We start from the raw sequence: 54,482 nt of genomic DNA on the forward strand, positions 1-54,482 counted from the left end.
TCCGAACGGTCTCCCCGCCGTCGTGGTCGACCGTCGCGCCGACGACCCGCCCGTTCTCGGTGTGGAGGTCCGTCACGGGTGCGTCGGGGAGGACCCGCGCGCCGTGGCGACGGGCGCTCTCGGCCGTGGCCGCGACGAGCCGCGAGGGGTAGACCACGGCGTCGGGCACCTCGATCACCCGCTCGACGTCGTCGGCGAGCGCCGGCACCGCCTCGCGCGCCGCCGCACCCGACATCGGCTCGGCGGGGATGTCCTGCGCCCGGCAGCCCGCGAGCTTCGCCTCGAAGTAGTCGGGGTCGTCGTCGTCGAGCGCGACGAAGTAGCCACCCGAGTCCCGGACGCACGCGCCCGCGATCCGCTTCACGACCCGGCTCTCCGCGATGCACTCGCGTGCGCCCTCGGCGTCGGACTCGGCGTAGCGCGCGCCACTGTGGAGCACGCCGTGCGAGCGCCCCGTCGTTCCCGACCCCAGTCCGCCACGTTCACAGAGCGTGACGTCGACGTCCCGCATCGCGAGGTCGCGCGCGACGCCGACCCCGGTCGCACCGCCACCGACGACGAGGACGTCGGTCTCACAGTTCATACCGGATCGTGGCGCTACGCAGTCATGACGCTGTTGACCGCCGACCCCGGTGGCGGTTCGCTGGCCGGTCGAGCCGGCGGGTCGGTCGCGCGGGTAACGAAAGGCAGTTCATCCGCGGGGACTCGATAGCGGGTATGCGCCTCGCCGTGCCCAACAAGGGCCGCCTCCACGATCCGACGGTCGGGCTCCTCGAACGCGCGGGCCTCCACCTCGAGAACGGCACCGAGCGCCAGCTCTACGCCTCGACGGTCGACCCCGAGGTCACGGTGCTGTTCGTCCGGGCGGCCGACGTCCCCGAGTACGTCGCCGACGGCGCGGCCGACGCCGGTGTCACGGGGCTCGACCAGGTCCGCGAGGCCGGCGTCGACCTCGACGAACGCCTCGACCTCGGGTTCGGGAACTGCCGACTGGTGCTCGCCGCCCCCGAGAACGGCTCGATCACGTCGGTCGAGGACCTCGCGGGCGGGACCGTCGCGACCGAGTTCCCACACATCGCCCGGGAGTACTTCGCCGAGCAGGGGATCGACCCCGAGGTCGTCGAGGTCTCGGGCGCGACCGAGCTCACCCCCCACGTCGAGATGGCCGACGCGATCATCGACATCACCTCGACGGGGACGACCCTCCGGGTCAACGGGCTCGCGGTCGTCGACGAGGTCCTCCAGAGCTCCGCCCGGCTGTTCGTCCACCCCGATATGACCGAGGACCCGAAGCTCGCCGAGATCGAGACCGCGCTCTCCTCGGTGCGCTCGGCCGAGGGCAAACGCTACCTGATGATGAACGCCCCCGAGGACGAACTCGACGCGATCCGGGACGTGATTCCGGGGCTCGGCGGGCCGACGGTGATGAACATCGCGGGCGGCGACCAGGTCGCGGTCCACGCCGTGGTCGACGAACGCGACGTCTTCGAGGTGATAACCGACGTGAAGGAGCGCGGCGCGAGCGACATTCTGGTGACCGAGATCGAACGCCTCGTCGACTGAGCTATCCGGGTGCGGTGCCCACGAGCCGGAAGGCGCTGAGCACCACGAACAAAACGAGAACGCTCACCACGAGGTGGATGACCGTCACGAGGCTCGCGGTCCGCAAGCGGAGGCGGTAGACGTACCGGATCAACACGAAATCCAGCGCGAGCGCGACGACGAACGCGAGGACGCCGTACTGCTGGAGGAGCACCGAGACGGCGGCGGGGCCCGGGCCGACGAGGAGCGCTCGCCGGGCCGGCACGTCGCCGAGGACGTTCCGGGCGGCGATGTGCGCGGTGAGCGAGTAGACCGCCGCCGCGAGCACGAACGTCCCGAGGTAGGCGAGCAGGCCGCCGGTGGTCGGGGCGGTCTGCACGAGGCCGTTCTCGATCATCGCCTGCATCGTCCTCTCGGGTTCGTCACGGGATTTCCTCGTGGTTCATAGCTCGGTCACGTCCTGAAGTGGGAAGGGCCGAAACGTCAGCCGTCGAGGAGCCCGAGGTCGTCGAGCCGGTCGGTGATCTTGTCGACGGCGTGTTCGGCGTCGGCGGGCTCCTTGCCGCCGGTGATGACGAGCTTGCCCGAGCCGAACAGCAGCGCGACGACCTCGGGGTCGTCGAGCCGGTAGACCAGCCCCGGGAACTGTTCGGGCTCGTACTCGATGTTCTCGAGCCCCAGCCCGATGGCGATCGCGTTGAGGTTTAGGGTCTTCTGGAGGTCGGCGCTCGTGACGATGTTCTGGACGACGATCTCGGGTTCGTCCTCAACCTTGATCTCGAGGTCCCGGAGCTTGTCGAAGACGATCTCGAGGCTCTCGTGGACGTCGGCGGTGCTCTTCGCGCCGGTACAGACGATCTTCCCCGACCGGAAGATCAGGGCCGCGGACTTCGGGTTCTGGGTTCGGTAGACCAGCCCCGGGAACTGCTCGGGGTCGTAGTCCGCACCTTCGAGGTCCATCGCTACGCTCTGGAGGTCGAGTTCCTGCCCGATACCCGTCGACGCCACGACGTTCTCGATGTTGATGGTTTCCTTTGGGTCCTGAGCGGACATGAGTCGTCTTAAAAATCGTATTTAAGACTTATAAAAGTTGGTGGTGTTGATCGATGCCGATCGATCATGGACGTCTCGGCGTCCGGACCGATATCGTCATAGGACGGCCCGCCCGGAGTGAGGCCGTGTACGTCGTCGAGTTCGCCGGCGAGGACGACGTCTTCGCCGCCCGCGAGGCCGCGACCGCGATGGCGGGGGTCGAGGTCGTCGCCTCCGGGCTCGGGGTCGCCGAAGCGGTCGACGGTCGAGCGGTGCGGAGCCTCGCGTACACCCACCGGGTAAGTCGTGTCGTCGGTCGGTCCGCGGCGACCGTCGAGGCCGCCGTCGCGTCCCTCGCGGCCGCCCCGCTCGACCTCGATGGAACCGTCGCGGTCCGAGCGCGTGACGTCCGCTCCACGGCGACCGTCGACACCCGGAACGCCGAACGGGAGCTCGGCGGGGTGCTGACGGAAGCAGGACTCCCGGTCGACCTCGACGACCCCGACTACGAGCTTCGGGCGCTGTTCTCGGACGAACGCTGTGTCCTCGGCTGGCTCGACGTCGAGACCGACCGCGGGTTCGGCGCGCGCGCCCCGACGAAGAAGCCCTTCTTCCAGCCGGGGTCGATGAGTCCACTGCTCGCGCGGGCGCTCGTCAACATCGCCGGCGCGGAGCCCGACTCGTTCGTGGTGGACCCGATGTGCGGTACCGGCGGGGTGCTGGTCGAGGCCGGACTGGTCGGAGCCGACGTGCTGGGGCTCGACGCCCAGACGAAGATGGCCCGCGGGGCGCGCGAGAACCTCGTACACTACCTCGAAAACGGGTGGGCCACCGCGCGCGGCGACGCGACCCACCTTCCCCTCGAGGACGGTGCGGCCGACGCGGTGGTGTTCGACGCGCCCTACGGTCGCCAGTCGAAGATCAGTGGCGACCTCGAGGCGGTGGTGACCGGCGCGCTCGCCGAAGCCCGGCGGGTCGCGCCGCGGGCGGTACTCGTCAGCGACCGACCGTGGACCGACGCGGCGTGCGAGGTGGGCTGGAGCGTCGAGGACGTCTTCGAGCGGCGGGTACACGCCTCGCTCACCCGCTACATCGCGGTGTTGGGGTGATCAGTTCCGGCGGACGCCGGCGCGCTGGCCCTTCTCGATCGAGGCACCGACCGAGTTCCCCCACTCGACCCACGAGCCGTAGTAGTTCCTGACGTCGGCGTAGCCGAGGAGCTCCGAGAGCACGAACCACGTCAGCGCCGATCGTTCGCCGATCCGACAGTAGGTGATCACCTCGGTCTCGGGGTCGAGGCCGGCCTCGCGGTAGATCGCCGCGAGTTCCTCGCGGGGTTTGAAGCGGCCCTCGTCGTCGACCACCTGGCTCCAGGGCACGTTCACCGCGCCGGGGATGTGGCCGCCGCGCTGGACGCCCTCGTTCCAGCCCGGCGGCGCGAGGATCTCGCCACGGTACTCCTCGGGCGTGCGGACGTCCACGAGCGGCACACCACGGCGCATGGCGTCCTCGACGTCTGGCCGGTCGGCGCGCACGGTTCCGTCGAGCGAGTCGACCGCGTACGACCGCGACGTGAACCGGGGGGTCTCGGTCGTGGTCGGTCGGTCGTGGGCGGTCCAGACGTCCCGGCCGCCGTCGAGGAGTCTGACGTCGTCGTGGCCGTAGTAGGTCAGCAGCCAGTAGGCGTAGGCCGCGAACCAGTTCATCATGTCGCCGTAGACGACGACCGTGGAGTCGGCCGTGATGCCGACGTCGCCGAGCAGCCGCTCGAAGGCCGTCCTCGTCGGCACGTCGAACGTCGTGGCGTCCTGGAGGTCGCGCTTCCAGTCGAGTTTGGTCGCGCCCGGCACGTGGCCCGCGTCGTAGTTCTCCGGTTCGATGTCGACTTCGAGCAGCCGGAGCGACGGGTCGTCGCGCCCGAACGCGTCGAGACGCTCGGCGACCCACTCGGCGGACACCAGCGCGCCGGTCGTCGAATCACTCATCCAGTGTCCTCCCTTTCGCCGCGAGCGGTATTAACCCCAGGGCGAACCGCGGGCGAGCGACGGGGAGGGTCACCGGAGCCACCGGTCCCCGCCCTCGCCGACGAACCGCCGCGCGAGCGTGGCCTCAGCCTGGCGGAGCCGATAGGAGAGCGTCGAGCGCGGGATGGAGAGGTCGTCGGCGATCGCGTCGAGCGTCGTCTCGCGGGGCGTCTCGTAGTAGCCGCCCGCGACGGCGGCTTCGAGCGCGGTCCGCTGTTCGTCGGGCATCGAGAGCGTGGCGAACGCGTCCCGCCGCCAGCCGTCGGCGTCCCGGAGGTGGCCCATCCGAAAGGTGAGCCCGTCCCGGAGCCGCGCGCCGATCTCGTCGTAGAGCACCCCGACGTTGGCGTCCGACCGCATCAGCACCCGCCAGTGGTGGCGCGAGCCCTCCCGACGGGTCTCGAAGACCAGCCCCGGGGGAAGGTGTTTGCCCGCGAGGGTGTGGATCGACTCACACCGCGTGATGTCTTCGAGGTAGGTGTAGAGCACGAGTTCGCCCTCGTCACGTTCGAGCACGTCGTGGTAGCGCGCGGCCTCGCAGTCGTGGTCGGTGATCGACTCGCCGCACCTCGTCCCATCGAACCGGACGGCCTCGATCGCTTCGAGCGCGGGTTCGGGCCCCGAGATCCGTTCGATCCGCCAGAACCGGTCGCCGGTCACGAACCCGTCGAGCGAGTGGGCGAGAACCGAGGGATGCTCGATACAGACGTCCATGATGGGGTCGGTCCCCGCGTCGTACTCGATGGCGAACGTGAACTCCCGCATCGGTGAGACGAGTTGGCGCACGACGAAAAGCGTGCGGGTCAGAACAGCGCGGTCACGACGACCAGCGCGGTCGTGCTCACCACGAGGAGACCGAGGAAGACGACGAGGACGGGTTCGTAGCCGGTCGAGCGGAGGTCGTCGACGTCGATCGTGAGGCCGAGCCCCGCGAAGGCGAACAGGAAGAGCCAGTCCGAGGCGTGCGAGAGCGAATCTAGTGCTTGTGTCCCGAGCACGCCCACGTTGGCGAGCACCATCACGCCGAGGAAACCGAGGACGAACTTCGGAAACGTCCGCCAGAGGTGGCCGAGCCCGACACCGTCGGCGGTGCGACCCGACCGCCGAGCGTAGTAGACCGCGTAGGCCACCGCGGCCAGCCCGATCAGCGCGTTCCGGGCGAGTTTGACCAGGAGTGCCCACTGACCCGCCGCGGACGAGAACGCGAAGCCGGCGGCGGTCACCGGTCCGGTGCTGAACATCGTGAGCCCCGCCCAGACCCCGAAGACGGCGTCCGAGAGCCCCAGCAGGTGGCCGACCACGGGGTAGACGAGGAGGGTGACGGCGTCGAACAGCAGGACCGTGGCGGCGGCGTAGGCGATCCGGGTCTCGTCGGCGTGGATCGATTCGGCGATCGCCACCACCGCCGAGACCCCGCAGATCCCGGAGCCAGCGGCGAGCAGCGACCCGGTCTCCTCGTCGATCGCGAACAGCCCGCGCGCGAGCAGTTCGACCACCACGACCGTCGCGAGGACCGTCCCCACGACGAGGGCGAGGATCGTTGGTCCGGCGGCGACCACCCGGTCGAGCGCGACGCTCGCGCCCATCACCACGATCCCGGTTTCGAGCCAGAGGGTGTGGGTGCCGACGCCCGGCTCGGCCCGGTCGGGGATCCCGTAGGTGTTGGCGACCACGACGCCGAGAACGATCGCCACGATCAGGTGGTTGGCTTCGGGGACGACTCGCGACACGCCGCGCGCGAGGAGCCCGATCGCCGCGAGCGCCGCGATCCCGGGTAGGAATCGCCTCACCACGGTATCCGGATCCCGGTCAGGACGACCGCGACGAGGACGGTTCCGAGGAGCACCGCTCGCCACCCACCGTCGAGGTCGCTCCACCACCGCGCCACGCTCGCGACCGCTCGGGACCCATCGTTCATCCGACCGTGAGTCGGCGGGGGACGGGCATACGGGTTCGGTTGTCGCACGCCAAGATTGGCGCACGACAACTACGTCGGCAGGTCGTGCTATCGACCGAGCTCGGCGAGGAGGTGCGAGAGGTGGAGGCGGTCGTTGGTGCCCTCCGCCAGGTCCATGTCGACCTCGCCGGCGAGCCGGTGGAGTTCGGGGGTTGACGGTCCGACCGACCGCGAGCGCGCCACCCGGAGGACGTCTTCGAGGACTTCGCCGCCGTCCAGTCCGTCGTCGACGAGGAGGTCGTCGAGCGTGCCTCTCGCGTCCGTGAACTCGCCCGCCACGGCCGCCGTCACCATCCCCTCGATCCGGTCGTCGTTGCCGACCGACCCGAGCGCGTCGTAGGCGGTCTCCATCGTGACCGCGCCCGCGTCCTCGGCGGCCGTCTGGGCACCCAGGATCGCGTTTCTGAGGTCGCCGTCGGCGTAGCCCGCGACGTATTCGAGGCCGTCGTGGTCGTACTCGACACCCTCCGCCTCGACGATCGATTCGAGCACCGCCACGGTCTCGTCGGTGGTCGGCGCGCGCACCGGGATCGAGAAACACCGCGAGGAGATGGGGGGGATGAGCTTCGAGGGCTGGCGCGTCGTGATCACGAACTGCGTGGTCTTGTAGTTGCGTTCCATCACCCGGCGGAGCGCCTGCTGGAAGTCCTCGCGAATGGCCTCGGCGTTGTCGAGGAGGATGGTCTTGTAGGTGCCGTCGACGGGCGCGTAGCTCGCCGATTCGGTGAGGACGTGTTTGATCAGATCCGCTTTCGAGGAGTTCCGGCGGCGCTTCGGGGTGATGAACGACGAGAAGCGCGGGTCCTCGCTCACCTCCTTCTTGGTTCGGCCGAAGAAGTCGGCGACGTTGAGCTCCACGAGGTCGTCGGCGTGCGTGTGGGTCTCGTCGGCGAGCGCGCGGACCGCGGCGGTCTTGCCCGCGCCCGGCGGGCCGTGCAGCACGAGGTTCAGCGGCTCCTCGACCGCGCGCGAAAGCGAGTTTCGCACATCCGCCTGCGGGAGGTCGGCGAGCGCCGGCGCGTGGTCGTCGGTCCAGAGCGGCCCGTCCATTACCGACCCTCGGCGCGCCACGGAAAAGAATCGGTCGGTCGGTGGCGACCACCAACTACAATCCTCCGCCCTGCGAGGTTCGAATCGTGTCCCCCGAGCACGCCCCGCCACCACGACCGCCATCCTGTCCGACGCGACCATGATGACACCGCCACTCCACGGAGCCTACGTTCGACCGGACCGGACCGCGGTCCTCGACGCGATGGACGAGTGGATGGGTGCACGCCACTCGGTCCACGTCGTCTTCGTGCCGTGGGACCCCGATGGACTCGACCACGTCTTCGACCAGCTGCTTCCCGAGATATGGGCGACGGATCGCGTCCCGCTGCTCACCTGGGAGCCCTACACCCCGACCCCGGACGCGACCCCACCGGACATCGCAGCGCGGATCGCCGAGGGGGCGTACGACGACTACCTCGACGCGTGGGCGGAGCGGCTTCGCGGGTGGCTCGCGGGGCCCGACGGGGAGCTCGGGACCGCCGACGACCGCCGGTGCTTCCTCCGGCTCGGGCACGAGATGAACGGCGACTGGTATCCCTGGGCTCCCGCGGGTGGGGATTCGACCCCGGAGGAGTACGTCGCGATGTGGCGACACGTCCACGACCGGATGGACGACCTCCCGCCCGAGCGCCTCCAGTGGGTCTGGTGTGTCAACCACGTCGACGTCGGCCCCCACACGGCCGAGGCGTGCTATCCGGGCGACGAGTTTGTCGACTGGGCCGGCGTCGACGGCTTCAACTGGGGGGCGAGTCAGGAGTGGTCGTCGTGGACCTCCCCGTCGACGGTCTTCGACGAGATGCTCGACCGGCTCGACGCGCTCACGGAGAACCCGGTCTGCGTGCCGGAGGTCGCGAGCTCGTCGGTGACGGCCGCGGGCCACGACCCATCGGAGAAGGCGGCGTGGATACGCGAGGCGTTCGACTACCTCGACGACCGTGTGGCGCTCCACTGCTGGTTCAACGAGGACAAGGAGACCGACTGGGGGGCGTTCGACGGGGTGCGCGGGACGGACTCACCCGACGGGACGGTTCCACACTGGCGATACGCCGCCTACCGCGACGCGCTGACGGACATCGAGGGTCGGGCCGCGGCCGACGAAACCGGGTTCATCAGTGACACGGCGTTTCGCGGCGAGTGACGAGGCGAAAGGGTGCGACGAGTCGGCGGTTCAGAAGTCCCCGGCGAACTCGTCGTCGGTCAGCAGCGGCGGGTAGTTCGGCAGCGCGCCGAGGTAGTCCGAACCCGAGATCGACCGGTTGTAGGCCTCGTAGACGGGGTACTGCGTCCCGCCGATCGTGACCTGGGAGGTCCCGCGTGCACCGCCGAAGACCGCCCAGTCGGACTCGTCCTGGCCCTCCTGGTCGACGTTGAACCAGCACGCCATCTTGATGTCGTTCTCGGCGACGTAGTCGAAGACGTCCTGGATCCACTGGGCCTTCTGTTGGGGCTGGTGGCCGTCGCCGGACTCGGGCACCGACGAGGAGGCGAACTCGGCAAGCGCCACCGGTTTGTCGGTGAGGTCGCGCACTCGCTGGAGCATCGACCCGAATATCCCCCTCGGGGAGCGCCAGTTGGACCGGCTGTCGTTGTCGTACTCCTGACTCCCACCGAAGTTGAAGCCGTCGAGGCCGACCCAGTCGACGAACTCGTCGCCGGGGTAGTACTGCTCGGCGCGGACGCTGTTGCTCGGTTCGTCGGCGTTCGGCGACCACATCCACTGGACGTTCGTCTCGTCGAGGTCGGTGTTTCCGAACAGCTGGTGAACGTGTCGCCACATCGAGACGTAGTCCTCGGCGGTGCCCGGGCTGTCCGTGCTGGCGGAGACGCGGGTCGAATCCACCGCGCTCCAGGGGAACCAGTTGCCGTTCATCTCGTGGGCCGGCCGGAAGTAGAACCGCCGGCCCCGCGTCTGCCCGCCCCGCGGATGTGCCCAGTCGTCGAGGGCCGTCGCCCACGCTTGAATCTGGTCGTCGTAGTCGCCGTCGGCGATCCGGCGCTCGACCGCTTCCGGGGTCTGTCCGTTGTTGACGAGCGGCTGCCAGGATATCAGGGGGACGTGGCCCGCGTTCCAGACCTGTGTCAGCGCGTCGTCGACGAACCCCCGTGTCGCGCTCGGCTCGGCGAGCGCGTCGACGAACAGCACGACGACGGCGGGCTTCTTCGATATCCAGTTCGAGTACGCCGAGAGGGTCGCGTCGAGGTCCTCGCTTCCGGGGTAGACGCCCGTGAGCGCCGCGCCGGAGCGGGTCTGAGGTGCTTCGGGGGTTTCGGTGAGTTCGCCCGTGCTCTCGTTCCCGGCCCCCGACCCGTCGGTCGGCGCGCTCCCGTTGCCGTTCGACGACTCCGGGGTCGATACGGGGTCGAACGGGGTCGAACAGCCCGCCAGCCCGGCGACGCCGGCCACCCCTGTCGTGCGAAGAAAGGTCCGACGATCCATCTATCGGTCGGTCCTTACCGTGATTTCCGGTTAAACATTGTGATGTGCGCGGCGGGACCGCCGACGGTCGGGACGTGACGAGGGTCGCGGGCGTCAGTCGCCCTCGATCTCGCGCTCGGGTGTCTCGACGTGTTCGGGGCTGATCTTCCGGGTGACCGAGAAGTCGTTCGGCGGGGCGACCAGTCCCACGAACGCACCGAAGGAGTGGAGCAGGCTGACGAGCGGCGACAACACCACCACGGCCAACCCGAGGAGGATCGACTTGTCGTAGTAGACGGCCCCCGCAACCGACCAGACCACGACGAAGCTGAAGACCAGAACCGAGAGGATCTGGAAGGCGGTCTCGAAGAGGATGGTGCCGGGGACGAGCAGCGGGACGAGCGTCAGGAACGGCACCGCGGGCGAGAGCGCCCACGCGAGGTTCCGGACGGTCGTGAGGAGGTGATAGGGCAGCGGGAGCAGGTCGCTCTCGGACTGCGAGCCCGCGAGCCACCGGCTTCGTTGGCTCACCATCGCGCGGATCGTCGGCGGGGCCTGGGTGTCGAACTTGGTGCGCGCCATGTCGAAGTCGACCGCGCCGTCCATCGCCACCGCGTTCCAGACGAACGCGGTGTCCTCGATCATGGTGTGGTGTTCCCACGTGACGCGATTTTCGAGGTCGGACCGGATCGCGATCCCGCCGCCCCAGGCGTAGAGCGGCACCGAGAGCGAGGGGAACGCGCGCTGTTCGATCTGAAAGCCCATCCGGAAGACCTCGGCGAGGTAGGAGAGCCACGACCGGCTCCGGCGGGGGCGCTCGCGGAACTGGACCACGTCCGCGTCGGGAACCCCCTCGAAGTCGGACATGAGGCTGTCCTCGTCGAGGTAGAGCACGAACTCCTTCCCGCACGGGACGTTCTGCCGAGCCCACTCGAGCGCCCGCCCCTTCCGGATCGCCTCGGAGTCGAAGCTGTCGGGCACCACGTGGACCGTCGCCCCCTGGATGTCCATCGGCTCCTCGGCGATCACGTGGCGGTCGGTGACGGTATCGGGGATGGCGCTAACGCTCTTCTGAATGATCTGGGGCGAGTCGACGGTCAGGATCCTGACCTGAACCTCGCTCGGGTCGTGCTCGGGTTCGGGATACTCGGAGCCCCGAACGACGAAGAGAACGAGGTACGTCCAGTAGGCGATGGAGCAGACCGAAAGCAGGGCGATACTCCAAAGGATGATTGAGAGCACCACAGGCACCGCTGCGGCGACCGGTCCGGCCATTGAAACCGGCGACGCCAGCGGGAACATTAAGTGTTGCTGACCGCGCCCTCTTCGGGACGGCATCGCGTATCAGCGGTTCGGTTCGCAGCCATAGCGGACCGAGACCGCCGCGTCGGAAGGGCTTTCCGATGGCTCGCGGAACCCGCTCCATGGTCGAGATAAGCGTCATCGTCCCGACGACGCTTCCGGACGACGCCGACGTGCTATCGGCCGCGCGGCTCGCCAGCGACGACTTCGAGGACTACGAGGTCCTGATCCAGCGCGAGGGCGGCGCGGCCCACGCCCGCAACGTCGGTATCGAGCGCGCGCGCGGCGACAAGCTCGTCTTCCTCGACGACGACTCGATCCCCTGTGCTGGCTACCTCCGGGTCGCGAGCGTCGCGCTCGACGCCTACCCCGCCGTCGCCGGTCGGGTCTTCCAGCCCGACGACGCCCCGTTCGCCGATCTCGACCTCCCGTGGTACGACCAGGGCGGCGAGTCGAAACCCACCGATATGCTGCCGGGCTGCAACATGGCGATCCGACGCGAGGTGCTCGACGACGTCGGCGGGTTCGACGCGGAGACCTTCGGCTGGGGCCACGAGGAGTCCGAACTCGCCGAACGGATCGCCGAGGCCTACACGATCCAATACGTCCCCGAACTCGTGGTCGAGCACACCTACGTCGAGTCGTTTCGACACTTCCTGCGGAAGTCCTACCTCCTCGGCCGCGCGGACGTCCAGTGGTGGCGGCTCGACGGTAAGTCGTTCCCGTGGTTGGTTCGCCAGTGGTTCAACACGCCGATCCGGGGGAAAAACCGGCTCGAAACCGCCCGCCGGGTGGCCCAGCGGGCGGGCTGGTTCGCCGAGATCCTCGACGGGTCGTAGCGACCGTCCCGAGAAGAACCGACCGACGACGGAGCGAGTGCACCGCGTCCGATGGCATCGGCCGATTCCCACACCAGCGGAGCCGTCGGACCGGCTACCGAACGGGTTTTCATCGGTCGGTCCGAACCCCCCGTCGTGACGGCGATGTCCTGGCGGCGCGCGCTCGACGAGCGCGGCGAACTCGACTCCGAGATCGCCGGGCGGATCATCGAGATCCACGGCGACCGTGGGGTACGCGCCATGGAGGCCGTCGCCGAACGCCGCGTCAAGGAGTACCTCGATTTCACCGTCGTCGTGGGCCACTCCGACGAGTACGTCGTCGAGGACGGCAGCTGTACCTGCAAGGACTCGGCCTACAACCTCGCGCCCGACGACCCCGACCAGCTGTGCTGGCACGTCCTCGCGACCGAGATCGCCCGCCGGGTCGACGCCCTCGACCACCACGAGATGTGGTACTCCGAGGTTCGCGACTTCATCTGAAACACCCACCTTTTGCTGCGCTCGCCTTCGGCTCGCTGGCAAAATGTGGATCAAAAGCGCGTCGGGTTCCTTGCAGTCACCCTCGCGCCCGCTCGCTCGGCCTCCGGCCTCGCTCGCGGTGGGACCACTACCAAATTCAGCAACCGCCACCGCACAGCACCGCCGAAGCCCTCCGGCGCTCGCTTCGCTCGCGCCGTCGCCCTTCATCCTCCAGGGATCACACCGAACCGCATCGCGACCGTCCGACGACCGCACCGACAGCACCGCAACCGCACCGCGGCCGCGACCGCCGCAGTCGGCGGCGTTTTCAGCCCCGGCCCGCAACCCGCACCATGATCTGCGTCGTCTCCGATACCCACGGCACCGACGGCAATCGGCTCACCGGCCGAACCCTCGATGCCGTCCGCGAGGCCGACCTCACGCTTCACGCCGGGGATTTCACGACCGAGGCGGCGCTCGATGCGTTCGAAGACGAAGCCCGCGACCTCCGGGCCGTTCACGGCAACAACGCGACGCGCGGGGTTCGCGACCGCCTCCCCACCGAGCGCGTCGTCGAGCACGACGGGATCCGGATCGCGATGACCCACGGCGACCGCCACGATGAGACCACCCTCTCCCTGTTCGGTCGCGAGGCCGACGCGGACCTCGTGGTCTTCGGTCACTCTCACGACCCCGAGTTCGTCGAAGCCGGCAAAATCGGACTCCTTAACCCTGGCAGCCACGCCGACCCGCGCTGGTACCGACCGGGACACGCCGAACTCGACGTCGACGAGACCGGTATCGAGGGCGAACTCCGCGAACCAGACGGCGAGGTCTTCGAGACGTTCCGGCTCGAACGGTAGCCCCGAAACGACTATACTCCACCGCCGGATACGCCACCCATGCCCTTCGGCATCAGTCCGGCGCTGTTCGCGGTCATCATCGTACTCCTCCTCGTGATCTTCGCGTTCTTCCTCCTCTTTCGCCGGACCGCGATGGCGTTCCGCGAGGGCGCGGAGCGCGGCCGCCGATAGCGACTACGCGACCGCCCGCCGCACGCCCGCGACGGCTTCCTCGACGTCGTCCTCGTCGACGTCCCAGTGGGTACAGAACCGAACCCGATAGTCCCCGAACGCCGACGCCCGGATCCCCTCCTCGTCGACCGCGTCGATGAATTCCTCGGCGGGCACGTCGGTCTCCGCGACCACGATGTTCGTGTCGGGTTCGGCCGCGGTCACGCCGTCGACTTCGTCGAGACCCGCCGCGAGCGTCTTCGCGTTCGCGTGGTCCGTTTCGAGCCGATCGACGTTCGAGAGCGCCTCGATCCCCGGCGCGGCGATGATCCCCGCCTGGCGCATCCCGCCGCCGAGCAGTTTTCGGTTCCGACGTGCACGTTCGACGAAGTCCGCGCTCCCGGCGAGCATCGACCCGACGGGCGCGCCGAGCCCCTTCGAGAGACAGAACAGCACCGAGTCCACGCTTTCGAGCAGCCGCGGCGCGGGCGTATCGAGCGCGACGCTGGCGTTGAACACCCGCGCGCCGTCGACGTGCACGGGGATGTCGAGGTCGTGGGCGGCCTCGGCCGCGGCGTCGATCGCCTCGGCCGGGATCGCGACCCCACCCTTGCTGTTGTGGGTGTTCTCGAGCGCGAGGAGCCCGGTGCCCGCCCGGTGGCCGTCGGCTGGGACGTAGTTCGCGTCGATGTCTTCGGGGGTGATGGTTCCACGGGGACCGCCGTCGATCGTCCGCGCCTGGAGCGCCGAGTGCTGGGCGAGGCCGGCGAGTTCCCACTTGTAGATGTGGCTCTCGCGTTCGCAGAGGACCTCCTCGCCACGGTCGGTGTGGGTGCGTGCGGCGATCTGGTTGCCCATCGTCCCGGTGGGAACGTAGAGCGCCGCCTCCATGCCGACCGCTTCGGCCGCACGGGCTTCGAGGTCGTTGACGGTGGGGTCCTCGCCGTAGACGTCGTCGCCCACCTCGGCGGTACGGGCGGCCTCGCGCATCGCGTCGCTCGGGCGGGTGACGGTGTCGCTCCGGAGGTCGATCATGGGTCGACTACCGCCGTGGCCGTCAAATACTCCTCGGAGGGCACCGCTCGCACGTCGGTTCGGTACATCGTCGCTCGAAACGGACGTTTATCGGTTGGTGTGTCGGGGCGAGTGGGCCTCGCGGACCTCGGCCCCGTCGCGGAGTTTGTCCTCACATCGGGGGCAGACCCGGACGGTCTCCATCCCGGTCGGGGCGAACACCCGGACGTACTGTTCGGTCACGAACGACTCACAGTTCAGGCAGTTAGGCATTGGAAGTAGGAGTAGGTGATATCGCCGCCGAAGAATAGTTCATACCGGACTGTGCAAGGCGTATTTGTACCCGGTGACGAGGGTCGTCCGGCGCGCCTCACTCGGTGGTCCGGTCCGCGGCATCGACGGCGTCCGCGCACGCCTTCTGGACCACCTTGCTCAGTGCCGGGTGGGCGTGGAGCAGGGTGTTCGCGAGGTCGTCGACCGTCAGTCCGTACCGGACGGCGGGCACCACCTCGTGAACGAGGATCGATGCCTCGTGGCCGAAGACGTGACAGCCGACGACCGCCCGGCTCTCGGGGTCACAGAGCACCTTCACGAACCCACGATCGAGCTTCAGCGCACGGCTCATCGCGGTGTCGGCGAACGCGGCGCGACCGACGACGTACTCGGCCCCGCTCCCGTCGAGTTCCGCCTCCGTCCGCCCGACCGCCGCGACCTGCGGCTCGGTGAAGACGGCGTGCGGCAGCGCGGTGAAGTCCACCTCGCGACCGGCGTCGTGAACCACGTTGTCGACGACGATCTCGCCCTCGTAGTCCCCGGTGTGTTTGAACATCGCGTTGCCCGCGACGTCGCCCATCGCCCAGACACTATCGACGGAGGTCCGCAACTGGTCGTCGGTCGCGACGAACCCCCGGTCGTCCGTCTCGATGCTCGTCGCGTCGAGCCCGATCCCGTCGGTGTTCGGCCGTCGACCCAGCGCCACCAGCAGTTCGTCGCCCGTCACCTCGACCGATCCGCCCTCTTCGGTCTCGGCGGTCACGGTGAACTCGCCGTTCGATTCGTCGACCGCCGTGGCGCTGTGGCCCGTGTAGACGTCGTGGCGTTCCTCGGCGACCTCGGTGAACGCTCGCGCGACGTCCGGATCCTCGCGATGGAGGAGGGTCTCGTTGCGGTCGATCAGCGCGACGTCGGTGCCGAACGCGTCGAAGTAGTAGCCGAGCTCGGCAGCGATGTAGCCCCCGCCGAGCACGACGAGTCGCTCAGGGGGTGTTTCGAGCCGGAGCGCGTCGGCGCTGGTGAGGAAGTCGACCTCGTCGAGTCCGTCGATCGAATCGGGTACCACGGGTGTACTCCCCGACGCGACGACGACTTCCTCTCCCGTGTGTGTCTCGCCCGACTCGACGAGTTCGATCGTTCCGTCGTCGACGAACCGGGCTTCTTCTTGGAATAGCGTGAGGTTCGCCTGGTCGCGTTTGTCCTGCGCCTTCCGGTCCGCGACCGCGGCGAGTTCGTCGTTGACCTCGCGAACGAACCCCGAGAAGCGAACCTCGTCGATCGAGGCGTCGATGCCGAACCGGCTCGCCTCCCGGACCCGATTCGCGACGGTCGCGTGCTGGATCAGCATCTTCGAGGGGTTGCAGCCCCGGTTCAGACAGAGCCCGCCGATCGGTCCCTTCTCGACGAGCGCCGTTTCCATGCCCGCCTCGGCCGCCGCCGAGGCCACCCGGTTGCCCGTCCCACCGCCGAACACGATCAGGTCGAATTCGGTCATGGTAGGGGTTCGGTATCGGGGGATAAATCCGTTCGCGCCGGACCCCTTATCCGTCGGGAACGCCTATCAGACGGTGTGTCAGGCGACTTCAACACGATCACGGGACTGCCCGACGAACTCGACATCGACGGCGACCTCGCGCGCGCCGACCAGCGGGTCTCGATCCGCGTCGACGAGCGCCGCTACGGCAAGGCGATGACCATCGTCGAGGGGTTCGACGACTCGACGACCGATGTCTCCGACCTCGCCTCCGAACTCAAGAGCCAGCTCGCCACTGGTGGAACGGTTTCGGACGGGCGGATCGAACTCCAGGGCGACCATCGAAATCGGCTGCCCGAGCTCCTCGAAGAGCGCGGGTTCGAACTCGCCGACTGAGCCCGCGTCGCGGCTCGAACGAATACGTTCGCTCCGGGTCGATTCTCGTATCGACCGACATGAGTAGTTATTTCTTGGCACCTGTGACACTCGAAATATGTTGCCGCTACAGATACCCGGTATCCCGGGCGAAAGTGAGGGAGCGACCGTCCTCCTCATTCTCGTCGTCCCGCTGATCGTCGCGTACTGGACCTACGGGGATGCGAAGCGCCGCGGCAACGAGCATCCCCTCAACTGGGGGATCAGTATGTTTCTGTTCGGATTCCTCGGCTTCGCGCCCATACTCGTCGGGCTCGGGCTCTGGACGAGCGTGAGGGAAGACAAATGAGGAAGTCGTCGACCGGAAAGCCACGGTCGATCGATTTCGGTGAGAGGAACTCCCCTCCCTCCTCGGGCAAGCCAAAGCTACAACTGACATCCCGCCCGTACGAGGCGCATGGATCGAACCAACCCGGCCACCGGCGAAGCGCTCGACCCCATCGAGGACGACACCGAGGAGGACATCGAGAACGCGCTCGCGGCGGCCGACGAGACCTTCGAGGAGTGGCGCGAGGTTCCGATCAACGAGCGCCAGCAACTCCTCACCAACGCGGCCGAGGTACTCCGCGAGAACAAACGGGAGTACGCCGAGTTGATGACCAGCGAGATGGGCAAACCCATCTCGGGGGCGGTCGCGGAGGTCGAGAAGTGCGCGTGGGTCTGTGAGCACTACGCCGAGCGCGCCGACGAGTTCTTCCAGGACGAGCTGATCGGCAGCGACCCCGAGACGAAGACCCTGGTCTCCTACGAACCCCTCGGGCCGGTGCTCGTGATCATGCCGTGGAACTACCCCTTCTGGCAGGTCTTCCGGTTCATCGCGCCGCACGTCACCGCCGGCAACGTCGGGATCCTGAAACACGCCTCGAACGTGCCGGGCTGTGCCCAGGCCATCGAGGATATCCTGCTCGAAGCGGGCTACCCGGAGGGGGTCTTCCAGTCGCTGATGGTCCACTCCGACCCGATCGAGGGGATGCTCGAGGACGACCGGATCGTGGCCGCCACACTGACGGGAAGCGAACCAGCGGGCCGCGCGGTCGCCGAGACCGCCGGGGCCGAGCTCAAGAAGACGGTGCTCGAACTCGGCGGCAACGACCCCTTCATCGTACTCGACGATGCGGACCTCGACGCCGCCGCCGAAGTCGGCGCACAGGGTCGCACCCTCAACTCCGGACAGTCGTGTATCGCGAGCAAGCGCTTCATCGTCCACGAGGACGTCTACGACGAGTTCGTCTCGAAGTTCGTCGACGAGATGGATTCACTGACCATCGGAGATCCAACGGAGGAAGAAACCGACGTCGGCCCGCAGGCCCGCGAGGATCTGATGGAGGAACTCCACGACCAAGTCGAGCGCACAGTGGAAGACGGCGCGACGGTCAAGGTCGGTGGCGAACCGCTCGACCGCGAGGGGTTCTTCTACCCGCCGACGGTGCTCACGGACGTGCCCACCGACGCCGCCTCGGCCTGCGAGGAGGTCTTCGGGCCGTCGGCGGCGGTGTTCGAGGTCGGTAGTGAAGAAGAGGCCATCGAACTCGCCAACGACTCCGACTACGGGCTGAGCTCCTCGGTCTGGACCGACGACCTCGCGCGCGGCGAGCGCGTCGCCCGCGAGATCGAGGCCGGGATGAGCTACGTCAACCAGCTCTCGAAATCCGACCCACGACTTCCCTTCGGCGGGGTCAAGGACTCGGGCTACGGCCGCGAGCTCGGTCGGCACGGGGCCCACGAGTTCGTGAACCGGAAGACCGTCTGGGTCCAGGACGCCGACCCGAACTGAACGGTCGGGGGAACGAGTAGCGGCGACGGTCGTTCTCGCTGGCGAGTGGCCGACTCGGGGCCGTTTTCCGTGGTACTGGTTCAGCGCTTTTCGTAGACGTAGAAATCGGAGTGGCGGGACTCGTACTCGTTTTCGACCGTCTCGATCAGTTCGAAGTTCGGGAACGCCGTTTCGACGTAGTCGGTGAAACGCCGGTGTCTGACGTGGAGTTCGGGGGTCGTTTCGTCGTGATTGCTCGAGAAGACGATCACGTACCGAGTCGCCGACGCGAACATGTCGTGCATCGTCTCCTCGAACGTCTCGTCGTCCACCAGATGGAAGACGACCTCCAGGGAGAGCACCAGTTCGGCCTCGAACCGTTCTCGCTGTTCGCCGTGGTATTCGCCCGGGTCGTAGTGTGCGAACGTCTTGGTTTCGTCGTCGGCGAACCGTCGCGAACACGCTTCGACGGCGGATTCGGATATTTCGAGCCCGCGATACGCCGGGTACTCCGCGAGTGCTACTTGGTCACCATCCCCGCAGCCGAATTCGAGAACGGAGTCGATATCGTGTTCGTCGACGAACGCGTTCAGGAAATCCGCTTTGAACCGGCTGTGCTCACCTCGCGAGCCTGGCCCGGAGTCGCGGCCATCGGCGTAGCGTTGTTCCCAGTACTGCGTCGAATCGAACAGCCGGTAGTAGAGGGCTCGTGTTCGGTCAGTGCGCCCCATGAGGGATAGCAGCCGCATCTTCAGATAGGTCGTCGTCCGGCCAGCGAATCCACGCAGCCCTTCGTCGAGAGCGATGTCAACACCTCTTCGTGCGAGCGTTGAGGTACGCATGTGACAGGACACAAATGTAGACTCACTAAAAGCAATGGGTGATTATGCAACCGACACCACTTTCGACGACCGCGTTGCCCGCACCCGGACCGCAACCGCTACATAGCTCTTCTCCCGGGGATAACGTATGCGCCGCTTCGAGGCCCGGCTCCCGCTCGCCTTCGGGACGCTCGTCGCGCTCGTCGCCACCGCCGGGAGCCTCTACTTCAGCCTCGGCCTCGGTCTCGTCCCCTGCGAACTCTGCTGGTATCAACGAATCCTGATGTATCCCCTGGTCCTCGTCCTCGGCGTTGCGGCCCTCGAAAATCGGCGGCGGGTCTTCCTCACTGCCTTTCCACTCTCGATCCTCGGAACCATCGTCGCGGCCTACCACTCGTGGCTTCAGGTCAGCGACACCACCGGAACCTGCTCGGTCGGCGGTGGCTGTAGCGCGGTTCAGTATCAGATAGCCGGCCTCTCGATACCCAACCTCTCGCTGGTCGCGTTCGTGCTGATCACGCTCGCGCTGTTCGTGACGATCCGGAGCCGCTAATCCTCCCTACTCGGCCGGCGCGTCGGCGGGGTCGATCACCTCGTCCGTCGCCGGATAGACACCCACCTGGTCGCAGAGGTCGGCCATCGGGCACGCGTCAGGGTCGTCGAGACACGCCGGTTTGCGGGCTTTGCAGAACTCCCGCCCGAACTGGATCGTCGCGGTGTGGCCGAACCCACACTTCTCGGCAGGGATCTGGTCTTCGAGGACTTCCCTGACCGTCTCGTGGTCGGCGTCGGGCGGCGCGACCCCGAGCCGACGGTAGATCCGGTGGACGTGGGTGTCCACGGGGAAGACGCCCGCGCGGCCACCCGAAAAGAGGAGCACACAGTCGGCGGTCTTGGGACCGACCCCCGAGAAGTCGAGCAGGGTGTCGCGCACCGCACTGGGGTCCTCACCCGTGACGTACTCGTCGAATCCCGCCGCGCCGCCGTACTCCTCGACCACACGGCCCGCGATCCGGCCGAGGGTCTCGGACTTCTGGTTGTAGAGCCCCGCGGGCTGGATGGTCTCGGCGAGGTCGTCCTGATCCACCTCCGCGAGCGCCACCGCGAGGTCCTCGCCCTCGCCGTAGCGCGCCATCAGCGCGTCGTGGGCCGGCTGGCTCGCTTTGTCGGACGTGTTCTGGCTCAGGATCGTGCGGACGAGACACTCGAAGGCGTCCTGACCGCCGTAGGTCTTGCGCCAGTAGCGCTCGCCGAGGCGGTCGACGACCTGCTCGGCACGCGTCTCGGCCGTCCGTTCGTCGAACTCGGTCGCGAGTCCGCCACCGTCGGGCCCGCCACTGATGTTCTCGGTGGGCTCCGGGTCCTCGCTCATACTGGGTCGTTGGCTGCGGAATACTACAAAACGTCGTTCGCGGAACCGCTCAGCCGGCGGGCGAACCGAGCCGTCGTCGAACCACGACGAGCAGCACGGTACCGGCGACCGAGAGCGCCCCGAGAAACGCCCAACTCACGGAGTAGCCCGCATGCTCGACGAGCAGACCGAAGGTCGGCGGCGCGAGGAGGCCGCCGACGTTGATCGCGGTCTGGCCGCCGGCGGTCGCCGCCCCGATGTCGTCGTCGTCGACGATGGTACCGAGACAGGAGTAGAACACCCCAGTGGATCCGTAGACCGTGAGTCCGAGGCCCGCGAAGACGACGAGCGCTACCGGGAACGAGGGGAGGCCCGTCGCGAGTAGTGCGAACAGGACCACCGCGCCGGCCATCTGGACCAGCGCGACGGTGGCCGCCCCGCGCGCGCCGCCGAGGCGGTCGGCGACGCCCCCCGCGCCGATCCGTGCGGCGCTCCCCATGACCTGGGTCAGCGCCAGCACGACGCCGCCGACGAGGGTGGTGTGGCCGAGGTCGTCGACGACGTAGAGCACGATGTAGCCGAGCATCGCGAAGATCGACGCCCCCATGAAGAACCCGACACCGATGAGCACGAGATAGGCCCGATTCGAGCGCAGCACCGAGAAGTCGGGTACCGAGAGGGTACCCTCGCCGCGGGTGCCGTCGTAGAGCGCGACGAAGCCCACGACGTAGCCGCCCGCGAGCGCGGCGATCACCCAGAAGCCGGCCTGCCACGCGACCACCGCTGCCAGTCCCGTGATGACCAGCGAGGCGATCGCGCTGCCCGCCGTGACCCCGACCTGCTTCAGCCCCATAGCGAAGTTGCCCCGGCCGGCGGGCGCGCTCGCGAGGATCCCCCGGTTCGAGGCGGGCATCGCCGAGGAGTACGCGCCCCCGAGCACCGCACCCGCGACAAGCAGGAGGCCGTAGCTCGGTGCGAGCGAGACCCCGACCGTCGCAACCGCGAGCCCGACCAGCCCGAAGACCATCACACGTTTCTCGCCGTAGCCGTCGACCGCCGCGCCGCTCGGCACCAGCGCGACCGTGTAGCCGAGCAGCGCCGCGGTCGTGAACAGCCCGACCTCGGTCGCCGACAGCGAGAAGGCGTCCCTGACGACTCCCGTGGCGGCGAAGATACTGTAATAGCAGAGACTCGCCGCCACCTGCCAGCCCGCGACCGTGGCGACCGACGACCAACTTCCCTCCGTCTCGCGTGACATTCGGCGAGTATCGCCTCGGGTGGTGGTCGGTGACAAACACACCTAAACGTGGCGTATCGGCGAAGTATCCACGAGGATCGATCGACCTAGACCGTCGAGGAGGCGGTCGTTTCGGCGGTCACTCGACCCGGAGCGTCGCGGTGAGCGAGCCGCCGTCGGCGAGCGCCGTCACGAGCTCCCGGTCGAGGTCGCCGGCCGCCCGGTCCGCACCCACCATCACCGTCCGGTCGTCGACGTAGTCGCTGGTCCGACAGACGAGGCTCCGGTCGTTCGTATATTCGAGGTCGGGATGGCCGCGTCCACGGACGGTCCGGGTCAGCCCGTCGACGGCGAGTTCGAGGCTAATGGTCGCGTCGGCGTCGCGGGAGGCGTCGACGAACGCGGGGTCGAAGTCGGCGGGCGTCCGGTCGGCCTCGATCCCGAGGATGCAGTCGCCGGCGGGCGTGAGGTAGTCGTCGGCGGTGAGTTCGAGCGTGCTCGCGTGGCGGGCGGTGACGTTTTCGTGGCCGCGTGCGCGGACGATTTCTTCCACGCCGGTCGTCGGCGGGAGCCGCACTTAGGGCTACGTCTTCGCGACGGTCACCGTGACGGCACCGCAGACGCACTCGTAGGCCCGGCGTTCGCCGCCCGTGTCCCGGAAGACCAGCGCGGGCTCCGGATCGAGGTCGCGGCCACAGCCCTCGGCCTCACAGGTCAGCGTGAGTTCTTCGAACATACCGGGAGAACGTCCGCAGGGGCTATGAACCGGCGGCAACCCCGGAGTGAAACTGAAAGAAACACACGGAAGGGCTATGCCCGGCGCGCCCACTTCGGTCGACATGAACCTCCGCGAGTGGAGCGCGGCCGCGGTCGACCCGGACGGGCAGGATCCACCGACGCCCGACGAGTGGGTCGCCGTCGAGGGGCCCGAGAGCCCGGCGCGCTTCACCGGTGAGCGAACGGTCGCCTACCGGACCCACTTCGCCGACCCCGGTGGGGAGCGCGCCGAGCTCCGTCTCGGTGGGCTCTACGCCCACGCGCGCGTCTGGCTCAACGGCGAGTTCCTCGGGGAGCACGACGCCTACTTCACGCCGTTCACCGCCGTCGTTGACCCGGCGGACGAGAACGAACTCGTCGTGGTCTGTCGGGCGTCCGACGACCGCTTCGGCGGTGTCTTCGAGACGGATCGCCTCCCGCCGCGGGACCGCGTCCCGGGGATCCGGTGGGACGCCACCGTCGAACCCGTCCCCGAGATCGCGCTCACCGACCTCACGGTTCGACCGGCCGAGGGGGACGAGACGGGGATCAACGCCATCGTCACCGTCGACGCCGGGACGGAGCTCTCGGGCCGGATCCGGCTCACGCTCCACCCCGCGGACGGCGAGGCCACGAGCGCGATGACCTCCGTCGGGGTCGCGGCGGAGGCGGGTGGGCGCGTCACCGTTCAGGGTCGGCTCTCGGTTCGTGACCCCGACCGGTGGTGGCCGCGTGGCTTCGGCTCGCAACGGCGTTACACGGTGCGGGCCGCCCTCGGCGACCACGAACGCACCGCGACCACCGGCTTTCGGACCGTCGAGTACGGCTCCGAAGGGCTAGTCGTCAACGGAACCCGGGTCCCGGTTCGCGGCCGAGTCGTGCTTCCGACGACCGATCCCGAGGACGCGGTCGAGGCCATCGAGCACGCGGCCGAGACGAACGCGACTCTCGTGCGGTGGTACGGCCACGTCCCGCCCGAGTCGGCCTACGACGCCGCCGACGAGGCGGGCGTGCTCCTCGTGCAGGACCTGCCGATGAGTCCGGGTGCGCTCGACGCCGAACGCGCCCGGTCGCTCGCACGCCGGCTCTCGGGGGCCTACGGCCACCACGCGAGCCTCGGCCTCTTCGGGGTCCACGACGACGCCTACGAGTTCGAGACGGCCACCGACCAGGGTTCGTGGCGGGTGCTTCGTGCGGTGGGTGGGCGCGAGCACGCGGCGACCGCGACGGCGGCCGCGGGCGCGCTACCGGGTTCCATCCCCACACTCGCCGCTCCCGGCCTCGATGCCGGTGTCGAGGACGGGACCGAGGGCTGGGTGGTCGACGGCTACACGGGGGCGGCCGGCGACCTCGACCCGGGCACCCACACCCGCTACGCGGTGGCCGGAACCGACGCGGCGGCGGCGACGAACGCGGAACGGACGGTCGCGGCGCTCCGCCGGTCGGGGATACCGTTCCTCACCGTGTTCGCGCCGCCGAACGCCGCGTCGGTCGACGCCACGCTCGCGACCGGGTTCGAGCCGGTGACCGTGTTCCTCGACGACCCGACCGGACCCGAACCCGCAGTCGTGGTGAGCAACGACACCGCCGACCCCATCGCGGGCGAGGTCGAGTGGGAAGCAGGTGAGCGGTCGGGAACGGTCGCGGTCGACCTCGGGCCCGCCGCGCGGGCGACGGTCGGGACGGTCGACCCGCCCGCGGAGGCCGATAGCGTCGACCTCGTGCTCTCGGTCGGGGAGCGGACGGTCGAAACCAGCTATCCCCGGTAGACCGGGCCGAGAGACCGTGTGACGACCTCTCACCATCGCAACGTTTAAAGTGGTTCTGCCACTATGCGCAGATGCCAGAAGCCGCCGGCATCACTGTGGTATCGCAAACGAATGATACGGGCCTCTCCTCCGAGCAGTCAGCGACCGACGAGGAGCGGCGACCATCCGGCGCGACTGGGATCGCAACCGAACCATGGCAAGCACAATAGACCAATCAGCGAACGTCGAACTCACCGATAACGACCTCGAAAGCGACTCGAAAGGCAAGCTCATCAAGCTCGCCGGCAAGCTCCGCGACCGCCGGAACGAGCTGAATCAGGCGGCCTCCGAGCGCGCCTCGCGACGCGACGAGCTCAACGCGAAGACGCGAGAGCAGGTCGATCTCGCGCAGGAGCACCGCGAGAAACGCGACGAGCTGAACGAGAAGGTCCAAGAACACAAACAGCAACGAAACGAGCTCAACGCGAAGGCCAACGAGCTCTTCGACGAGGTCGACGACATGAAGGGCGACCTCGACCTCGACGAGGGCAAGGACCTCGACACGCTCGAATCCGAGATCGAGGACCTCGAGTTCCGCCAGCAGACCGAGGTCCTCTCGGCCGAGGACGAGCGCGAACTCATCGAGAAGATCGAGGACAAGCGCGAGCAGTATCGCAAGCGCCAGGACGCCCTCGAGGACACCGAGGGGCTCGAAGAGGTCAAGGCCGAGGCCGAGGAGGTCCGCGCCGAAGCCTCCGAGCACCACGAGAAGGTCACCGAGCTCGCCGACGAGGCCCAGGAGCACCACAACGAGATGATTTCGGCCTACCGCGAGGCCGACGACGTCCGCGACGACGCCGACGAGTGGCACGAGAAGTTCGTCGAGGCCCAGGAGGCCGCCGACCGCCACCACGAGGACTTCGTCCGGGTCCAGAAGCGCCTCCGCGAGATGGACAAGGAGGAAGAACAGGAGCGCAAGTCCGAGCGCGACGAGCGCCGCGAGGCCGCCGAGGAGGAGGCCGACGAGATCTACCAGCAGTTCCTCGACGGCGAGACCCTCGACACCGAGGACCTGATGAAGCTCCAGAAGGCCGGCAAGCTCTAAACCGCAAGCGACATTCTTCCGGCAGCGCTCCGCGAGCGAACCCTTAATCCGCGTTCCGCACCGAGAGCGCCCATGCCGACCAACGCAGACAGACTCGCGGGTGCGGTCGTCGGGGCGACGGCGGGAGCGAGCCTCTGGGGTACCGTCAAACGATTCCGAGCGCAGGCGACGAACGGCTACAACGTCGCCGAGGTCGCCGTCGAGGGGCCGATCACGCGCGACGGGAGCCGCGTCCCGGGTGCGGGTCGGGGGTCGATACCCGCCGACAAGGTCGTCGAGCAGATCGAGCGCGCCGACGATGACCCGAACGTCGAGGCACTGATCGTGAAGCTCAACACCCCCGGCGGGGAGGTGCTCCCGAGCGAGGACATCCGGATCGCGGCCGAGCGCTTCGACGGGCCGACCGTCGCCTACGCGACCGACACCTGCGCGAGCGGCGGCTACTGGATCGCGAGCGGCTGTGACGAGCTCTGGGCGCGCGAGGCGAGCATCGTCGGCTCCATCGGCGTCCGCGGCTCCCAGGTCAACGCCAAGGGGCTGGCCGACAAGCTCGGGCTCGACTACCGCCCGATGACGGCGGGCGAGTTCAAGGACGCGGGCTACCCGCTGAAGGAGCCGGAAGCCGAGGACGAGGCCTACCTCCAGGGGATCGTCGACGACTACTACGAGACCTTCGTCGAGCGGGTGGCGGCGGGCCGCGACCTCGACGAGGCCACCATCAAAGAGACCGAGGCGCGCGTCTACCTCGGGGCCGACGCGGCCGAGAACGGGCTGGTCGACGAACTCGGCACCCGCGAAGACGTCGAGGACCGACTGGAAGACCGCCTCGGCCACGAGGTCGAGGTCGAGGAGTTCGAGCCCGAGCGCAGTCTGATGGAGCGCCTTCGGAACAGCTCCCAGGGGATGGCCTACGCGGTCGGCGCGGGCGCGGCGAGCGCGTTCGACGTCGACGAGGAGTTCCAGCTCCGACTGTAGGACCGAACGGCGGCCATGACGAGCGTTTTTATTCCATCGTGGCGTGCATCGGGACGTGAGTACGCTCGTGGTCTGTCTCGACCGCGGCGAGACCGTCGCGGCGGTCGCCGACGAGGTGCCGGTGGTCGGCGAGCGGGCGGTCCGGTCGCTCGTGACCGAGGCCGGCCTGCACGATCCGGAGAGCAGCCGGACCAACTGTTTCCTCGAAGGGCTGCGGGTGGCGCGCGACCTCCGGGAGACGGGCGAAGACCCGGTGGTCGCGGTGGTCTCGGGGGCCGACGACTCGGTCGACGCCGACCGAGCGGTCGCCCGCCAGATCGACGAACTCCTCGCGGCCCACGACATCGACTCGTCGGTCGTGGTGACCGACAGCGCCGACGAGGGCCTGGTGCACGTCGTCGAGAGCCGGGTTCGCGTCGACGGCGTCTCGCGGGTCGTCGTCCGCCAGTCGCGCGACCTCGAATCCACCTACCACTACCTCAAACAGTTCCTCGACGACGAGGAGCTCCGACAGACGGTGCTCGTGCCGATCGGGATCGCGTTGCTCGTGGCCCCGGTGCTGGTGGTGCTCGCCCGGAGCGCGGCGGTCGCGGTCGCGGTCGTCGCCGCCGTCACCGGGCTGTTCTTGCTCTACAAGGGCTTCGGGGTCGACGACGCGTTCGGTGCGATCGCCCGCGGGCTCCGCGGCGGGTTCTACACCGGTCGGGTGTCGGTGGTGACGGGCGTCATCGCCGCGGGGCTCGCGCTCGTCGGCGTCGTCGCGGGCGGGATCAACGCCTCGCCGCTCGCGCGGACCGCCAGCCCGCTCGTCACCGTGATGGCCTTCCTGTTCGCGAGCGTGCCGTGGCTCGCGACCGCGGCGCTGACCGCGAGCATCGGCCTCGCCGCCGACGAGTGGCTCGCCAACGACCGCGTTCGGACCTCGGCGCTCAACCTGCCGTTCGTCGCGGTCGCCGTCGCACTCGTCGTCCGGGGCTTCGCGGCCTACTTCCTCGAACGCGCCGGCGTGACCGCCCCGCTCCAGGTGCCGGCGCTCTCGCTCGGGGTGATCTCGGTTCGGGGCTTCGCGGTCACCGCCGACACCCGGCTCCTCGGGTTCGTGCTCGCCGGGGTGCTGGTCACGTTCGTCGGCGTCGGCGTCGCCGCCCGCATCGGCACCGGGATCGCCGACGAGCCGAGCGAACAACCCGAGTGACGGGGTCGCCGGACGACGGCCGCGCGACTACGGGGTGTGGCAAGGAAGAGATGGAAGGGTCCGACCTCAGAGCAGGTCGTCGAAGTCGTCGTGGACGTCGATGTCGACGCCCGCGTCGGTGATCTCGGAGATGATGATACCGTTACCGCTCGCGGTGTCGCGCTCGACGGCGCTCTTGACGGCGTCGGTGGCGACGGTCTTGGCCTCCTCGTTCGAGAGGCCCTCCTCGAAGCGCTGTTCGAGCACACCGTAGGCGAACGGGGAGCCCGAGCCGGTCGCGTTGTAGGGCTCCTCCATGATGCTGCCCGCGGGGTCGATGCTGTAGATGTGGCTGCCCTCGTCGTCGACGCCACCGAGGATGGGGTGGACGATGTAGAACGCGCCGCTCCGGAGGAAGTTGGAGGTCAGCGTGGCGAGCGCCTTGATCGACATCTCCTCGCCGCGGCGGGCCTCGTAGAGGCGGACCTCGGCCTGGAGGTTGTTGATCAGCGCCTGGGCCGCGCTCACGGCCCCGGAGATGGTGAGCGCGCCGCGGGGGTGGATCTCCGCGATCTTCTCGGCGCGCTTGCTCGCGACGAGGTTGCCCGCGCTCGCGCGGCGGTCGGTGGCGAGCACGACGCCGTCGGTCGTGGTGAGGCCCACGGTCGTGGTACCGGTCTTGGTGATCTGCTCGTCCGACATGTCGTGCGTCGGCAGGTCGCCGAGTTCCGGGCCGTAGAGACCCTCCGTCTCCGCCTGTCCCGGCCGGCCGAGATCCGGGCTGTTCGGGAAGTCTTGCATACCACCGTTACCGGCCCGACGCTTAAAAGACCAGTCCTTCCGCGCGTCACTCGAAACCACAAGGTTCGACCCTCTACATCACGACGACCAGCTATGACCGACTACCTCGTTGCGATGGAGGCCGCGTGGCTGGTTCGCGACGTCGACAACATCGACGACGCGATCGGCGTCGCGGTGAGCGAAGCGGGCAAACGACTCAACGACCAGGACAAGTCCTACGTCGAGGTCAACGTCGGCGCGACGGGCTGTCCGGCCTGTGGCGAGCCGTTCGACTCGGCCTACGTCGCCGCCGGCACGGCACTCGTGGGACTGGTCCTCGAGATCGACGTCTTCAACGCCGACGGCCAACAGCACGCCGAGCGGATCGCCAAGAGCGAGGTCGGCGGCGCGCTCCGGGACGTCCCGCTCTCGGTGGTCGAGACGATCGAACTCGATGGGGACGAGGAGCAGGCCGCGAGCTAGGTGAACAGGAAGACCACGATACTCACCGCGAGCAGCGCGACGGCGAACGCACCCGCGAGCGCACCTCCCATCCCGACCATCGCGTTGGCGTGGCTCGCGAGGGTCTCGGTTCTGTCGTTGCCGAACACAGTGACGCGGGCGCGTTCGGTCGCCATCCCCGCCTCGACCGGCTCGCGGTCGGCGAGGGCCTCCTCGACGAGCGACGCGACGAGCGCGATGAGCTCGTCGTGTGGGATGGCCCCGCCGACCTGATTCGCCGACTCGACGGTGTTGACGACGTGGGTGTCGGTCGTCATCACCTCCGCCGGGTCCGCGTCGATGTGGTCGAGGATCGCCTCCCGGAGCCCCGGTTCCATGTTGTTGCCGTCGATCAGCACGGAGACCCCGGTCTCGCCCGCGACCGTGAACGCCGCGACCCGGACGCCGAGCGGGCCGATACCCTCGCTCGCCGTCCACGGCGTCTCGTCCCACGCCACTCCGAGTTCGAGCCGACCGTGCGGCGCGTTCGCGAGCGCCGCCGAGACCTCGCCGACGCCCTCGATGAGGTCGAACGAACGCTGACTGCCGGGGACCACGTGGCCGAGGTCGTCGCCCGCGAGCCCGTCGTTCGCGTTGTGGGCGTCGACCACCATCGCGTCGACGCCGTGGGACCGCGCCTCGGCGACCGCCGACAGCCCCACCGAGTAGTCGATGTCGTCGGCGAGCCCCGGTGCGTAGGTCGCGACCACCATCGCACCGTCGCCCATCGCCTGCCCCGTGACGGTGGCCTCGCCGACACGGCGTCGGACCGGCGGTGTCCCCGTTTTCGAGTACTCGATCCGGTCGTGGGCATGCGAGACCGCGTCGAGGAGGGTGTCGACCTCGCGCTCGGAGACGAGGTTGAAGTCGTGGCCCGCGGTCGCGTGGGGCGGGAAGCCGAGCCCGTCGGCGCTCCTCGCGACGCGCTTCGGGAGGTTGCCGCCACCGATCTCGCCCATCGGGCCCGGGTGGATCATGGGAAGTACGAACCGCGCCTTCTCGGAGCCGTCGGGACGGCGGGCCGAGAGCACGCTCACCGGCACCACCGCCTCCTCGCCGAGCGCCGCGAAGAACTCCTCGAGTTCGTCGGAGCCCTCCGCGATGTGGCCGACGAACCCCCGACCGAAGTCGAGGACGCTCACGCCGAGGCTCCGTCGCCACGGCCGGTCGATGACGCGGACGAACACCACGACGGCGAGTGCGTAGAGCGCACAGAGCAACGCGAGCACGGCGAAGTCGAGTGGTTTGACCGCCCCGAGTTCGGCGGGGCCGCGGCTCGGTCGCGAGAGGAAGGACTGGACGAGCGGGCCACCGACCTCGACGTAGCGCGCGGTGCCGCTGTAGACGAAGACGAGGAACGCCGCCGTCGCGGTCTGGATCCCCGCCGGGATCGCCGTGACGACGAGCGACTTCCGCGAGACCGCGAGCAGGACGGCCAATCGAATGCCGCCGACCGCAGCCAGCCCGACGGTGAGCGCGTCGAAGACGAACCGCTGGCCGAGCGGCGTGAGGACGGCGATCGTCCCCGCGACCACGAGGACCGCGACCAGGAAGACCTCACAGACCAGCGCGAGCAGGGAGGCGCGGTTCGGCGTGAGCTGGCCGCCGAGCCGCCGGTCTATCGGGGGGGTGGCGACCGCCGCGACGACCGTCGGCACGCCGATGAAGAAGACACCCTGCCAGGCGTCCTCGAGAACGAACTGCGAGTCGAACGCCGCGGCACCCGCGAGCGCCGCGACCACGAGGGCGAAGCCGAGGCTCGCGTACCACTTCGGGGCGCGAAAGATGAACCGCGAGAGCGCCGCGAGGTCGCCCTGGGTCTCGGTCATTCGGGAGAACCACCCAGTGGCGGCTAAATCCCTCTTTCGGTGGCGTCACAGACCGCCCGAAAGTTCTCGAACACCGCCTCGCCCTCCTCGGTGTGGGCCACCTCGGGGTGCCACTGGACGCCGAAGAGGTCCTCGCTGGTGTCGCTCATTGACTCGATCCCGCAGATGTCGCTCTTCCCCGTGCGTTCGAAGCCCGGCGGGAGTTCGACCACCTGGTCGGCGTGGCTCGCCCACACCCGTGTCTCGGGCGCGAGCGACCCGACCAGCGGGTCCTCCGGACTGTCGATCTCGACGGTGACGTCGGCGTACCCCCCATATTCGCCGGGTTCGACGCGACCGCCGCGCTCGACCGCCATCACCTGCATCCCGAGACAGATCCCCAACACCGGGATCCCCATGTCGAGGTACTCGTCACACCGCCCGCCCGCGTCGGGGTCGTCGGCCGAGTCGGGACCGCCGGAGAGCACGATCCCGTCGGCCTCGATCTCCTCGGGGGGCGTTGTGTTGTCGACGATCTCGGTCTCGACGCCGATGTCGCGGAGCGCCCGGCCTTCGAGGTGGGTGAACTGGCCGTGGTTGTCGACGACGACGATCCGGGTCATGTCTGGGGCTGGCGACGCGCCGGCTAAAATCCCCCGAAACGTGTGCGGCTCCGTCACGTCTCGTCACTCGAGGACTCGCGGCGCTCGGCGGCCGAGGCGAACCCGAACTCCGCCTGTTCCTCGCTTCGGCGGCCCTCGCGGGCGGCGAGCGCTTCGGGGTCGGGGTTGGCGTCGTCGTCGATCCGCGCCCACGACGAGTGTATCTTGGCGTGACACCACCGGCAGAGATAGACCGTGATCTCGTGGCTCACCTCGCGCGAGTCGTCGTCGGCGTAGGAGAGGTGGTGTTCTTCGAGCAGCGGGCGGTCCGTACTGTGGGCCATCCGGCGCTCGTCGAGGCCACACCGGACACACTCGCGCGAGCGGTTTCGGGCGCGGAACTGCGGGCAATCCCGCCAATCCCAGTCGGGGCCCGCCTCCGTCACGACCGGACAGGCGAAGTCGTCGGCTTCGCGCTCGCGGGCGAACCCGGGGTCGTGGGAGCCGTGTTCGAGTGCGTATCGACAGCGGCCGTCGTCGGTGAGGTGGTCACACCGCTCGACGAACGCGTACGGGTCGGCGACGCCGACCGACGTGCCGGCGGGCGTCTTCTCCATAGCGAACGGCGGCCGCGAATCGGTTTGAACGTTCCGTCGGGTTCGGTTCGACCCTCAGTCGTCGGTCGTCGAACTCGTGGTGCGTTGGTGGGGGGCCTGGTCGTCGGCGGCGAGGTTGCGGTCGCGCCACGTCCCGCGGCGGAACCAGAGGTACGACGCGAGCGCGCCGAGGACGTTCGAGACCGGGAAGGAGAGCCAGAGCCCGCTCACGCCGAGGAGGCCCGCGCCGAACCAGGCGACCGGGAGCCGGATCAACCCGAGGGTACCGACCGCGATGACCGCGGCGACCATCGTCAGCCCCGCACCGCGGAAGCCGCCGGTGTAGACCCGCATGATCCCGATGAAGCCGAACGTCGGCGCGGCGTAGCGGATGAACGTCGCGCTGGTCGCCACGACGGCGGGATCGGTCGTGAACACCGCGGCGATCGGCCGGGCGAAGAGCCACGCGACGACGCCCACGGCCGAGAGGACCACGAACAGCACCGCCGCGGCGACGTGGTTCGTTCGGTCCGCGCGGTCGGCCTTCCCGGCCCCGATGTTCTGGCCGGTCATGGTCTCGACGCCCTGTGAGAGCGCGATCGCCGGGAGGAACACGACCGAGAAGATGCGGGTGCCGATCCCGTAGGAGGCGACCACCGTGGTCGAGAAGGAGGCCACGACCACCAGCAGGAGGTTGATCGAGACCGCCCGAACGGTCCCCTCGATCGAGGCCGGCACGCCGAGCGCGAGCATCTTCCGGGCGTAGTCGAGGTCCGGCACCATCTGCGAGAGCCGGATCCGCACGCCCTGGTCGCCCCGGAACATGATCCAGAGCCCGATCACGAACGCGATGGCGCGCGAACCGATCGTGGCGACCGCCGCACCCTGGATACCGCTCCCCGCGTAGCCGGTCGCGGCGTAGAGGCTGGCTTCGAGCCCGCCGAGCCCGAAGAAGCCGAACAGCGGGTTCGACTCGAAGCCGAAGATCAGGAACGGGTCAAGCACGATGTTGATCACGACCGAGACGAACATCACGACCATCGGCGTCACCGTGTCGCCGTAGCCACGCATCAGCGAGATGAACATCGCGAAGCCGAAGACGAAGACGAGGCCAACCATGAACACCCGCATGTAGCCCGCCGCGAGCGGGGCGATCGCGTCGTTCGCGCCCAGGAGGTCGACGAGCACGTCAACGGAGAAGTAGCCGATCACACCGAGGACCAACGAGACGAGTATCGAGAAGGCGATCGTCTGCGAGGCGGCGTACTCGGCACGGCGCTCCTTGCCCGCGCCGACGTACTGCGCCACGAGCACGCTGCCCGCGACCGAGAGCCCGATCGCGAGCGAGATCACGAGGAAGACCATCGGGAACGCGAAGCTGATCGCCGCGAGCGCGTTCGTGTTGTACTGGCCGAGCCAGAAGGTGTCCGCGAGGTTGTAGGCGGTCTGGAAGAGGTTGGTGATGACGATCGGCAGCGCGAGATAGAACAGCGGTCGGCCGATGCCACCGGACGTCAGGTCGAACTCGTCGCGGGTCTTGAACAGTCCCCGCAGGCTGCCCCTGCGGCTCACTCCGCGAAGCCTCCCGGACGGGACCGTAACCGGACCTCATCGTCCGACGGGCGGTCGTGGTTCGTGGTCGATTCGGTCCGCCGCCCGCCGTTCCTCGTCGGAACCGATGCGAGCGATGTCTGGGTGCAGGTGAGTTCGTGATTCATCGTGTTCGTTCGATACTGACTGTACAGTCAGTGGTTGGCGTGAGTAGCCGTCCAGTGGCTTAAACGCTTTCGGCATCACGGTTCGGACCGAGCGACGGCGGGAGTCCGTCGGCGGTCGGGCCGCCGTCCGGAAGCTTAAATCCGATCCCGTCGTACCCGACGACGAATGGCTGGTCCGGTCCCCGAACTCACGACGCGTGCGACGGCGTGCGCGGAGGCGCTCCGCACGGCGGAGTCGGTCCTCCTCGCCTCCCACATCGACGCCGACGGTCTCACGAGCGCCGCGGTGGCGACGACGGCGCTCTCGCGCGCCGGGATCGACCACGAGGTGGTGTTCGAGAAACAGCTCGACGCCGACGCGATAGCGGGGATGGCGGCACGGGAGTTCGAGACGGTCCTGTTCACCGACTTCGGGAGCGGCCAGCTCGACGTCATCACGGACCACGAGGCGGCCGGCGAGTTCACCCCCGTGGTCGCCGACCATCACCAGCCCGCCGACGCGGAGACCGAATTCCATCTGAATCCCCTCCTGTTCGACCTCGATGGCTCCACCGAGCTCTCGGGAGCCGGCACGACCTACGTTCTCGCGCGGGCGCTCGGCGAAACACAGGGTGACGAGATGGGAGCGGACAACCGCGACCTCGCGGCCCTCGCCGTGGTCGGCGCGGTCGGCGACATGCAGAATTCAACTGGGGAGCTCGTCGGCGCGAACCGCGGCATCGTCGCGGAGGGCGTCGCGGCGGGCGTGCTCGAAGAGACCACCGACCTCGCGCTCTACGGCAAGCAGACCCGCCCGCTCCCGAAACTCCTCGAATACGCGAACGACGTGCGGATCCCGGGGATCTCCGGGAGCCAGCGCGGCGCGACCGCGTTCCTCTCGGAGCTCGAGATCGATCTCGAAGGGGAGAACGGCTGGCGGCGGTGGGTCGACCTCAGTCGTGAGGAACGCCAGCGAGTGGCGAGCGGGCTGCTCCAGCGTGCGGTCGCCCGCGGGGTGCCCGCCGACCGGATCGACGACCTCGTCGGGACGACCTACCTCCTCACGGACGAACCCGCGGGCAGCCAACTCCGGGACGCGAGCGAGTTCTCGACCCTCCTCAACGCCACCGCGCGCTACGAGCGCGCCGACGTCGGGCTCGCGGTCTGCTGTGGCGACCGCGACGAGGCGCTGGCGGAGGCCGAAACGCTGCTCTCGAACCACCGCCGGAATCTCGCGACCGGCATCGACTGGGTGAAGCGCGAGGGCGTGACCCAGGCCGACCACCTCCAGTGGTTCGACGCGGGCGACACCATTCGAGATACCATCGTCGGCATCGTCGCGGGAATGGCGATGGGCACCGACGGGGTTCGTGGCGATCGACCCGTGATCGCGTTCGCGACGAAGAACGAGACCGAAACGAAGGTCTCGGCGCGCGGTACCCACAGATTGGTCCGGTCCGGACTCGACCTCTCGGCGGTGGTGGGCGAGGCCGCCCGCGCGCTCGACGGCGACGGCGGTGGCCACGACGTCGCTGCGGGGGCCACGATCCCTACCGACTCGAAGGCGGCGTTCGTCGAGCGCGCCGACGAACTCGTCGCCGAGCAGTTGGCGTGAGGCGGAGGTACTATCGGGAGATTTCTTCGTATGCAGGCGCGTCGAGGTCGAGCAGCGTCCAGAGGGTGATCTTCGCCTCCACGAGGTCGCGGGTCTCGATGAGGTCGTCCTCGTCGAACGCCTCGACGACCCATCGGCTCTCGGCGATCATCTCAGCGTCCGCCTCGGTGTGGTCGGGTTCGTCACGAACGTCGTTCAACAGCGCCTCGAAGTCCTCGCGGATGTCGAAGGAGGCGTAGGCGACGTTACACCGCGAGAGCGGGTTCTGGTCGAGGTCCACGACGAGGTCCCGCACGAGCGCCCAGTCGTTCTCGCAGAAGTGGATCGAGACCTCGCCCACGATGTCGCGCCACGCGATCGACCCGGCGTGCTTCATCTCCCGCACCGCTCGCGGCGGGAGGTCGAGCCGGGACGTAGTCTCGGGGTTCGCACAGAGACAGCACGGCTGTTCGGTCTTGCCGGTGTACACGCCACGACTACGGGCTACGACCGCATGGAGCTGTTCGTTGCGGCAGCCGTCGTGATCCGAAGGGAATCGCTTAACAGCGCGCACGGGACAGGAGGGGTATGAACGACGCCGAGCGCGCGGACCTCGTACGGCGCAACACCGCCGAGGTCGTCACCGACGACGAACTCGACGAGCTTCTCGGGGACGACCCCACGGTCTACATCGGCTACGCGCCCACCGGCGAGATGCACATCGGCCACTTCACCACGATCCGAAAGCTCGCCGACTTCCTGCGGGCAGGGTTGGAGGTCAAGGTCCTGATCGCGGACCTCCACGCCCACCTCGACGACGAGAAGAGCCCGTTCGACCTGCTCGACGCGCGCGCGGCCTACTACCGCGAGGCGATCGAGGCGATGGTCGAGGCGGCGGGGGCCGACCCCGAAAAGATCGAGTTCTCGCAGGGCCGCGACTTCGAACTCGACCCCGACTACTCGCTCGACCTGCTCAGAACCGCCGCCGACACCACTATCTCCCGGGTGCAGCGCGCCGGGAGCGAGGTCGTCCGTCAGTCGGACAACCCCAAACTCGGTGGCTTGATCTACCCGCTGATGCAGACCCTCGACATCGAGGCGCTCGACGCCGATATCGCGTACGGGGGGATCGACCAGCGCGGGATCTACATGCTGAGCCGCGAGCTGTTCGCCGACCGCGGCGAGACTCCTCCTGTGTGCGTGTTCGCGCCGCTGCTCTCGGGACTCGCGGGCGGGAAGATGAGTGCCTCCGACGCGAGTTCGAAGGTGAACCTCACCGACGATTCCAGCACTGTGGCCGAGAAACTTCAGGGAGCCTACTGCCCACAGGGCGAGGTTACGGGCAACGGCGTACTCGAATACCTCGAGTACCTCGTCTTCCCGGTGCTCGACGAGCGCGGCGAGCCGTTCGTCGTCGAACGACCCGAGGAGTACGGCGGCGACCTGACCTACGAGACGTACGCCGACCTCGAAGCCGACTTCGTGAGCGAGGAACTCCACCCACAGGACCTCAAGAACGCCGCCGCGGAGGCCATCTCGTCGGTGATCGCGCCGGTACGTGAGCGATTCGAGGCGGAGCCGGAGCTGCTCGCGGATGCGTACCCGGACGAACACGGCAACTGAAGACCGTCGAAGGTGAAGCGAATCCGGACGGCGGTCGGACGCGGTTCGCTGCGCTCGGGTGGACAGCGGGCGTGACGGGATTCGAACCCGCGGTCTAGAGGTTAGGAACCTCTCGCCCTCTCCGCTAGGCCACACGCCCCCGACGGAAACTGTGGGCGCGAGGTGAAAAACCGTACCGTTCCGTTACTGGTTGCTCTCGACTTCGGTGTTGCGCTCGTTGACCTCGGGTGGGTCGTAGTCGACGTCGTTGTCCTGCGAGGCGGCGTCGGTCGAGTCGCCGGCCGCGCCCGAGTCGGCGTCGACGGTGCTCGTCTGCATCTCCTCGAGTTCGTCCTCGACTTCGTTTCGGCCCTTGTCGAACTCGCCACGGGCCTGACCGAGCGCGCCGGCGAGTTCTGGGATCTTGTTCGCACCGAACAGGAGAACGATGATCACGAGAACGATCAACACCTCCGGTCCACCCGGGATACCGGGGATCTGGAGCAGCGATAGTCCAACCATTGTGTCTCCAGCTTACGATGTGTGAGTTATAGGCTTTTTGCTCAGCGAGCAGAAGCGTCTTCATCACGGCGAACGACCCGCAGACGATGCTTTCCGAGAACGATGCGGCCCCCGAGTTCACCGCCCCGCTCGCGAACGGCGACGTCGGCGAGCGGTTTGCGCTCACCGACCGCCTCGACGAGGCCCCGCTGGTGCTCGCGTTCATCCCCGGCGCGTTCTCGTCGGTCTGTACCGGCGAGATGAACACCTTCCAGGAACGACGCGGCAGCTTCGAGGACGCGGGCGCGACGATCTACGGTGTGAGCGTCGACTCACCGTTCGCGCTCAACGCCTTCCGCGAGGCGGAAGGGCTCGACTTCGACTTCATCAGCGACCCGAACCACGAGGTCGTCGAGGCCTACGACGCCACGATGGGCTTCGAGGACCTCGGGATCGAGGAGGTAGCCCAGCGCGCGGTGTTCGTCGTCGACGGCGAGCGGACGGTGGCCTACGCGTGGACGAGCGAGAACCCGGGCGTCGAGCCGGACTACGACGCGATCGAGGACGCCGTGCGCGACGCGTAGGAACCAGAATCGGTTTTCCCACGCGGACCCAACCCCATCCCATGAGTGACGACGCGGATCCCGGCGCGAACGGCCGGGTCTACGACCCCGAGGCCGACCACGCCTTCCCCGACGAACGCCTGAATCGGGTGCTCGACGTCATCGAAGCCGACGAGGAGATCCAGGCCTACCTCGACGCCCAGAACGTCAACCCGGTGGCGAGAAAGCGCTACAACGACCACGGTTCCCAGCACATCTCGATCGTCAGGAACCGCGCGCTCTGTCTCTACGACCTCCTCAAGGCCGGCAACGTGGCCTTCAACGGCGCGGCCGACCAGGGACTCGACGAGGCCGATGAGTCCGTCATCATCGCGCTCGCCGCCACGCTCCACGACATCGGCCACGTCGTCCACCGGACCGACCACCCCTACTACTCGATCCCGCTCGCCGCCGACCTCCTCGACCGCTTGCTCCCCGAGTTCGAGTGGTACGACATCGGCGAGTGCGTCCGGATGAAGGGCGAGGTGCTCCACGCCATCGTCGCCCACGACACCGACGAGACGCCGCTGACGCTCGAAGCCGGGATCGTGCGGGTCTCGGACGCCCTCGACATGGAACACGGCCGGTCGCGACGCCCCTACGAGGAGGGTGGCCGCGGCATCAACACCGTTTCCAGCCAGGCCATCCGGAAGGTCTCGCTCCAGAAAGGCGACGGTGTTCCCGTTCTGGTCGAGATCGAGATGACCGACGCCGCCGGCGTCTATCAGGTCGACACCCTCCTGAAGTCCAAACTCGACGCGTCGGGGCTCGAGGACGACGTCCGTATCGTCGCGGTCACCACCCGCGACCCGGAGGAACGCCTCGTCGAGCGCGTCGAGCTCTAGGAACCCCCACTTTTTTCCACGGGGTCCTCGGCTCGTTCCACTCGCCTCAAACCCCGCGCAAAAACCTGGGCTAAAAAGGCTGCTCGCTCCCGTTGGTCGCTCGCAGTACAATCACTATCGGCTACCGCAAACCGCACGGCACCGCTTCCGCGACCACACCGCCGAAGCCCTCACCGCGCGCTCACTTCGTTTCCGTGAGCGAAGCGAACGGGAGCACGGAGCGCGCGAAGCGTGCTCCGGAGTTCGCTACTCACTCGCCTTCGGCTCGTTCGCGCGGTTCGCCCTTCATCCGCCAGGCCCGAACCGCACCCGCGCCACGACCGCCGGACGGCGACCGCACCCGCGGCGGCATCCGCACCGCCGCCGCAAGCGGCGGCTCACCGCTCGCGAACCACCACGAACTCCGCGAGGTCCCGGAGGTACTCGGCGGCCCGCTCGTCGGCCACGTCGACCGATTCCAGCGCCGAGAGCGCTCCGTCCGCCGTCTCGCGTGCCAACGCGTTGGCCTCCTCGGGCGTGAGGTCGGTGACTTCGACCAACGAGGGGCGGTCCATCGCGCTGTCCTGGCCCGTGGGTTTCCCGAGGTCGTCGGCGTCGGCGGTGGCGTCAAGCACGTCGTCACGGATCTGGAAGGCCACTCCGACGCCCTCGGCGTACTCGCCGAAGGCCTCGACGGTGCGGGCGTCGGCGTCGGCGGCGATCGCCCCGAGCTCGGCGGCGGCCCGGAACAGCGCCCCCGTCTTCCGGCGGGCGAGCGCGAGGTACTCCTCCTCGTTCGTGGGCCGGGCGACGAGCTCGGTGGCTTCGCCCTCGCCGAGCTCGACCATCGCCTCGCTCACGACCTCCGTCGCGCGCTCGTCGTCGAGAAACAGCGCGAACGCCTCGCCGAGCAGCCCGTCGGAGGTGATCAGCGCCGGGCCGTAGCCGAAGGCAGCCCACGCGCTGTCGGTCCCGCGCCGGGTATCGGAGTCGTCAATGATGTCGTCGACCACCAGCGAGGCGTTGTGGACGAGTTCGATCCCCACGGCGAAGTCCACCGCGTCGGCCGCCTCGCCGCCGGCCGTCTCACAGGAGAGCACGGTGACGGTCGGCCGAACCCGTTTGCCGTCAGAGAGCGCGACGTGAGCGATCCGCTCGCTCAGCTCGTCCGGGTCGACCACCTCGCACACCGCTTCGAGGCGCTCCTCGACCATGCCTCGGCGGTGTTCGAGGTACTCCATCGCCATACCTTCCTTTCGAACGGCGCGTGAAAGTAGGTGACGGTCCCGGATTCGACGACCGAGCTCGATGGACCCGTTCCGCCGAAGGCTTAAATCCGAAGCGGAGGGTAGAGCTACCGAGATGTCCCAGCGAACCGCCCGCATCGTCCGCGACGACGACGTGATGGGTGGTGAACCCCGGATCGAGGGTCGCCGCATCGGCGTCCGTCAGGTCGCCGACTGGGTCGAGGAGGGTGACCTGTCGGCCAAGACCGTCGCCGACCGCTACGACCTCGACATCGCGGACGTCTACCGTGCGCTGACGTATTACCACGAACACCCCGGTGAGATGGCCGCAGTGCGGCGTCGTCGTCGAGAACGAATCAGTGCCGCACGAGAGAGGGGCATGAAAACGCTGAGTGAGCTCCGCGAGGAGCACGCTGGAGCAACCGACGAATGAATCCACGGGCCAGCGCAGGCACACGTTCGGGCCACGCAAAACATCCCATCGGGAGACGGTCGAACAATGGCCTATCGAATACTCTGTGACGAGAACGTCGACCCGCATACCGTTCAGTATCTCGAACGCGAGGGCCACGAAGCCATCCACGTTGGACAGGCGCTTGCACTGGGTGTCGACGATCACGAAGTCGCGGCCTACGCTCACGAGAATGAAATGGTGATCCTCACCAACGACACCGACTTCCTCGATCCGTCATTGCATCCCGATCGGACGGTACTCTTCTATACGAACAACCGGATCCCGGCCTACGAACTCGCGGCACTGGTTGCAGAACTCACAGAATACTATCCGTCACAGAACGACCTTCCGGACGAACTGTACCTTGCAGAGAAGAACGGTTGAGATGTAGAGAACGACTGTCTTTTGAGTTATATCTCGGGCGGCTCGCCGCCGAACGCCTCGATCAGTGCGGGGACGACGTCGAAGAGGTCGTCGACGATCCCGTAGTCCGCGAGGTCGTAGATCGGCGCGCTCGGGTCGTCGTTGATCGCGACGATGGTCTCGGCTCCTTTCATCCCGGCGACGTGTTGGACCGCCCCCGAGATACCGATCGCGATGTAGACGTCCGGCGTGACGACCTTCCCGGACTGGCCGACCTGCCGGTTCTTCGGGAGCCAGCCGTTGTCGACGATCGGGCGGGAGGACGAAAGCGTCGCGCCGAGCGTGTCGGCGAGCGCCTCGACCAGCGCGAGGTTCTCCTCCTCCTCGATACCCCGACCCACCGAGACGAGCACGTCGGCGTCGGCGATGTCGACGTCGCCGCCGCCGACCTCCTCGAAGCCCGTCACCGTCGAACGAACCTGCGACTCGTCGATATCGACCTCGAACGCGGAGACGTCGGCATCGCCGGTACCCTCGACGGGTGGCCACTCGCCCGGCCGGACGGTGAGCGCGACCCGGTCGGCGTCGACGTCGACGACCGTCTCGACCTTCGAGCCGTACATCTCGCGGGTGACCGCGAGGCCGTCGTCCCGCTCGACGCCGATCGCGTCGGTCACGAGCGGGAGCGAGAGCCGACTCGCGACCGCCGGCGCGTAGTCCAGCCCGTTCACCGAGTGGGGCATCAGGAGCATCTCAGGACTGAGGTCGTCGTGGAGCGCCTCGACCGCCTGGACGTAGACGTCGTGGTTGAACTCCTCACCCTCGTCGATCGTGTGAATCACGTCGACGCCCTCGCGGTCGAGGTCGTCGGCGAAGGCCTCGACCTCGCCGCCGATGACGGCCAAGTGGAGTTCGCTGTCCGTGGCGTCGGCGAGTTCGCGCCCGACCGAGGCGAGCTCGAAGCTCACGTCGCGGAGGTCACCCCGGCGGTGTTCGGCGATACCGAGCACCGTCATCCCTCGACCACCCCCTTGTCGCGGAGGAGGTCGGCGAGCTGCCCGGCGGTCTCCTCGGCGCTGCCCTCGTACACAGTCGCATCGCTCACGGTCTCCGGTTCGTAGAGCTCGGCCAGCGAGACCGCGCCCTCGGTCACGCTGGCATCGAGCCCGAGGTCGGCGAGCGCCTTCGGCGCGATCTCCTTCGATTGGGCCTGGCGGATACCTCGCAGGCTCGCGTAGCGCGGGTCGTTGATCCCGGTCTGGATCGTGAGCACCGCAGGGGTCTCGACGTCGGTGAGCTCCTCGACGCCGCCTTCGAGCTCGCGGCGGACCGACGCCTCGTCGTCGCCGGCGGCGTAGTCGAGGTCGTTGACGACCGCGGCCCACTCGAAGCCGATCCGCTCGGCGAGGCTCACACCCGTGGCCCCGAAGGCCGAATCGCCCGACTGGACACCCGTCAGCACGAGATCCGGGTCCTCCTCCTCGGCGACCGCGGCGAGGACTTCGGCTTTGGTCGCGCTGTCGAGGTACTCGGTCCCCGCGAGGTCGTCGTCCCAGACCCGGATCGCGCGGTCGACGCCCTTCGCGAGCGCCATCCGGATCGTCTCGTCGGCGCGCTCGGGGCCGACGGTCACCGAGACCACCTCGACGTCCTCGCCGGCTTCCTGGATCTGGACTGCGGCCTCGACGGCGTAGTCGTCCCACTCGTTCAGGTCGTAGGTCAAGTACCGGTCGTCGACAGCGAGGCCGTCGACCTCAAAGTCGTCCTCGACCTCCGCCACCTCCGCCACCGTCACGAGGATCTTCATGAAAAATCCAGTCGCCGCGCGGATGTTAACCGTTCCGAAAGCCTCACTCCTCGTCGGGGAGGCTGATGAGGTTCTCGCGCCCGATCCGGAGTTTGTTCACCCGACCGTCCTCGTCCATCGCCGACAGGAGCTGTGAGACCTTCGCGTTCGACCAGCCGGTGGCGTCGACGATCGAGGCCTGCTTCATCCGGCCGTCGTTCGCCGCGAGCAGCCGCTCGACGCGCTCCTCGTCCGAGAGGAGCTCCTCGTCCACGTCGGCCAGGACGGTCGTCTCGTCGGGTTCGTCCGGCGGGTCGGGTGGGTCGGCGGCCCCCGCCGGCGCTGCTTCCACCGTGCCGTCATCCGACCCAGTCGGCTCGTCATCGTCGCGTCGCGTCATGGCGTAGGCACCGACGACCACCGCACCGACCACGAGCAGGGCGCTCCCGACCGCGATCGGGGGGATCGAGCCGAAGAGACCGGGGTCGGAACCCGGTGTCGACGTCGCGGGCTGGCTCCCACGGCGCTCGAACCAGACGACCGGGGTCCCCTCGGAGAACGATGCTGGCCCCTCGAATCTCACGGTGCCGTTCGCGAACCCGGCCCCTGTCGGCGACCGGATGACGCCGTAGCCCGACGGCGATTTGACGAGTAGCGTCTGGCGCTCGGTCAGCCCCGGGAGCCACGTCCCCTGGGTCCCGTTGAACGCGTCGCCGACCATGATCCGGCCGTCGTCGGTCCGGGCGAACTCGGCCCAGGTGAACCCGAGCGTGAGGCGACCGACGTCGCTGCCCGACCCGTTCGCGGCGATCGTGGCGTTTCGGCTCACGTTGGTGACGTTCATCGACCGACCCGTGGCGACGCTGGAGGTGTTCGCGGCCCGCCGGAAGGTCGAGGCGGAGATGCCGGCGTCGCCGGCCTCGAACGCCTCGCCCAGCGTTCGAAACGCCGCGGTGTCGTTGGCGTCGTCGAGGACGAACCGGGTCTCGAAGCTGAACCGTGCGTCGCCGTTGGGCTGGGGCTGGATGACGATAGTGGTCGTCGACGTGGCGTTGGTCGCCGTCGGCTCGTCCGCGGAGGACTGCGCGGCGACGGATACAGGTGCAGCGAGCGCGACGACGGCAACGACGACGATCGCCAGCCCCAACACCGCCCGGGAGCGCATACCCCGTCTGTTCGGGCCGCGGCGAAAACGTTTTCCATCCTTGAGGTGTCCGCCGACCGCCGGCCCGATGGTTTTTGTGCGTTCGGCGCACCCGTCCCGATGGATGCGTCGCGCGCTCGCGCTGGTGCTGGTTTGCTGTCTGCTCTCCGGAACCGCGTTCGCGGTCGCCGACGGAGCCGTGTCACCGAGTGTGGCGGGAGTGACACCGTCGTCGAACACCACGGGGTCGCTCACCGTGAATCCCGACGCGCTCGAAACCGCGTCGTACCGACGGGCGACCCTCGACGTCTCGGCCACGCTCACCCTCGCCACACGCAACCTCGACGGCCGGTTCGAACAGCGCGTGCTCGACGAACGGGCCAACGAACTCGACGCCGCGAGCGCCCGCCGCACGCAGCTCGACCGCAGCGCCGCCCGGGTCGAGACCGGCATCGCCCGGCTCCGAGCCCGCCAGGCCGCCGCGGTTCGTGGCTACAACAACGGCACGCTCACCGACCGTGAGTTCGTCGTCGAGCTCGCGTACATCGACATCGCGGCGGGGCGGCTCGGAACCGCGGCGGACCGGGTGGCCGACCGGGCGGACTCGCTCGCCGGGGCCCAGATCGACGGCCAGCCCGTCGACAACTGGGCGCAGAACCGTCAGGTCCAGCTCGGCGCGCTCGAAGGGCCCGTCCGCGAGCGGATCGCGAGCGCGCTCCGCGGCGAGAACACGGTCCGCATCGAGAACGCGCCGGTGGGGATCGACGGCGTCAACGCGACCCGCGCCACGCGGCTCGAACCCCTCCAAGTCTACGTCGAGACCACCGACGTCGGGGTCGTGCTGGCGACGGTCGACGACGGCACCTACCTCCGGGAGGCCTCCCTCCCCGGCGAGCGGAACAACACCACGGCCGGCGAACTCACCGGGATCCAGGACGCGCTGGATCGGGTCCAGGCGAGCTATCCGTGGGCCTGGAACCACTCCTCCTCGACGACCTCCGCCGGGGACCGCCGTGCGGGGATCTACGCGTTCACGCTCTATCACGACCAGGGCGTGCTGACGACCTACCTCAACCGAACCTCCGGGCGGGTGTTCGCCGAGGACCAGCGGATCGACGTATCGAGCGTCCCGACCGCGAGTCCGGTGCGAAATCGAACCGACGACCTCCGGTTGCAGGTGAACCGGACCTACCCCACCGGCCCGCTCGAACTCTCGCTCTCGACCGCGGACGGCGAGCCGGCCGACGGCCGAATAGCGATCGACAACCAGTCGGTCGGTGCCACCGGCGACGACGGCCGGCTCTGGACGGTCGCGCCCCACGGGAACCTCTCGGTGACCGCGAGAACGGGCGAGGGAGCCGTCACGGTGACCACCAACGCGACCATCGGACGGGATATCGCCGTCGGGACCGACAGCACCATCGGGACCGACGCAACCGCCGGATCCGACACCAGCGCCGAGACGAACGCGACCGGTGGGAACGACACGACCGAGCGAACGGCCACGGCCGCGGTCGCCAGCACCGCCGTCCGCCCCGCCGAAGGTTGAAGTAGGGACACGAAGCCATGCCGTCGCGTGTCCCGGCGTGGCGTCGCTCCGGTCGTCGGTGTCGCGGTACTGGTGGTCGTCACCCTCGTGCTCGCGGCGGTCGTCGGAGCCTTCGTCATCGGTCTCGGGGGCGGGACGGACCACACGCCGACGGCCGCCATCACCGCCGACCGAAACGGCAACGAGGTCGTCCTCACCCACGTGGGCGGCGACAGCCTCGACGTGAACGACCTCACTGTTCGACTCTTCGTCGACGGACGAGCGCTCGACCACCAGCCGCGGGTTCCGGCGGCGGGGATGGTGGGTTTCAGGGGCGCACCGAGCGGCCCGTTCAACAGCAGGAGCGACGACACCTGGAGCGCCGGCGAGGTCGCGTCGGTGACGATCGCGACGACCACGAACGCGCCACAGCCCACCGCCGGGTCGACGGTGACCGTCCGGATCTCCGTCGACGGCGAGGCGGTCGCGACGGCACGGACCTGACGAGCGCGCTCGACGACTCCGAACCGACCACCGTGGCGCGCGCTCGTCGTCGGTGACGAGTGAACGCGAGTCGCCGACGGCGGACACCGTGCGAGGGATGAGCACCGCAGGGAGTGAGCGAACGCGAACGACCGAGGAGCGCAGTCGGTTGGGGAGGTGTGTGGCGCGTTGCGGAAGCGGGGCGGTGGCGGTCGCGGTGCGGGGCGGTCTCTCGTTTGCGTCAGGCTACTGGCGGTCGAAGCGGTCTTCGAGCGGTTTCAGTGACCACCACGTCTTCTCAGCCGAATGTTCCCGGAAAGATGCATCTCCAAGACCACAGTCGTGTGGACGATGGAGGACCTCACGAACTCGAAATCGGGAACACTCGTCGCGATTCACTCCGGCGCGCGGGCGAGCGTCGTGATGGCGCGCGGGCTCCCCGGCTTGGCTTGCTGAATACGGTGTTCGAAGGTCTCGTAGCCCGCGGCGTCGAACATCCGGTCGGCCTCGTCCTCGTCGTAGAACAGCATGATCGAATCGGCCAGCGCGCCGAACACCGAGGTGTGGGGGGCGTCGGGACCCACGACGAGTACTGGGCCGCCGGGTTTCACCACGCGCCGGAACTCCCGGAGCGTCTCGACGGGGTCGGGCCAGTACTCGATCGACCCCGAGGACCAGACGGCATCGAAGGCGTCGTCGTCGAACGGGAGCCGCTCGGCGTCGCCGCGGTAGAATTTGACTCGGTCGTTCTTCCCGAACTTCGCGAAGGCGCGTTCGAGCTGGTGGGGGCTCTGGTCGAGGCCGTGGACGTCGTCGGTGTGTTCGAGGAGCCCCTCGGTGGCGAAGCCGGTGCCACAGCCCACGTCGAGCACGCGGTCGTCCTCGTGCACGTCGAACCAATCGAGGGCCTCGTCGCGCATCGCCTCGTTCCAGACGAACGGGTTGATCTCGTCGTAGACCCGCGAGAGGTACTTGTAGAACACCCGCGCCCGAGCCTTGTTTTCGAGGACGCCCATTGGTCGGTGGTGGCGGGGTACGACCATAACGCTGGGGATGTCGGTTCGTTGGGTAGTGAGTGGCCGACCGGTTCGCGTCCGAGTTCGACTTTCGTTTCGGATACGAGTGTTGGAGTGTGGGTACAACGGGTGGAATAGGGGTACTGTAGCGAGCGATGACCGCCAGTAGCCCGGTGCAAACGAGAGACCGCCACCGCACCGCCTCCGCAACGCGCCACACGCCTCCCGCACCCACTTTTTTCCTCGTCGGGTGCGCTCACTCGCTTCGCTCGTTCGCGGTGCAGCCACTACCTGTCCGCAACCGCCCCACGACGGCCACACGCCTCCCCAACCGATTCGCTTCGCTCCGGACCCCGTCCTCGCTCGCTCATCCCTCGCACAGTGTTCGCGGTCGGCGCTCACGTCCGTTCGCGCACGACCGCGAGCGCGCGCCAACCACTCCGACCGCAACCGCACCGCCCCGAAGACGCCATCGAACCGATCTCCCGGAAGGATCCCGGTGCGTGGCCGTGCGAAGCAGGTTTTTGTCGGGAGACCGGAGCGGGCGGTATGCCAGCCCGGCCACCACGTACGAGCACGTTCTCCATCGTCGCGCGCGACCCCGCGACCGACGCGGTGGGGATCGCCGTCCAGTCGAAGTTCGTCAGCGTCGGCTCGGTCGTCCCGTTCGCGAGCGCCGACGCGGGCGCGGTCGCCACCCAGAGCTTCGCGAACGTCGCCTACGGCCCCGACGGTCTCGACCTGCTCCGCGCGGGGCGCTCGTCCGACGAGGTCGTCGCCGAACTCACCGAATCCGACGACGAATCGGCCGAGCGCCAGGTCGGGGTCGTCGGTCAGGACGGCTCCGTCGCGGGCTTCACCGGCGCGGGCTGCTTCGAGTTCGCGGGCGACATCCAAGGCGAGAATTATACTGTGCAGGGCAACATCCTTGAGAACCGCGCGACCATCGAGGCGATGGCCGAGACCTACGAGTCGGCCGACGGCGGCCTCCCCGACCGTCTCCTCGCGGCGCTCCACGCCGGTAACGAGGCGGGTGGCGACGCGCGTGGCGAGCAGGCCGCGGCGCTCTACGTCGTCAAACCCGAGGGCGGCTACGACGGCGGCAACGACCGCTGGATCGACGTCCGCGTCGACGACCACGACCACCCGATCGACGAACTCGAACGCGTCTTCCGGCTCTACGACGTCACGCTGCTCGAACGCGAACCGCCCGACGAGTACCACGAACTCGACGGCGAGACCGCCGAAGCAGTCACCGCGGCGCTCGACGAGGCCGGTTTCTGCGAGGGTACGTCGACAGCGCTCGGCGAGGGCGACACGGCGCTCGCGGCCTTCAGCGGCGCGAACAACTTCGAGAACCACGAGATTCGGGCGCTGGAGGACGCGCTCGCGCGCGGCTGGGACGACGCCGACGGGAGCGGCGAGGAGCGCCTAGTGAACGCGGTCTGGCATGGACTATCGGGTCGCGAGCGCGCGTAGGGACCAGCCTCATTAGGCGCTCGCCCGACGGGTGAGGTATGCGCGACGAGTCCGAGATCCGCGAGCAGTACGAGTTCCTCGCCGAGGAGCTCGACGACGAAGCGATGAACCACGAGGGCGTCCGGCGGATGTTCACCTACTACCGCCGGGCGCTCGGCTGGGTGCTCGAAGAGGAACACATGTGACCCACAGTCGATAGGGTTAAGTGTGACTGTCCGTTGCATACGAGTGACGCTTCGCTTGGAGGGCCGAAGCGTCAGCGGGGACCAATTCAGGGCGGCAAACGCTCGCCGCGGGCTTTTCTCCCGCGCGGGCGTTTTCCATCCTTTCGAACACGACATCTCAACGAGACGTGAGTATCCCGACCCCCGATTTCGAGGGCGACGACACCGTGAGACGAACCGTCGCCGGGACGACGCCGAAACCAGTCGAGTATCCGACATCGACAGCTCCGTTATGTTTATGATATTCAAACACATACGTGGGGTGGACGACGATGTACGACCTCACGGGATTTCAGCGCGATTTGTTGTACGCGATAGCGGGTCAGGACGAACCACACGGGTTGGCGATCAAGGAGGAGCTCGAGGACTACTACGAGACCGAGATCCATCACGGTCGGCTGTATCCCAACCTCGACACGCTGGTCGAGAAGGGGCTGGTCGAGAAGGGGCAGATCGACCGACGGACCAACTACTACAACATCACGCGGCGGGGCCAGCGCGAGATCGAGGCGCGTCGCGAGTGGGAGACCCAGTACGTCGAGGTGTGAGCGACCGACCGAAAGCGGTTCTCTCGCCGATTCGAATAGGTTTTGAGGCCTCCGGTGACAGAAAGGGACGATGATTCCGACGGTGGCCGTCGCATACTACCCCGAGGGGGCGGGTCACGCGACCCGGATGCTGGCGGTCGCAGCGGCGCTCGAAGCCCGCGGCGCGCAGGTGACGCTCGCCGGCGGCGGGCCGGGCGCACGCTTCGTCGAGCACAACGACTACGACCAGTTCGAGCCGGCGGGCGTCGACTTCATCGGCGACTACCAGGGCGGGTCGTTGCTCGATGTCCTCGTTCACAGCCTCCCGAACAGCGCCCGCCGCGTCGCCGACTACGTCGGCTGGCTTCGGCGTGAGTCCCCCGACGCGCTGATCACCGACGACATGTTCGCCGCGATGGCCAGCGAGTTCGTCGACATCCCGCTCTACATCTGCTCGCACAACGCCTCGTCGTACTACGACGCGGTCATCGAACAGGGGTTCACCTGGCTGTTACACCGCCACCAGATCCACGCCGCCGAGGCGTTCCTCTATCCCGCGATCTGGCCGCCCGACCACGGCGACCCGCCCGGCATCACCCACGTCCCGCCCATCGCGCTCGACCTCTCGTCTGACGGCCGGGTGCGGTCGCCGACGGGGGAACCGACGCGCGTGCTCGCCGACGGGTCGGCCGCCGTACCGAACGACGCCGGCACGCCGGAGCCGTCCGAGGTGTTGGTGGTCCCGAGCGCCTACTCGACCGGATTCGGCGAGCTCGCCGAACGCCTTCGGGAGGCGGGACACGACGTCACCCTCGTCGGCGGCCCCGACTGGGAGTGCGTGCCGGCGCTCCTCCCCTACCTCCGGGCCGCCGACAAGGTGGTGTGTTCGGGCTACTCGACCGTGATGGAGGCCGCCGTCGCGGGCACGCCCTGTGTCGTCTACCCGTTCACGGACGAACAACACGGCGTCTCGCGCGTGATCGAGCGCACGGGGCTGGACGGCTTCCAGGTCGAACACTCGATCCGTCACGTGGTCCGCGCGGTCGGCCAGCCGCTCGACGCCCCCGAGTACGAGAACGGTGCAGCACGAACCGCGGCGGCGGTCCTCGACGGCATCGAGTAACGACGACCTTTCCCTCTTTCCCACGGAGTCCCCGACATGACGCGAGTCAGGGTCGCGGCCGGCGGGCGGGTTCACTTCGGGTTCCAGAACCTCTCGCTCGCTCGCGAGCGGCTCTACGGCGGGCTCGGGGTCGCGCTCGACGCGCCGCGCGTCGTGCTCGTGGCCGAACCCGCCGACACGGTCCGCTGTGACGACGCGCGAGCAGCGACGTATGCCGAGCGCGTCGTCGACCTCCTCGACGTTCCCGGGGTCGAACTCGTGGTCGAGGAACGCATTCCCCACCACGTCGGGCTCGGGAGCGGCACGCAGTTCGCGCTCGCCGTCCTGACGGCCGTCGCGCGCGCCCACGACCGCGAGCCACGGGTCAGGGAGCGTGCGCCGGCGCTCGGCCGTGGCGGCCGGAGCGGGGTCGGCTGTGCGACGTTTCGGGAAGGGGGATTCGTCGCCGACGCGGGCCACCACGCTGAGCGCTTCACCACGGAGCCACCGGCGGAGGGCGAGTGGGCGGTCCCCGTACCGGTCGCACGTCACGCGCTCCCCGGCTCGTGGCGGTTCGTGGTCGTCATCCCCGACATCGAGTCGGGCCGATGCGGGGACGAGGAGACCGAGAGCATCGGTCGGGTGGTCGAGCGCGCCGACCCCGCCATCGCCGACGAGGTGGCCCGACTCGTCGCCCAGCGGTTGCTTCCGGCCGCGGCCGAAGGTGACTGGGCGGGCTTCGGTGGGGCGGTCGCCGCGGTGAGCCGGCTTAACGGCACCTGGTACGCCGACGAACAGGGCGGGGTCTACCGGCCGCCGCTCGGCGACATCGTGGACTCGCTTTCGGCCTCGCCCGCGGTCGCGGGCGCGGGCCAGTCGTCCTGGGGCCCCGCGGTCTACGGCCTCACCGACGAGGCGCGTGCCGACGAAGCACGGACGGTCGCCCGCGAGGCGCTGTCGGCGGCGGGCGTCGACGGCGACGTGCTCGTGTGTGCGCCGCGCAACGAGGGCGCACACGTCGAGCGGGACCGACCGCCGAAACCCACTTGAGTCGTAGCTACCTCGTCCCGGTCGAGGAACTTTCGTGACGAATCTCGACGCCTTTTCGAGGGACGAATCGGACGAGAACTACGAGGAGCGGGCGCTGTTTCGGGCCATCGCCGACGAGATGGTGGCGTGGTACGACGGGGACTCCTCGGGCCACGACCTCGACCACGCGTGGCGGGTGTTTCGATTGGGGACCCGCCTCGCGGACGCGGAGGGGGCCGACGTCGAAGTGGTGGGCGCGGCCGCGCTGACCCACGACATCCACCGGACGGTAGGCACCGACGACGAGGACGTCCATCCCGAGGAGACCCTCCCGGACGTGCGGGAAGTGCTCGGCGCGACCGAGTTCCCGTCGAGCAAGGTCCCCGCGGTCTGTCACTGTGTCGCGGTCCACGACGAGTACGAATTTCGCGGGATCGAGCGACCCGCCGAGACGGTCGAGGCCGAGGTCCTTCGGGACGCCGACAACCTCGACGCCATCGGCGCGGTCGGGATCGCGCGGAACTTCGCCTACGGCGGGGTCCACGGCACGCCGCTCTGGGACCCCGACGGTGGCTATTCGGGGATCGAACACTACTACGACAAACTCCAGCACCTCCCGGACGAGATGAACACCGAGGCGGCGCGGGCGCTCGCCGAGGAACGCCACGCGTTCACCGAGCGCTTCGTCGAACGTTTCCAGGCGGAGTGGTACGGCGAGCGATAGCCGGAGGGGCCAAAGGCCCAAACGTTCATTCTCGCTGCGACCCAACCCCGCGACGAGCAGCCGTGTCCAACAGAAACGACGGGCCCCGAGTCGCGTTCGTCTGTGTCCAGAACCCGGGCGGTCCCAGATGGCGAGCGCGTTCGCCGAACGCGAGCGCGACCAGCGAGGGCTCGACGAGATAACTATCCTCACCGGCGGCACACACCCCGCCGACGGCGTCCACGACGAGGTCGTCGCGGTCATGCACGAGGCGGGGATCGACCTCTCGGGCCGCACCCCCCGCGAGATCACCGACGAGGAACTCGACTCGGCGGACTACGTGGCGACGATGGGCTGTTCGACGCTCGACCTCGACGAGGGGGTCGAGGTTCGCGACTGGGACCTGCCGGACCCGCACGGCGCGGACGTCGAGACCGTTCGCTCGATCCGCGAGGAGGTCCGCGAGCGCGTGGCGAGTCTGTTCGACGAGTTGGAGACCGAGTCGCGATAGCTCGACCGCCGACCGGGTGCTTTTGCCGCCGGAGGGGCGAGTTCCAGTATGCAATTCTGCGACGAGTGCGGGTCGATGATGCACGCCGACGGCGACGAGATGGTGTGTGCGGGCTGTGGCGCGCGAGTGGCCAAAGACGAAGAGCGCGCGGCGGCGTTCGTGAGCACCGAGGACCAGACCTTCGACGACGTGATCGAGACCACCGAGGACGCCGCCGACGAGGGGAAACCCACCGTCGAAATCGAATGCGAGGAGTGCGGCAACGACACGGCGTGGTACACCATCAAGCAAACCGGATCGGCCGACGAGCCACCCACGAGGTTCTTCAAGTGTACCGAGTGCGGCCACCGATGGCGGGGTTACAGCTAATCATCGAACCACCGCCGACCGGAAGGTTTTGGCGGACGCGTCGCGGAGAGCCCTCGTGACCGACGGACAGCGGATCGAGGTTCATCCCGGCTGTGAGGCGGTCGTGGAGTTCGACCCCGACCTCACCTTCAAGTGCGTCGATTCGTGTACCTGGTGCTGTCAACATGGAGTACTCCTCTCGGATCCCGACCTCGTGGGGCTCGCGAAACGCGCGAACGTCAACGAGGCCACCGTGGACTTTCGGGGCCAGCAGGCCGTCAAACGCGAACCGAAGGACCGGGAGAACGACGTAGCCCCCGACGGCGCGGCCTGCTTCTTCCTCCGCGACGACGGCCTCTGTGCGCTCCACGCCGAACACGACTGGAAGCCAGTCCGCTGTTCGGTGTTTCCCCTCTCCGTCGAACTCGAAGACGACGACCTCCACATCTCGATCCGCGAGGAAGCCCACGACCACTGCGAGGGCCTCGACGTCAGCGAGCGGCGGGTGATCGACCACCTCGACGACTTCCTGCCCGAGCGGCTCTGGTCGATCGCGAACCCCGAGACCGCGATCGAGCCGTAGCCAGGGCTGGTCGGTGTGTCGCGCGCGAAGAATTTTGCGTGAGTTGTCGTCCGTGCTTCAGGCCGCCGCCTCGACCGCCTCTTGAACCTCGTCGTAGTCGGGTTCGTTGGTCGGGTCGTCGGCGACCCACGCGTAGGTGACCTCGCCATCCGAATCGACCACGAACACCGCGCGCTGGGAGACACCGTAGAGGCCGAGGTCGCCGATGTCTATCTCGAGGTCGTAGGCACCGATCGCCTCGCGGTCCATGTCGCTGAGGAGCGAGAACTCGAAGCCGTACTCGTCGGCGAAGGAGGCCTGACTGAACGCCGAGTCGGCGCTCACGCCGTAGAGGGTGCCGCCGACTCCGTCGAAGCCGTCGTACTCCTCTTGGAAGGCGACCATCTCGTTGGTGCACGGCGGCGTGTACGCCCCGGGGAAGAACGCGAGCACGATCGGAGCCTCGTCGAAGTGCTCCGAGAGCGTGAACGCCTCGGGGTCGTCGCCGGCGAGCGTGACGGTGAAGTCGGGCGCGGAATCGCCTTCGGATACCATACGCGCGTTTGGGGGTCGGCCCACAAGAACCCACGGCTCCTCACAGAGGCGTGCTCACAACCCACATCCGTTCAGCCGACGACGAGCCACGCGAGGAAGACCGCGCCCGCCCCGACCGCGGTGCTCGCGACACCGTGGATCCGGAGGCGGTCGAGCAGCGCGTGGTCGTCCTCACCCTTGCCGACGAGGGACGCGACTTCGCTGCCGACCTCGCACTCGGGCAGGAAGTCCATCGCGATGTGGAGGAAGATGCCGGCGGCGAACCCGAACACCGCGGCGTTCGCCACCATCGAGGTGGACGGGTCGAGGAGGCCGACGGCGGTGGCCGTGATCCCGACCCCCGCCGCCGGGAGCAACAGCGAACCGACCGAGCGGCCCTTCGTCCGAAGCCGGCGTGCGGCGGCGTAGCCCGCGGGCCCCTTGTGCGAGACGATCCCCAGTCCCAGGAGCAAGCCGAGGTCGGGGAGCAGGGAGTAGATCGCGCCGATGACGAGCCCCGCCGTGAGCGCGTGTGCGGTGAGCTGAGCGGTCGTGGTCTCGATCGGGAGGTCGCGGTGGCTGAAC

Annotated in this window: 63 protein-coding genes, 1 tRNA gene and 2 pseudogenes; 33 read left to right on the forward strand and 33 right to left on the reverse strand. The window is 68.4% G+C overall.

Annotated features, from left to right (window positions below; translation table 11 throughout):
• Positions 1-583: FAD-dependent oxidoreductase (locus tag D3261_RS14820; protein WP_120073669.1), on the reverse strand; the 583-nt coding region annotated here is incomplete at its 3' end.
• Positions 584-717: 134 nt separating this feature from the next.
• Here D3261_RS14820 and hisG point away from each other — a divergent pair.
• Entirely contained in the window at positions 718-1,563 is an 846-nt protein-coding gene (gene hisG / locus D3261_RS14825) for an ATP phosphoribosyltransferase (RefSeq protein ID WP_120073671.1), read from the forward strand.
• Position 1,564: 1 nt separating this feature from the next.
• On the opposite strand, the gene D3261_RS14830 is transcribed toward hisG, so the two are convergent.
• Positions 1,565-1,939 carry a hypothetical protein gene (locus D3261_RS14830; RefSeq protein WP_120073765.1) on the reverse strand — a complete coding sequence of 125 codons (375 nt, stop codon included), beginning with the start codon at positions 1,937-1,939 and terminating at the stop codon, positions 1,565-1,567.
• Positions 1,940-2,025: 86 nt separating this feature from the next.
• The gene (locus tag D3261_RS14835; protein WP_120073673.1) at positions 2,026-2,595 is read right to left on the reverse strand and encodes a TATA-box-binding protein; all 570 of its coding nucleotides are present in this window, start codon (positions 2,593-2,595) and stop codon (positions 2,026-2,028) included.
• Between the two features lie 125 nt (positions 2,596-2,720).
• On the opposite strand from D3261_RS14835, the gene D3261_RS14840 reads away from it, so the two are divergent.
• Entirely contained in the window at positions 2,721-3,683 is a 963-nt protein-coding gene (locus D3261_RS14840; protein WP_120073767.1) for a methyltransferase domain-containing protein, read from the forward strand.
• Here D3261_RS14840 and D3261_RS14845 read toward each other — a convergent pair whose 3' ends face one another.
• The 5 genes from D3261_RS14845 to D3261_RS14860 all read right to left on the reverse strand — a co-directional run bounded on the left by D3261_RS14845 (position 3,684) and on the right by D3261_RS14860 (position 7,605).
• Complete coding sequence (locus D3261_RS14845; RefSeq protein ID WP_120073675.1) at positions 3,684-4,559, reverse strand: sulfurtransferase; 876 nt, start codon at positions 4,557-4,559, stop codon at positions 3,684-3,686. It lies immediately after the preceding gene.
• 69 nt (positions 4,560-4,628) lie between these two features.
• Positions 4,629-5,363 (reverse strand): helix-turn-helix domain-containing protein, encoded by a 735-nt coding sequence (locus D3261_RS14850; protein WP_120073676.1) that lies wholly within the window; start codon positions 5,361-5,363, stop codon positions 4,629-4,631.
• 38 nt (positions 5,364-5,401) lie between these two features.
• The gene (locus tag D3261_RS14855; protein ID WP_120073678.1) at positions 5,402-6,391 is read right to left on the reverse strand and encodes a YeiH family protein; all 990 of its coding nucleotides are present in this window, start codon (positions 6,389-6,391) and stop codon (positions 5,402-5,404) included.
• Positions 6,385-6,516, reverse strand: coding sequence for a hypothetical protein (locus D3261_RS20885; protein WP_255409229.1), 132 nt, complete (start codon positions 6,514-6,516; stop codon positions 6,385-6,387). Before D3261_RS20885 ends, D3261_RS14855 begins: the two co-directional genes overlap by 7 nt.
• Before the next feature lie 87 nt (positions 6,517-6,603).
• Entirely contained in the window at positions 6,604-7,605 is a 1,002-nt protein-coding gene (locus D3261_RS14860; protein WP_120073680.1) for an AAA family ATPase, read from the reverse strand.
• A gap of 139 nt (positions 7,606-7,744) precedes the next feature.
• Here D3261_RS14860 and D3261_RS14865 point away from each other — a divergent pair, with 139 nt between their 5' ends.
• Positions 7,745-8,743 carry a glycoside hydrolase family 26 protein gene (locus tag D3261_RS14865; protein ID WP_233554009.1) on the forward strand — a complete coding sequence of 333 codons (999 nt, stop codon included), beginning with the start codon at positions 7,745-7,747 and terminating at the stop codon, positions 8,741-8,743.
• 30 nt (positions 8,744-8,773) lie between these two features.
• Here D3261_RS14865 and D3261_RS14870 read toward each other — a convergent pair whose 3' ends face one another.
• Positions 8,774-10,042, reverse strand: a complete 1,269-nt coding sequence (locus tag D3261_RS14870; RefSeq protein ID WP_120073682.1) for a glycosyl hydrolase — start codon at positions 10,040-10,042, stop codon at positions 8,774-8,776.
• A gap of 93 nt (positions 10,043-10,135) precedes the next feature.
• Complete coding sequence (locus D3261_RS14875; protein WP_199694025.1) at positions 10,136-11,296, reverse strand: glycosyltransferase family 2 protein; 1,161 nt, start codon at positions 11,294-11,296, stop codon at positions 10,136-10,138.
• 149 nt (positions 11,297-11,445) lie between these two features.
• On the opposite strand from D3261_RS14875, the gene D3261_RS14880 reads away from it, so the two are divergent.
• From D3261_RS14880 to D3261_RS20890, 4 genes are all read left to right on the forward strand, one after another.
• Positions 11,446-12,162 (forward strand): glycosyltransferase family 2 protein, encoded by a 717-nt coding sequence (locus D3261_RS14880; RefSeq protein WP_120073686.1) that lies wholly within the window; start codon positions 11,446-11,448, stop codon positions 12,160-12,162.
• A gap of 51 nt (positions 12,163-12,213) precedes the next feature.
• Entirely contained in the window at positions 12,214-12,642 is a 429-nt protein-coding gene (locus D3261_RS14885) for a hypothetical protein (protein WP_120073688.1), read from the forward strand.
• A gap of 332 nt (positions 12,643-12,974) precedes the next feature.
• Complete coding sequence (locus D3261_RS14890; RefSeq protein WP_120073690.1) at positions 12,975-13,484, forward strand: metallophosphoesterase; 510 nt, start codon at positions 12,975-12,977, stop codon at positions 13,482-13,484.
• A gap of 39 nt (positions 13,485-13,523) precedes the next feature.
• Complete coding sequence (locus D3261_RS20890) at positions 13,524-13,655, forward strand: hypothetical protein (RefSeq protein ID WP_007691855.1); 132 nt, start codon at positions 13,524-13,526, stop codon at positions 13,653-13,655.
• A gap of 3 nt (positions 13,656-13,658) precedes the next feature.
• On the opposite strand, the gene D3261_RS14895 is transcribed toward D3261_RS20890, so the two are convergent.
• The 3 genes from D3261_RS14895 to D3261_RS14900 form a co-directional block, all read right to left on the reverse strand.
• Positions 13,659-14,669, reverse strand: coding sequence for a low specificity L-threonine aldolase (locus D3261_RS14895; protein ID WP_120073692.1), 1,011 nt, complete (start codon positions 14,667-14,669; stop codon positions 13,659-13,661).
• Between the two features lie 87 nt (positions 14,670-14,756).
• Complete coding sequence (locus tag D3261_RS20405; RefSeq protein ID WP_007691858.1) at positions 14,757-14,921, reverse strand: hypothetical protein; 165 nt, start codon at positions 14,919-14,921, stop codon at positions 14,757-14,759.
• 97 nt (positions 14,922-15,018) lie between these two features.
• Positions 15,019-16,416, reverse strand: a complete 1,398-nt coding sequence (locus D3261_RS14900) for an NAD(P)/FAD-dependent oxidoreductase (RefSeq protein WP_120073694.1) — start codon at positions 16,414-16,416, stop codon at positions 15,019-15,021.
• Between the two features lie 75 nt (positions 16,417-16,491).
• Between D3261_RS14900 and D3261_RS14905 the strand changes: the two genes are divergently transcribed.
• The 3 genes from D3261_RS14905 to D3261_RS14915 all read left to right on the forward strand — a co-directional run bounded on the left by D3261_RS14905 (position 16,492) and on the right by D3261_RS14915 (position 18,604).
• Entirely contained in the window at positions 16,492-16,791 is a 300-nt protein-coding gene (locus tag D3261_RS14905; RefSeq protein ID WP_120073696.1) for a translation initiation factor, read from the forward strand.
• A gap of 97 nt (positions 16,792-16,888) precedes the next feature.
• On the forward strand, positions 16,889-17,119 hold the full coding sequence (locus tag D3261_RS14910) for a hypothetical protein (protein WP_120073698.1): 231 nt from the start codon (positions 16,889-16,891) through the stop codon (positions 17,117-17,119).
• Positions 17,120-17,227: 108 nt separating this feature from the next.
• Positions 17,228-18,604 carry an NAD-dependent succinate-semialdehyde dehydrogenase gene (locus tag D3261_RS14915; RefSeq protein WP_120073700.1) on the forward strand — a complete coding sequence of 459 codons (1,377 nt, stop codon included), beginning with the start codon at positions 17,228-17,230 and terminating at the stop codon, positions 18,602-18,604.
• An 80-nt stretch (positions 18,605-18,684) separates the two neighbouring features.
• Here the strand turns inward: D3261_RS14915 and D3261_RS14920 are convergent, their stop codons facing one another.
• Complete coding sequence (locus tag D3261_RS14920; RefSeq protein WP_233554010.1) at positions 18,685-19,314, reverse strand: class I SAM-dependent methyltransferase; 630 nt, start codon at positions 19,312-19,314, stop codon at positions 18,685-18,687.
• A 238-nt stretch (positions 19,315-19,552) separates the two neighbouring features.
• On the opposite strand from D3261_RS14920, the gene D3261_RS14925 reads away from it, so the two are divergent.
• On the forward strand, positions 19,553-19,957 hold the full coding sequence (locus tag D3261_RS14925; protein ID WP_120073704.1) for a disulfide bond formation protein B: 405 nt from the start codon (positions 19,553-19,555) through the stop codon (positions 19,955-19,957).
• Between the two features lie 6 nt (positions 19,958-19,963).
• Here D3261_RS14925 and nth read toward each other — a convergent pair whose 3' ends face one another.
• The 4 genes from nth to D3261_RS20410 form a co-directional block, all read right to left on the reverse strand.
• Positions 19,964-20,776, reverse strand: a complete 813-nt coding sequence (nth, locus tag D3261_RS14930) for an endonuclease III (protein ID WP_120073706.1) — start codon at positions 20,774-20,776, stop codon at positions 19,964-19,966.
• 49 nt (positions 20,777-20,825) lie between these two features.
• Complete coding sequence (locus D3261_RS14935; RefSeq protein WP_120073708.1) at positions 20,826-22,013, reverse strand: MFS transporter; 1,188 nt, start codon at positions 22,011-22,013, stop codon at positions 20,826-20,828.
• Between the two features lie 118 nt (positions 22,014-22,131).
• Entirely contained in the window at positions 22,132-22,545 is a 414-nt protein-coding gene (locus D3261_RS14940; RefSeq protein WP_120073770.1) for a DUF371 domain-containing protein, read from the reverse strand.
• 30 nt (positions 22,546-22,575) lie between these two features.
• Positions 22,576-22,728, reverse strand: a complete 153-nt coding sequence (locus D3261_RS20410; protein ID WP_199694027.1) for a hypothetical protein — start codon at positions 22,726-22,728, stop codon at positions 22,576-22,578.
• 103 nt (positions 22,729-22,831) lie between these two features.
• Between D3261_RS20410 and D3261_RS14945 the strand changes: the two genes are divergently transcribed.
• The 4 genes from D3261_RS14945 (at position 22,832) to D3261_RS14960 (ending at position 27,771) form a co-directional block, all read left to right on the forward strand.
• Positions 22,832-24,517, forward strand: coding sequence for a glycoside hydrolase family 2 (locus D3261_RS14945; protein ID WP_120073771.1), 1,686 nt, complete (start codon positions 22,832-22,834; stop codon positions 24,515-24,517).
• A gap of 193 nt (positions 24,518-24,710) precedes the next feature.
• Entirely contained in the window at positions 24,711-25,601 is an 891-nt protein-coding gene (locus tag D3261_RS14950) for a coiled-coil protein (protein ID WP_120073710.1), read from the forward strand.
• Between the two features lie 72 nt (positions 25,602-25,673).
• The gene (gene sppA / locus D3261_RS14955; protein ID WP_120073712.1) at positions 25,674-26,576 is read left to right on the forward strand and encodes a signal peptide peptidase SppA; all 903 of its coding nucleotides are present in this window, start codon (positions 25,674-25,676) and stop codon (positions 26,574-26,576) included.
• Between the two features lie 55 nt (positions 26,577-26,631).
• Positions 26,632-27,771, forward strand: a complete 1,140-nt coding sequence (locus D3261_RS14960; RefSeq protein ID WP_120073773.1) for a DUF373 family protein — start codon at positions 26,632-26,634, stop codon at positions 27,769-27,771.
• A 66-nt stretch (positions 27,772-27,837) separates the two neighbouring features.
• Here the strand turns inward: D3261_RS14960 and psmB are convergent, their stop codons facing one another.
• The gene (gene psmB, locus D3261_RS14965; RefSeq protein WP_120073714.1) at positions 27,838-28,551 is read right to left on the reverse strand and encodes an archaeal proteasome endopeptidase complex subunit beta; all 714 of its coding nucleotides are present in this window, start codon (positions 28,549-28,551) and stop codon (positions 27,838-27,840) included.
• A gap of 93 nt (positions 28,552-28,644) precedes the next feature.
• Between psmB and D3261_RS14970 the strand changes: the two genes are divergently transcribed.
• Positions 28,645-29,013 (forward strand): DUF555 domain-containing protein, encoded by a 369-nt coding sequence (locus tag D3261_RS14970; RefSeq protein WP_120073716.1) that lies wholly within the window; start codon positions 28,645-28,647, stop codon positions 29,011-29,013.
• Here the strand turns inward: D3261_RS14970 and D3261_RS14975 are convergent.
• From D3261_RS14975 to D3261_RS14990, 4 genes are read right to left on the reverse strand one after another with little or no spacing between them, the layout of a single operon-like run.
• Positions 29,010-30,860, reverse strand: coding sequence for a DUF2070 family protein (locus D3261_RS14975; protein ID WP_120073718.1), 1,851 nt, complete (start codon positions 30,858-30,860; stop codon positions 29,010-29,012). The genes D3261_RS14970 and D3261_RS14975 overlap by 4 nt on opposite strands.
• Positions 30,861-30,883: 23 nt before the next feature.
• Positions 30,884-31,462: a GMP synthase subunit A gene (locus tag D3261_RS14980; RefSeq protein WP_120073720.1), complete on the reverse strand. Its 579-nt coding sequence runs from the start codon at positions 31,460-31,462 to the stop codon at positions 30,884-30,886.
• A 53-nt stretch (positions 31,463-31,515) separates the two neighbouring features.
• On the reverse strand, positions 31,516-32,058 hold the full coding sequence (locus D3261_RS14985; protein WP_120073722.1) for a hypothetical protein: 543 nt from the start codon (positions 32,056-32,058) through the stop codon (positions 31,516-31,518).
• A gap of 54 nt (positions 32,059-32,112) precedes the next feature.
• On the reverse strand, positions 32,113-33,609 hold the full coding sequence (locus D3261_RS14990; protein ID WP_120073724.1) for an MATE family efflux transporter: 1,497 nt from the start codon (positions 33,607-33,609) through the stop codon (positions 32,113-32,115).
• A gap of 312 nt (positions 33,610-33,921) precedes the next feature.
• On the opposite strand from D3261_RS14990, the gene D3261_RS14995 reads away from it, so the two are divergent.
• Entirely contained in the window at positions 33,922-35,349 is a 1,428-nt protein-coding gene (locus tag D3261_RS14995) for a DHHA1 domain-containing protein (RefSeq protein ID WP_120073725.1), read from the forward strand.
• Between the two features lie 10 nt (positions 35,350-35,359).
• On the opposite strand, the gene D3261_RS15000 is transcribed toward D3261_RS14995, so the two are convergent.
• Positions 35,360-35,818 carry a hypothetical protein gene (locus D3261_RS15000; RefSeq protein WP_120073727.1) on the reverse strand — a complete coding sequence of 153 codons (459 nt, stop codon included), beginning with the start codon at positions 35,816-35,818 and terminating at the stop codon, positions 35,360-35,362.
• Between the two features lie 98 nt (positions 35,819-35,916).
• On the opposite strand from D3261_RS15000, the gene D3261_RS15005 reads away from it, so the two are divergent.
• Entirely contained in the window at positions 35,917-36,951 is a 1,035-nt protein-coding gene (locus tag D3261_RS15005) for a tyrosine--tRNA ligase (RefSeq protein WP_120073729.1), read from the forward strand.
• A 66-nt stretch (positions 36,952-37,017) separates the two neighbouring features.
• On the opposite strand, the gene D3261_RS15010 is transcribed toward D3261_RS15005, so the two are convergent.
• Together D3261_RS15010 and tatA are read right to left on the reverse strand one after the other, a co-directional pair.
• Positions 37,018-37,090, reverse strand: a tRNA-Arg gene (locus D3261_RS15010).
• Between the two features lie 44 nt (positions 37,091-37,134).
• Entirely contained in the window at positions 37,135-37,452 is a 318-nt protein-coding gene (gene tatA / locus D3261_RS15015) for a twin-arginine translocase TatA/TatE family subunit (RefSeq protein ID WP_120073731.1), read from the reverse strand.
• An 86-nt stretch (positions 37,453-37,538) separates the two neighbouring features.
• On the opposite strand from tatA, the gene D3261_RS15020 reads away from it, so the two are divergent.
• Both D3261_RS15020 and D3261_RS15025 read left to right on the forward strand, forming a co-directional pair.
• Positions 37,539-38,015 (forward strand): redoxin domain-containing protein, encoded by a 477-nt coding sequence (locus D3261_RS15020; RefSeq protein WP_120073733.1) that lies wholly within the window; start codon positions 37,539-37,541, stop codon positions 38,013-38,015.
• A 41-nt stretch (positions 38,016-38,056) separates the two neighbouring features.
• The gene (locus D3261_RS15025; protein ID WP_120073735.1) at positions 38,057-38,878 is read left to right on the forward strand and encodes an HD domain-containing protein; all 822 of its coding nucleotides are present in this window, start codon (positions 38,057-38,059) and stop codon (positions 38,876-38,878) included.
• A 377-nt stretch (positions 38,879-39,255) separates the two neighbouring features.
• Here D3261_RS15025 and D3261_RS15030 read toward each other — a convergent pair whose 3' ends face one another.
• On the reverse strand, positions 39,256-40,098 hold the full coding sequence (locus D3261_RS15030; protein ID WP_120073775.1) for a polyprenyl synthetase family protein: 843 nt from the start codon (positions 40,096-40,098) through the stop codon (positions 39,256-39,258).
• 67 nt (positions 40,099-40,165) lie between these two features.
• On the opposite strand from D3261_RS15030, the gene D3261_RS15035 reads away from it, so the two are divergent.
• Positions 40,166-40,537: a DUF433 domain-containing protein gene (locus D3261_RS15035; protein WP_233554011.1), complete on the forward strand. Its 372-nt coding sequence runs from the start codon at positions 40,166-40,168 to the stop codon at positions 40,535-40,537.
• A 66-nt stretch (positions 40,538-40,603) separates the two neighbouring features.
• Positions 40,604-40,942, forward strand: coding sequence for a DUF5615 family PIN-like protein (locus D3261_RS15040; RefSeq protein ID WP_120073739.1), 339 nt, complete (start codon positions 40,604-40,606; stop codon positions 40,940-40,942).
• A gap of 26 nt (positions 40,943-40,968) precedes the next feature.
• On the opposite strand, the gene D3261_RS15045 is transcribed toward D3261_RS15040, so the two are convergent.
• The 3 genes from D3261_RS15045 to D3261_RS15055 are packed head-to-tail and all read right to left on the reverse strand — an operon-like array spanning position 40,969 to position 43,872.
• Entirely contained in the window at positions 40,969-41,937 is a 969-nt protein-coding gene (locus D3261_RS15045; protein WP_120073740.1) for an electron transfer flavoprotein subunit alpha/FixB family protein, read from the reverse strand.
• Positions 41,934-42,728, reverse strand: a complete 795-nt coding sequence (locus D3261_RS15050) for an electron transfer flavoprotein subunit beta/FixA family protein (protein WP_120073742.1) — start codon at positions 42,726-42,728, stop codon at positions 41,934-41,936. Before D3261_RS15050 ends, D3261_RS15045 begins: the two co-directional genes overlap by 4 nt.
• Before the next feature lie 43 nt (positions 42,729-42,771).
• Positions 42,772-43,872, reverse strand: coding sequence for a hypothetical protein (locus tag D3261_RS15055; protein WP_120073744.1), 1,101 nt, complete (start codon positions 43,870-43,872; stop codon positions 42,772-42,774).
• Between the two features lie 103 nt (positions 43,873-43,975).
• Here D3261_RS15055 and D3261_RS15060 point away from each other — a divergent pair, with 103 nt between their 5' ends.
• Positions 43,976-45,400: a hypothetical protein gene (locus tag D3261_RS15060; protein WP_120073746.1), complete on the forward strand. Its 1,425-nt coding sequence runs from the start codon at positions 43,976-43,978 to the stop codon at positions 45,398-45,400.
• Positions 45,401-45,427: 27 nt separating this feature from the next.
• Entirely contained in the window at positions 45,428-45,883 is a 456-nt protein-coding gene (locus D3261_RS15065) for a type IV pilin N-terminal domain-containing protein (RefSeq protein WP_120073748.1), read from the forward strand.
• Positions 45,884-46,257: 374 nt separating this feature from the next.
• On the opposite strand, the gene D3261_RS15070 is transcribed toward D3261_RS15065, so the two are convergent.
• Positions 46,258-46,878: a methyltransferase domain-containing protein gene (locus tag D3261_RS15070; protein WP_120073750.1), complete on the reverse strand. Its 621-nt coding sequence runs from the start codon at positions 46,876-46,878 to the stop codon at positions 46,258-46,260.
• A gap of 549 nt (positions 46,879-47,427) precedes the next feature.
• Here D3261_RS15070 and D3261_RS15075 point away from each other — a divergent pair.
• From D3261_RS15075 to D3261_RS15110, 9 genes and pseudogenes are all read left to right on the forward strand, one after another.
• Positions 47,428-48,357: a DUF1028 domain-containing protein gene (locus D3261_RS15075; RefSeq protein ID WP_120073752.1), complete on the forward strand. Its 930-nt coding sequence runs from the start codon at positions 47,428-47,430 to the stop codon at positions 48,355-48,357.
• A 38-nt stretch (positions 48,358-48,395) separates the two neighbouring features.
• The gene (locus tag D3261_RS20415; RefSeq protein ID WP_192927943.1) at positions 48,396-48,542 is read left to right on the forward strand and encodes a hypothetical protein; all 147 of its coding nucleotides are present in this window, start codon (positions 48,396-48,398) and stop codon (positions 48,540-48,542) included.
• Positions 48,543-48,853: 311 nt separating this feature from the next.
• Positions 48,854-49,129, forward strand: a complete 276-nt coding sequence (locus D3261_RS15080; protein WP_007691952.1) for a PadR family transcriptional regulator — start codon at positions 48,854-48,856, stop codon at positions 49,127-49,129.
• A 70-nt stretch (positions 49,130-49,199) separates the two neighbouring features.
• The gene (locus D3261_RS15085) at positions 49,200-50,231 is read left to right on the forward strand and encodes a glycosyltransferase (RefSeq protein ID WP_120073754.1); all 1,032 of its coding nucleotides are present in this window, start codon (positions 49,200-49,202) and stop codon (positions 50,229-50,231) included.
• Between the two features lie 36 nt (positions 50,232-50,267).
• A complete protein-coding gene (locus D3261_RS15090) occupies positions 50,268-51,260 on the forward strand; it encodes a beta-ribofuranosylaminobenzene 5'-phosphate synthase family protein (protein ID WP_120073756.1) in 993 nt (330 codons plus the stop codon).
• 34 nt (positions 51,261-51,294) lie between these two features.
• Complete coding sequence (locus D3261_RS15095; protein ID WP_120073757.1) at positions 51,295-51,963, forward strand: HD domain-containing protein; 669 nt, start codon at positions 51,295-51,297, stop codon at positions 51,961-51,963.
• Between the two features lie 62 nt (positions 51,964-52,025).
• A pseudogene (locus tag D3261_RS15100) lies at positions 52,026-52,453 on the forward strand (low molecular weight phosphatase family protein).
• 48 nt (positions 52,454-52,501) lie between these two features.
• On the forward strand, positions 52,502-52,822 hold the full coding sequence (locus tag D3261_RS15105) for a transcription factor S (protein WP_120073759.1): 321 nt from the start codon (positions 52,502-52,504) through the stop codon (positions 52,820-52,822).
• A 55-nt stretch (positions 52,823-52,877) separates the two neighbouring features.
• Positions 52,878-53,384 carry a YkgJ family cysteine cluster protein gene (locus tag D3261_RS15110; protein ID WP_233554012.1) on the forward strand — a complete coding sequence of 169 codons (507 nt, stop codon included), beginning with the start codon at positions 52,878-52,880 and terminating at the stop codon, positions 53,382-53,384.
• Between the two features lie 57 nt (positions 53,385-53,441).
• On the opposite strand, the gene D3261_RS15115 is transcribed toward D3261_RS15110, so the two are convergent.
• Positions 53,442-53,918, reverse strand: coding sequence for a redoxin domain-containing protein (locus tag D3261_RS15115; protein ID WP_120073763.1), 477 nt, complete (start codon positions 53,916-53,918; stop codon positions 53,442-53,444).
• Between the two features lie 71 nt (positions 53,919-53,989).
• Positions 53,990-54,482 (reverse strand): annotated as a pseudogene (locus D3261_RS15120) (ZIP family metal transporter); the annotation flags it as partial.

The sequence above is a fragment of the Halococcus sp. IIIV-5B genome, assembly GCF_003602035.1.
GTDB classification, from domain to species: Archaea; Halobacteriota; Halobacteria; order Halobacteriales; family Halococcaceae; genus Halococcus; species Halococcus salsus.

Coding starts and splice junctions, on each gene's coding strand:
- D3261_RS14900 (WP_120073694.1), bottom strand. CDS start 16,416: ATGACCGAATTCGACCTGATCGTGTTCGGCGGTGGGACGGGCAACCGG.
- D3261_RS15030 (WP_120073775.1), bottom strand. CDS start 40,098: ATGGAGTACCTCGAACACCGCCGAGGCATGGTCGAGGAGCGCCTCGAA.
- D3261_RS15035 (WP_233554011.1), top strand. CDS start 40,166: ATGGACCCGTTCCGCCGAAGGCTTAAATCCGAAGCGGAGGGTAGAGCT.
- tatA (WP_120073731.1), bottom strand. CDS start 37,452: ATGGTTGGACTATCGCTGCTCCAGATCCCCGGTATCCCGGGTGGACCG.
- D3261_RS15025 (WP_120073735.1), top strand. CDS start 38,057: ATGAGTGACGACGCGGATCCCGGCGCGAACGGCCGGGTCTACGACCCC.
- D3261_RS15020 (WP_120073733.1), top strand. CDS start 37,539: ATGCTTTCCGAGAACGATGCGGCCCCCGAGTTCACCGCCCCGCTCGCG.
- D3261_RS20885 (WP_255409229.1), bottom strand. CDS start 6,516: ATGAACGATGGGTCCCGAGCGGTCGCGAGCGTGGCGCGGTGGTGGAGC.
- D3261_RS20410 (WP_199694027.1), bottom strand. CDS start 22,728: ATGTTCGAAGAACTCACGCTGACCTGTGAGGCCGAGGGCTGTGGCCGC.
- D3261_RS14935 (WP_120073708.1), bottom strand. CDS start 22,013: ATGTCACGCGAGACGGAGGGAAGTTGGTCGTCGGTCGCCACGGTCGCG.
- D3261_RS14985 (WP_120073722.1), bottom strand. CDS start 32,058: ATGGAGAAGACGCCCGCCGGCACGTCGGTCGGCGTCGCCGACCCGTAC.
- D3261_RS15085 (WP_120073754.1), top strand. CDS start 49,200: ATGATTCCGACGGTGGCCGTCGCATACTACCCCGAGGGGGCGGGTCAC.
- D3261_RS14970 (WP_120073716.1), top strand. CDS start 28,645: ATGACCGACTACCTCGTTGCGATGGAGGCCGCGTGGCTGGTTCGCGAC.
- D3261_RS14910 (WP_120073698.1), top strand. CDS start 16,889: ATGTTGCCGCTACAGATACCCGGTATCCCGGGCGAAAGTGAGGGAGCG.
- D3261_RS15090 (WP_120073756.1), top strand. CDS start 50,268: ATGACGCGAGTCAGGGTCGCGGCCGGCGGGCGGGTTCACTTCGGGTTC.
- D3261_RS14890 (WP_120073690.1), top strand. CDS start 12,975: ATGATCTGCGTCGTCTCCGATACCCACGGCACCGACGGCAATCGGCTC.
- D3261_RS14980 (WP_120073720.1), bottom strand. CDS start 31,462: ATGACCCGGATCGTCGTCGTCGACAACCACGGCCAGTTCACCCACCTC.
- D3261_RS14835 (WP_120073673.1), bottom strand. CDS start 2,595: ATGTCCGCTCAGGACCCAAAGGAAACCATCAACATCGAGAACGTCGTG.
- D3261_RS14845 (WP_120073675.1), bottom strand. CDS start 4,559: ATGAGTGATTCGACGACCGGCGCGCTGGTGTCCGCCGAGTGGGTCGCC.
- D3261_RS15055 (WP_120073744.1), bottom strand. CDS start 43,872: ATGCGCTCCCGGGCGGTGTTGGGGCTGGCGATCGTCGTCGTTGCCGTC.
- D3261_RS15005 (WP_120073729.1), top strand. CDS start 35,917: ATGAACGACGCCGAGCGCGCGGACCTCGTACGGCGCAACACCGCCGAG.
- D3261_RS14920 (WP_233554010.1), bottom strand. CDS start 19,314: ATGGGGCGCACTGACCGAACACGAGCCCTCTACTACCGGCTGTTCGAT.
- D3261_RS20890 (WP_007691855.1), top strand. CDS start 13,524: ATGCCCTTCGGCATCAGTCCGGCGCTGTTCGCGGTCATCATCGTACTC.
- D3261_RS20405 (WP_007691858.1), bottom strand. CDS start 14,921: ATGCCTAACTGCCTGAACTGTGAGTCGTTCGTGACCGAACAGTACGTC.
- D3261_RS14925 (WP_120073704.1), top strand. CDS start 19,553: ATGCGCCGCTTCGAGGCCCGGCTCCCGCTCGCCTTCGGGACGCTCGTC.
- D3261_RS14865 (WP_233554009.1), top strand. CDS start 7,745: ATGATGACACCGCCACTCCACGGAGCCTACGTTCGACCGGACCGGACC.
- psmB (WP_120073714.1), bottom strand. CDS start 28,551: ATGCAAGACTTCCCGAACAGCCCGGATCTCGGCCGGCCGGGACAGGCG.
- D3261_RS14885 (WP_120073688.1), top strand. CDS start 12,214: ATGGCATCGGCCGATTCCCACACCAGCGGAGCCGTCGGACCGGCTACC.
- D3261_RS15075 (WP_120073752.1), top strand. CDS start 47,428: ATGCCAGCCCGGCCACCACGTACGAGCACGTTCTCCATCGTCGCGCGC.
- D3261_RS14915 (WP_120073700.1), top strand. CDS start 17,228: ATGGATCGAACCAACCCGGCCACCGGCGAAGCGCTCGACCCCATCGAG.
- D3261_RS14870 (WP_120073682.1), bottom strand. CDS start 10,042: ATGGATCGTCGGACCTTTCTTCGCACGACAGGGGTGGCCGGCGTCGCC.
- D3261_RS15070 (WP_120073750.1), bottom strand. CDS start 46,878: ATGGGCGTCCTCGAAAACAAGGCTCGGGCGCGGGTGTTCTACAAGTAC.
- D3261_RS14950 (WP_120073710.1), top strand. CDS start 24,711: ATGGCAAGCACAATAGACCAATCAGCGAACGTCGAACTCACCGATAAC.
- D3261_RS15060 (WP_120073746.1), top strand. CDS start 43,976: ATGCGTCGCGCGCTCGCGCTGGTGCTGGTTTGCTGTCTGCTCTCCGGA.
- D3261_RS15105 (WP_120073759.1), top strand. CDS start 52,502: ATGCAATTCTGCGACGAGTGCGGGTCGATGATGCACGCCGACGGCGAC.
- D3261_RS15050 (WP_120073742.1), bottom strand. CDS start 42,728: ATGAAGATCCTCGTGACGGTGGCGGAGGTGGCGGAGGTCGAGGACGAC.
- D3261_RS15115 (WP_120073763.1), bottom strand. CDS start 53,918: ATGGTATCCGAAGGCGATTCCGCGCCCGACTTCACCGTCACGCTCGCC.
- D3261_RS15040 (WP_120073739.1), top strand. CDS start 40,604: ATGGCCTATCGAATACTCTGTGACGAGAACGTCGACCCGCATACCGTT.
- D3261_RS14850 (WP_120073676.1), bottom strand. CDS start 5,363: ATGCGGGAGTTCACGTTCGCCATCGAGTACGACGCGGGGACCGACCCC.
- sppA (WP_120073712.1), top strand. CDS start 25,674: ATGCCGACCAACGCAGACAGACTCGCGGGTGCGGTCGTCGGGGCGACG.
- D3261_RS20415 (WP_192927943.1), top strand. CDS start 48,396: ATGCGCGACGAGTCCGAGATCCGCGAGCAGTACGAGTTCCTCGCCGAG.
- D3261_RS15080 (WP_007691952.1), top strand. CDS start 48,854: ATGTACGACCTCACGGGATTTCAGCGCGATTTGTTGTACGCGATAGCG.
- nth (WP_120073706.1), bottom strand. CDS start 20,776: ATGAGCGAGGACCCGGAGCCCACCGAGAACATCAGTGGCGGGCCCGAC.
- D3261_RS14875 (WP_199694025.1), bottom strand. CDS start 11,296: ATGGCCGGACCGGTCGCCGCAGCGGTGCCTGTGGTGCTCTCAATCATC.
- D3261_RS14995 (WP_120073725.1), top strand. CDS start 33,922: ATGGCTGGTCCGGTCCCCGAACTCACGACGCGTGCGACGGCGTGCGCG.
- D3261_RS14945 (WP_120073771.1), top strand. CDS start 22,832: ATGAACCTCCGCGAGTGGAGCGCGGCCGCGGTCGACCCGGACGGGCAG.
- D3261_RS14895 (WP_120073692.1), bottom strand. CDS start 14,669: ATGATCGACCTCCGGAGCGACACCGTCACCCGCCCGAGCGACGCGATG.
- D3261_RS15045 (WP_120073740.1), bottom strand. CDS start 41,937: ATGACGGTGCTCGGTATCGCCGAACACCGCCGGGGTGACCTCCGCGAC.
- D3261_RS14975 (WP_120073718.1), bottom strand. CDS start 30,860: ATGACCGAGACCCAGGGCGACCTCGCGGCGCTCTCGCGGTTCATCTTT.
- D3261_RS14880 (WP_120073686.1), top strand. CDS start 11,446: ATGGTCGAGATAAGCGTCATCGTCCCGACGACGCTTCCGGACGACGCC.
- D3261_RS14830 (WP_120073765.1), bottom strand. CDS start 1,939: ATGATCGAGAACGGCCTCGTGCAGACCGCCCCGACCACCGGCGGCCTG.
- D3261_RS14860 (WP_120073680.1), bottom strand. CDS start 7,605: ATGGACGGGCCGCTCTGGACCGACGACCACGCGCCGGCGCTCGCCGAC.
- hisG (WP_120073671.1), top strand. CDS start 718: ATGCGCCTCGCCGTGCCCAACAAGGGCCGCCTCCACGATCCGACGGTC.